The sequence below is a fragment of the Ideonella aquatica genome (assembly GCF_018069755.1).
GTDB classification, from domain to species: Bacteria; Pseudomonadota; Gammaproteobacteria; order Burkholderiales; family Burkholderiaceae_C; genus Ideonella; species Ideonella aquatica.
Map to the genome: position 1 here is coordinate 279,395 of NZ_JAGQDE010000003.1, position 54,272 is coordinate 333,666.

The 54,272-nt window shown below is 69.4% G+C and carries 59 protein-coding genes (2 of these 59 running past the window's edge); 37 read left to right on the top strand and 22 right to left on the bottom strand.

The window, feature by feature from the left end:
* The 9 genes from KAK06_RS05585 to flhD form a co-directional block, all read right to left on the bottom strand.
* On the bottom strand, window positions 1-325 hold the start of the coding sequence (locus KAK06_RS05585; RefSeq protein ID WP_210800932.1) for a class I SAM-dependent methyltransferase. Its footprint begins 398 nt before the window's first position; 325 of the gene's 723 nt are visible here — the first part of the coding sequence; it begins with the start codon at window positions 323-325; its stop codon lies off the left edge, out of view.
* A 61-nt stretch (window positions 326-386) separates the two neighbouring features.
* Window positions 387-956 carry a protein phosphatase CheZ gene (locus KAK06_RS05590; RefSeq protein WP_210800933.1) on the bottom strand — a complete coding sequence of 190 codons (570 nt, stop codon included), beginning with the start codon at window positions 954-956 and terminating at the stop codon, window positions 387-389.
* Between the two features lie 53 nt (window positions 957-1,009).
* A complete protein-coding gene (locus KAK06_RS05595) occupies window positions 1,010-1,381 on the bottom strand; it encodes a hypothetical protein (protein WP_210800934.1) in 372 nt (123 codons plus the stop codon).
* 7 nt (window positions 1,382-1,388) lie between these two features.
* Window positions 1,389-2,021 (bottom strand): protein phosphatase CheZ, encoded by a 633-nt coding sequence (locus KAK06_RS05600; protein ID WP_210800935.1) that lies wholly within the window; start codon window positions 2,019-2,021, stop codon window positions 1,389-1,391.
* Between the two features lie 28 nt (window positions 2,022-2,049).
* A complete protein-coding gene (gene cheY / locus KAK06_RS05605) occupies window positions 2,050-2,448 on the bottom strand; it encodes a chemotaxis response regulator CheY (RefSeq protein WP_210800936.1) in 399 nt (132 codons plus the stop codon).
* Window positions 2,449-2,479: 31 nt separating this feature from the next.
* Complete coding sequence (gene motB, locus KAK06_RS05610) at window positions 2,480-3,415, bottom strand: flagellar motor protein MotB (protein WP_210800937.1); 936 nt, start codon at window positions 3,413-3,415, stop codon at window positions 2,480-2,482.
* Between the two features lie 10 nt (window positions 3,416-3,425).
* The gene (gene motA, locus KAK06_RS05615; protein ID WP_210800938.1) at window positions 3,426-4,283 is read right to left on the bottom strand and encodes a flagellar motor stator protein MotA; all 858 of its coding nucleotides are present in this window, start codon (window positions 4,281-4,283) and stop codon (window positions 3,426-3,428) included.
* 318 nt (window positions 4,284-4,601) lie between these two features.
* A complete protein-coding gene (gene flhC, locus KAK06_RS05620; RefSeq protein WP_210800939.1) occupies window positions 4,602-5,174 on the bottom strand; it encodes a flagellar transcriptional regulator FlhC in 573 nt (190 codons plus the stop codon).
* 126 nt (window positions 5,175-5,300) lie between these two features.
* Window positions 5,301-5,624, bottom strand: coding sequence for a flagellar transcriptional regulator FlhD (flhD, locus tag KAK06_RS05625; RefSeq protein WP_210800940.1), 324 nt, complete (start codon window positions 5,622-5,624; stop codon window positions 5,301-5,303).
* Window positions 5,625-5,898: 274 nt separating this feature from the next.
* Between flhD and KAK06_RS05630 the strand changes: the two genes are divergently transcribed.
* The 4 genes from KAK06_RS05630 to KAK06_RS05645 are packed head-to-tail and all read left to right on the top strand — an operon-like array spanning window position 5,899 to window position 10,016.
* Window positions 5,899-7,326, top strand: coding sequence for a CDP-glycerol glycerophosphotransferase family protein (locus KAK06_RS05630; protein ID WP_210800941.1), 1,428 nt, complete (start codon window positions 5,899-5,901; stop codon window positions 7,324-7,326).
* Between the two features lie 11 nt (window positions 7,327-7,337).
* Entirely contained in the window at window positions 7,338-8,519 is a 1,182-nt protein-coding gene (locus KAK06_RS05635) for an FkbM family methyltransferase (RefSeq protein ID WP_210800942.1), read from the top strand.
* Window positions 8,520-8,571: 52 nt separating this feature from the next.
* Window positions 8,572-9,048 (top strand): adenylyltransferase/cytidyltransferase family protein, encoded by a 477-nt coding sequence (locus tag KAK06_RS05640; protein WP_210800943.1) that lies wholly within the window; start codon window positions 8,572-8,574, stop codon window positions 9,046-9,048.
* A complete protein-coding gene (locus KAK06_RS05645) occupies window positions 9,048-10,016 on the top strand; it encodes a glycoside hydrolase family protein (RefSeq protein WP_210800944.1) in 969 nt (322 codons plus the stop codon). Before KAK06_RS05640 ends, KAK06_RS05645 begins: the two co-directional genes overlap by 1 nt.
* A 19-nt stretch (window positions 10,017-10,035) precedes the next feature.
* Here the strand turns inward: KAK06_RS05645 and KAK06_RS05650 are convergent, their stop codons facing one another.
* The 6 genes from KAK06_RS05650 to KAK06_RS05675 all read right to left on the bottom strand — a co-directional run bounded on the left by KAK06_RS05650 (window position 10,036) and on the right by KAK06_RS05675 (window position 17,625).
* A complete protein-coding gene (locus KAK06_RS05650; RefSeq protein ID WP_210800945.1) occupies window positions 10,036-10,803 on the bottom strand; it encodes a class I SAM-dependent methyltransferase in 768 nt (255 codons plus the stop codon).
* On the bottom strand, window positions 10,800-11,930 hold the full coding sequence (locus KAK06_RS05655) for a hypothetical protein (RefSeq protein WP_210800946.1): 1,131 nt from the start codon (window positions 11,928-11,930) through the stop codon (window positions 10,800-10,802). Before KAK06_RS05655 ends, KAK06_RS05650 begins: the two co-directional genes overlap by 4 nt.
* Window positions 11,931-11,944: 14 nt before the next feature.
* Complete coding sequence (locus KAK06_RS05660; RefSeq protein ID WP_210800947.1) at window positions 11,945-13,078, bottom strand: DegT/DnrJ/EryC1/StrS family aminotransferase; 1,134 nt, start codon at window positions 13,076-13,078, stop codon at window positions 11,945-11,947.
* Window position 13,079: 1 nt separating this feature from the next.
* Complete coding sequence (locus KAK06_RS05665) at window positions 13,080-14,591, bottom strand: glycosyltransferase family 2 protein (protein ID WP_210800948.1); 1,512 nt, start codon at window positions 14,589-14,591, stop codon at window positions 13,080-13,082.
* Between the two features lie 67 nt (window positions 14,592-14,658).
* Complete coding sequence (locus tag KAK06_RS05670) at window positions 14,659-16,560, bottom strand: O-linked N-acetylglucosamine transferase, SPINDLY family protein (protein ID WP_210800949.1); 1,902 nt, start codon at window positions 16,558-16,560, stop codon at window positions 14,659-14,661.
* A gap of 66 nt (window positions 16,561-16,626) precedes the next feature.
* The gene (locus KAK06_RS05675) at window positions 16,627-17,625 is read right to left on the bottom strand and encodes a glycosyltransferase family 2 protein (protein ID WP_210800950.1); all 999 of its coding nucleotides are present in this window, start codon (window positions 17,623-17,625) and stop codon (window positions 16,627-16,629) included.
* Window positions 17,626-17,864: 239 nt separating this feature from the next.
* Between KAK06_RS05675 and KAK06_RS05680 the strand changes: the two genes are divergently transcribed.
* The 7 genes from KAK06_RS05680 (at window position 17,865) to KAK06_RS05710 (ending at window position 24,386) form a co-directional block, all read left to right on the top strand.
* Entirely contained in the window at window positions 17,865-18,710 is an 846-nt protein-coding gene (locus tag KAK06_RS05680; protein ID WP_210800951.1) for a flagellin N-terminal helical domain-containing protein, read from the top strand.
* Window positions 18,711-19,039: 329 nt separating this feature from the next.
* The gene (locus tag KAK06_RS05685) at window positions 19,040-19,885 is read left to right on the top strand and encodes a flagellin domain-containing protein (protein ID WP_210800952.1); all 846 of its coding nucleotides are present in this window, start codon (window positions 19,040-19,042) and stop codon (window positions 19,883-19,885) included.
* 350 nt (window positions 19,886-20,235) lie between these two features.
* Window positions 20,236-21,081: a flagellin domain-containing protein gene (locus KAK06_RS05690; RefSeq protein WP_210800953.1), complete on the top strand. Its 846-nt coding sequence runs from the start codon at window positions 20,236-20,238 to the stop codon at window positions 21,079-21,081.
* Window positions 21,082-21,207: 126 nt separating this feature from the next.
* Complete coding sequence (fliD, locus tag KAK06_RS05695; protein ID WP_210800954.1) at window positions 21,208-22,626, top strand: flagellar filament capping protein FliD; 1,419 nt, start codon at window positions 21,208-21,210, stop codon at window positions 22,624-22,626.
* 198 nt (window positions 22,627-22,824) lie between these two features.
* Window positions 22,825-23,244 (top strand): flagellar export chaperone FliS, encoded by a 420-nt coding sequence (fliS, locus tag KAK06_RS05700; RefSeq protein WP_247652661.1) that lies wholly within the window; start codon window positions 22,825-22,827, stop codon window positions 23,242-23,244.
* Between the two features lie 61 nt (window positions 23,245-23,305).
* A complete protein-coding gene (locus tag KAK06_RS05705; protein WP_210800956.1) occupies window positions 23,306-23,605 on the top strand; it encodes a flagellar protein FliT in 300 nt (99 codons plus the stop codon).
* A gap of 19 nt (window positions 23,606-23,624) precedes the next feature.
* Window positions 23,625-24,386: a flagellar brake protein gene (locus KAK06_RS05710; protein ID WP_210800957.1), complete on the top strand. Its 762-nt coding sequence runs from the start codon at window positions 23,625-23,627 to the stop codon at window positions 24,384-24,386.
* Window positions 24,387-24,538: 152 nt separating this feature from the next.
* On the opposite strand, the gene fliE is transcribed toward KAK06_RS05710, so the two are convergent.
* Window positions 24,539-24,898, bottom strand: a complete 360-nt coding sequence (fliE, locus tag KAK06_RS05715; RefSeq protein WP_210800958.1) for a flagellar hook-basal body complex protein FliE — start codon at window positions 24,896-24,898, stop codon at window positions 24,539-24,541.
* A gap of 180 nt (window positions 24,899-25,078) precedes the next feature.
* On the opposite strand from fliE, the gene fliF reads away from it, so the two are divergent.
* The 13 genes from fliF to fliR all read left to right on the top strand — a co-directional run bounded on the left by fliF (window position 25,079) and on the right by fliR (window position 36,014).
* Window positions 25,079-26,788, top strand: a complete 1,710-nt coding sequence (fliF, locus tag KAK06_RS05720) for a flagellar basal-body MS-ring/collar protein FliF (protein ID WP_210800959.1) — start codon at window positions 25,079-25,081, stop codon at window positions 26,786-26,788.
* An 18-nt stretch (window positions 26,789-26,806) separates the two neighbouring features.
* On the top strand, window positions 26,807-27,808 hold the full coding sequence (fliG, locus tag KAK06_RS05725) for a flagellar motor switch protein FliG (RefSeq protein ID WP_210800960.1): 1,002 nt from the start codon (window positions 26,807-26,809) through the stop codon (window positions 27,806-27,808).
* Window positions 27,795-28,601 carry a FliH/SctL family protein gene (locus KAK06_RS05730; RefSeq protein WP_210800961.1) on the top strand — a complete coding sequence of 269 codons (807 nt, stop codon included), beginning with the start codon at window positions 27,795-27,797 and terminating at the stop codon, window positions 28,599-28,601. Before fliG ends, KAK06_RS05730 begins: the two co-directional genes overlap by 14 nt.
* Entirely contained in the window at window positions 28,598-29,998 is a 1,401-nt protein-coding gene (gene fliI / locus KAK06_RS05735; RefSeq protein ID WP_210800962.1) for a flagellar protein export ATPase FliI, read from the top strand. The genes KAK06_RS05730 and fliI overlap by 4 nt, the downstream gene beginning before the upstream one ends.
* 26 nt (window positions 29,999-30,024) lie before the next feature.
* The gene (gene fliJ / locus KAK06_RS05740; RefSeq protein ID WP_210800963.1) at window positions 30,025-30,483 is read left to right on the top strand and encodes a flagellar export protein FliJ; all 459 of its coding nucleotides are present in this window, start codon (window positions 30,025-30,027) and stop codon (window positions 30,481-30,483) included.
* Window positions 30,484-30,500: 17 nt separating this feature from the next.
* Window positions 30,501-31,595 (top strand): flagellar hook-length control protein FliK, encoded by a 1,095-nt coding sequence (locus KAK06_RS05745; protein WP_210800964.1) that lies wholly within the window; start codon window positions 30,501-30,503, stop codon window positions 31,593-31,595.
* A gap of 151 nt (window positions 31,596-31,746) precedes the next feature.
* Complete coding sequence (locus KAK06_RS05750; protein WP_210800965.1) at window positions 31,747-32,373, top strand: flagellar basal body-associated FliL family protein; 627 nt, start codon at window positions 31,747-31,749, stop codon at window positions 32,371-32,373.
* Between the two features lie 21 nt (window positions 32,374-32,394).
* Window positions 32,395-33,399 carry a flagellar motor switch protein FliM gene (fliM, locus tag KAK06_RS05755; protein WP_210800966.1) on the top strand — a complete coding sequence of 335 codons (1,005 nt, stop codon included), beginning with the start codon at window positions 32,395-32,397 and terminating at the stop codon, window positions 33,397-33,399.
* On the top strand, window positions 33,389-33,829 hold the full coding sequence (gene fliN, locus KAK06_RS05760; RefSeq protein ID WP_210800967.1) for a flagellar motor switch protein FliN: 441 nt from the start codon (window positions 33,389-33,391) through the stop codon (window positions 33,827-33,829). The genes fliM and fliN overlap by 11 nt, the downstream gene beginning before the upstream one ends.
* 14 nt (window positions 33,830-33,843) lie before the next feature.
* Window positions 33,844-34,200 (top strand): FliO/MopB family protein, encoded by a 357-nt coding sequence (locus tag KAK06_RS05765; RefSeq protein WP_210800968.1) that lies wholly within the window; start codon window positions 33,844-33,846, stop codon window positions 34,198-34,200.
* Between the two features lie 2 nt (window positions 34,201-34,202).
* Window positions 34,203-34,949 carry a flagellar type III secretion system pore protein FliP gene (gene fliP / locus KAK06_RS05770; protein WP_375140878.1) on the top strand — a complete coding sequence of 249 codons (747 nt, stop codon included), beginning with the start codon at window positions 34,203-34,205 and terminating at the stop codon, window positions 34,947-34,949.
* 14 nt (window positions 34,950-34,963) lie between these two features.
* Window positions 34,964-35,233 carry a flagellar biosynthesis protein FliQ gene (gene fliQ, locus KAK06_RS05775; protein WP_210800969.1) on the top strand — a complete coding sequence of 90 codons (270 nt, stop codon included), beginning with the start codon at window positions 34,964-34,966 and terminating at the stop codon, window positions 35,231-35,233.
* 19 nt (window positions 35,234-35,252) lie between these two features.
* Window positions 35,253-36,014, top strand: coding sequence for a flagellar biosynthetic protein FliR (gene fliR / locus KAK06_RS05780; RefSeq protein ID WP_210800970.1), 762 nt, complete (start codon window positions 35,253-35,255; stop codon window positions 36,012-36,014).
* Here fliR and KAK06_RS05785 read toward each other — a convergent pair.
* Window positions 36,007-37,164, bottom strand: a complete 1,158-nt coding sequence (locus tag KAK06_RS05785) for a GGDEF domain-containing protein (RefSeq protein ID WP_210800971.1) — start codon at window positions 37,162-37,164, stop codon at window positions 36,007-36,009. The two genes, fliR and KAK06_RS05785, sit on opposite strands and share 8 nt — an antisense overlap.
* 149 nt (window positions 37,165-37,313) lie before the next feature.
* Here KAK06_RS05785 and KAK06_RS05790 point away from each other — a divergent pair, with 149 nt between their 5' ends.
* From KAK06_RS05790 to KAK06_RS05825, 8 genes are all read left to right on the top strand, one after another.
* Entirely contained in the window at window positions 37,314-38,441 is a 1,128-nt protein-coding gene (locus KAK06_RS05790) for an EscU/YscU/HrcU family type III secretion system export apparatus switch protein (RefSeq protein WP_210800972.1), read from the top strand.
* 134 nt (window positions 38,442-38,575) lie between these two features.
* Window positions 38,576-41,041, top strand: a complete 2,466-nt coding sequence (locus KAK06_RS05795) for a transporter substrate-binding domain-containing protein (RefSeq protein ID WP_210800973.1) — start codon at window positions 38,576-38,578, stop codon at window positions 41,039-41,041.
* Between the two features lie 133 nt (window positions 41,042-41,174).
* The gene (flhA, locus tag KAK06_RS05800) at window positions 41,175-43,265 is read left to right on the top strand and encodes a flagellar biosynthesis protein FlhA (RefSeq protein ID WP_210800974.1); all 2,091 of its coding nucleotides are present in this window, start codon (window positions 41,175-41,177) and stop codon (window positions 43,263-43,265) included.
* 82 nt (window positions 43,266-43,347) lie between these two features.
* On the top strand, window positions 43,348-44,844 hold the full coding sequence (flhF, locus tag KAK06_RS05805) for a flagellar biosynthesis GTPase FlhF (RefSeq protein ID WP_210800975.1): 1,497 nt from the start codon (window positions 43,348-43,350) through the stop codon (window positions 44,842-44,844).
* Between the two features lie 11 nt (window positions 44,845-44,855).
* Window positions 44,856-45,659, top strand: a complete 804-nt coding sequence (locus KAK06_RS05810) for a flagellar biosynthesis protein (RefSeq protein ID WP_210800976.1) — start codon at window positions 44,856-44,858, stop codon at window positions 45,657-45,659.
* Window positions 45,660-45,680: 21 nt separating this feature from the next.
* The gene (locus KAK06_RS05815; protein WP_210800977.1) at window positions 45,681-46,394 is read left to right on the top strand and encodes an RNA polymerase sigma factor FliA; all 714 of its coding nucleotides are present in this window, start codon (window positions 45,681-45,683) and stop codon (window positions 46,392-46,394) included.
* A 108-nt stretch (window positions 46,395-46,502) separates the two neighbouring features.
* Entirely contained in the window at window positions 46,503-47,009 is a 507-nt protein-coding gene (locus tag KAK06_RS05820) for a cupin domain-containing protein (protein WP_210800978.1), read from the top strand.
* A complete protein-coding gene (locus KAK06_RS05825; protein ID WP_210800979.1) occupies window positions 47,006-47,587 on the top strand; it encodes a GNAT family N-acetyltransferase in 582 nt (193 codons plus the stop codon). Before KAK06_RS05820 ends, KAK06_RS05825 begins: the two co-directional genes overlap by 4 nt.
* On the opposite strand, the gene KAK06_RS05830 is transcribed toward KAK06_RS05825, so the two are convergent.
* The 3 genes from KAK06_RS05830 to flgA form a co-directional block, all read right to left on the bottom strand.
* Window positions 47,572-47,976 (bottom strand): hypothetical protein, encoded by a 405-nt coding sequence (locus KAK06_RS05830; protein ID WP_210800980.1) that lies wholly within the window; start codon window positions 47,974-47,976, stop codon window positions 47,572-47,574. The two genes, KAK06_RS05825 and KAK06_RS05830, sit on opposite strands and share 16 nt — an antisense overlap.
* Before the next feature lie 98 nt (window positions 47,977-48,074).
* A complete protein-coding gene (gene flgM / locus KAK06_RS05835) occupies window positions 48,075-48,374 on the bottom strand; it encodes a flagellar biosynthesis anti-sigma factor FlgM (RefSeq protein WP_210800981.1) in 300 nt (99 codons plus the stop codon).
* A gap of 115 nt (window positions 48,375-48,489) precedes the next feature.
* Window positions 48,490-49,215, bottom strand: a complete 726-nt coding sequence (flgA, locus tag KAK06_RS05840) for a flagellar basal body P-ring formation chaperone FlgA (RefSeq protein ID WP_210800982.1) — start codon at window positions 49,213-49,215, stop codon at window positions 48,490-48,492.
* Window positions 49,216-49,397: 182 nt separating this feature from the next.
* Between flgA and flgB the strand changes: the two genes are divergently transcribed.
* The 5 genes from flgB (at window position 49,398) to flgF (ending at window position 53,210) form a co-directional block, all read left to right on the top strand.
* Entirely contained in the window at window positions 49,398-49,811 is a 414-nt protein-coding gene (gene flgB / locus KAK06_RS05845) for a flagellar basal body rod protein FlgB (protein WP_210800983.1), read from the top strand.
* Between the two features lie 124 nt (window positions 49,812-49,935).
* Window positions 49,936-50,382 carry a flagellar basal body rod protein FlgC gene (flgC, locus tag KAK06_RS05850; RefSeq protein WP_210800984.1) on the top strand — a complete coding sequence of 149 codons (447 nt, stop codon included), beginning with the start codon at window positions 49,936-49,938 and terminating at the stop codon, window positions 50,380-50,382.
* Between the two features lie 17 nt (window positions 50,383-50,399).
* Window positions 50,400-51,041, top strand: coding sequence for a flagellar hook assembly protein FlgD (locus KAK06_RS05855; protein WP_210800985.1), 642 nt, complete (start codon window positions 50,400-50,402; stop codon window positions 51,039-51,041).
* A 31-nt stretch (window positions 51,042-51,072) separates the two neighbouring features.
* The gene (flgE, locus tag KAK06_RS05860; RefSeq protein WP_210800986.1) at window positions 51,073-52,329 is read left to right on the top strand and encodes a flagellar hook protein FlgE; all 1,257 of its coding nucleotides are present in this window, start codon (window positions 51,073-51,075) and stop codon (window positions 52,327-52,329) included.
* Between the two features lie 146 nt (window positions 52,330-52,475).
* Window positions 52,476-53,210: a flagellar basal-body rod protein FlgF gene (gene flgF / locus KAK06_RS05865; protein WP_210800987.1), complete on the top strand. Its 735-nt coding sequence runs from the start codon at window positions 52,476-52,478 to the stop codon at window positions 53,208-53,210.
* A 76-nt stretch (window positions 53,211-53,286) separates the two neighbouring features.
* Here flgF and KAK06_RS05870 read toward each other — a convergent pair whose 3' ends face one another.
* Entirely contained in the window at window positions 53,287-53,670 is a 384-nt protein-coding gene (locus tag KAK06_RS05870; protein WP_210800988.1) for a hypothetical protein, read from the bottom strand.
* Window positions 53,671-54,095: 425 nt separating this feature from the next.
* A protein-coding gene (locus KAK06_RS05875) for a helix-turn-helix domain-containing protein (RefSeq protein WP_210800989.1) crosses the window boundary here: on the bottom strand, window positions 54,096-54,272 show its end. It continues 783 nt past the right edge of the window; the window shows 177 of its 960 coding nt (coding positions 784-960); its start codon lies beyond the right edge, outside the window; its stop codon occupies window positions 54,096-54,098.

Here is a 54,272-nt window from a genome sequence, read left to right on the forward strand (position 1 = left end):
GGCCGTGCAGGGCCGCGGTGGGCGTGGGAAACAGCGGCGCATCGCGCCAGGCGTTCACCGGGTAGAGCAGGGCCAGCAGCGCCAGTGGCAGCAGCCAGGCCAGCGGTGGGATGGCAACCTGGCCGGCGGCCAGCAGCGACAGCGGAAAGCCGGCAAACAGGATCAGCCGGCGCATGCCGGTGGCGCCGCGCCAGGCCAGCAGGGCCGACAGCGCCAGCGCCAGGCCGAAGCCGACGACCGGCAGTCCCGCCGCACCCAGGGCGAGGAACAGCGCCCAGGCCGCAGCCCAGGTCAGCAGCGCAGGAAGCGGCCAGACGAGTGACATCGGGCCGATTGTGACAACGCCCGCACAGCGCGGGCGCCGGGAAAAGCGGGAGCGAGCGCGGTCAGAATCCGAGCGAGGCCAGCAGGTCGTCCACGTCGTCCTGTTGCAGCGCGCGGTCAGGCACCTGCACGCCGGCGAGCTCCTCGGTGGCGCCGCTCATGGCGCTGACCGGATCGGGCAGGTCGCCGTCGGCCAGCACGTGCTTGAGCTCGTCCTCGACGCGGAACAGGATCTTCATGACCTTGCCAATCACCTGGCCGGACAGGTCCTGAAAATCCTGCGCCAGCATCACATCGGTCAGCACCCGGTTCTGGTCGTCGGCAAAGGCGGCGGCGCTGGCGGCGTAGTCGGCGCACAGCTTCATCATCACGCGCGAGCGGGCGGTGTCGATCTCGGGCGACTCGGCCAGCCGGCGCATCGCCTCGGCGATCTCCAGGCCACGCCGGCGGACCTCGTCGCAGGCGGGCTTGGCCTCGTCGATCAGGGCCAGCACGCGGGTGGCCGCCTGCTCGGTCATCTTGCCGACGTACTCCAGGCGCTCGCAGGCGTCGGGCACCTCGCGGACGGCCTGGCGCAGCTCGGGCTTGACCCAGGTTCCCGTGGCGGCATGAAGGGAGGGATCGGGCAGCATGGGAGTGCCTTCTCGTTGGTGTGGTGTCGGTGGCGGGCGGGGTGTCGACGGGCTCAGTCCGGGCGCAGGAAGGGCATCGGCGACTGTCGCCGCGCACCGTTCTTGCGGCTGCGGTGCACCGCTTCCAGGCCGTCACGGCCGCCGTTGAGCAGGCCGTTGACCAGGCCCAGCACGTCGTCGACGCTCAGCGCCGCCACTGCGGGGTGGTAGCGCTGGATCGCGGCGGCCAGGCTGGCGCGCGGCACACCTTGGTGCGTGGCGCAGACCAGCAGCACCGCCTCGAACAGCTCGGGCACCTCGTGGCAGATCCAGCGGATCCGCCGCAGGCACTCGACCGGGCTGCCCGCCTGGCGCGGCAGCAGCCAGTGCGGCGCCTCGTCGGCGTGCAAGGCGGTGTCGTCAGCGGCGTGCGCCTCGGTGATCACGGCGGCCTCAGAAGCCCAGGCTGGCCAGCAGGTCGTCGACCTCGCCCTGGTCGGCCACCACGTCGGTGCGGCCTTCCGGTGCGACCACCGGGCCTTGCAGCACGGCCGGATCGACCTTGTCGCGCTGCTCGGGCGGCACCACCTGCAGCAGCAGCTTGACGAGGCTGTCCTCCAGGTCGTTGGCCAGGGTCACCACCTTGGCCACCACCTGGCCGGTGAGGTCATGGAAATCCTGGGCCAGCATGATGTCGGTCAGGTGGGCATCGATGCGGCTGGTGCTGTCCTCGACGTCCTTGACGAAGTTCATCACCCGGCCGGAGGCCACCGCGCGCACCGGGTCCTTGACCAGCGCCTCGGCCAGCTCGCGCGTGGCCTGGCTGATGTGGTGGTGATCGGCCTTGGCCTGATCCACCGAGTTCAGCACCTTGTTGGCGGCATCGGCCGTCTTGTTGGCAATGTAGTTCAGGCGGCTGCGCGCATCGGGCAGGCCGTCGGCGGCCACCTGCAGCTTGGGCATCACACCCAGCTGCTGCATCGTGTCGTGCAGCAGCCGGGTGATCGAGCCCAGCTGCTGGAACACCTCGGGCGATACCGTCAGTGGCTCGGTGGGGGCCAGCGTGGTCAGATCTTCCATCTTCATGGGACGCTCCCGTGGGTGGAGGAGGGGGTCAGGCCGGCGTGGCCAGCTTCTGCAGGATCTTCTGGACCTTCTCTTCCAGCGTCGCCTTGGTGAAGGGCTTGACGATGTAGCCGGCCGCACCGCTCTGCGCGGCCAGGACGATGTCCTCCTTGCGCGCTTCGGCGGTGACCATCAGCACCGGCAGCTGCTTCAGGCCGTCGTCGGCCTTGATGGCCTTGAGCAGCTCGAAGCCGTTCATGTTGGGCATGTTGATGTCGCTGACAACGAAGTCGAAGCGGGCGTTCTTCAGCATGTTGAGCGCCACCTGGCCGTCTTCGGCCTCTTCGACGTTGTTGCAGCCCATCTCCTTGAGCAGGCCGCGCACGATGCGGCGCATCGTCGAGAAGTCGTCGACGACAAGGAACTTCAGATCACTGGGATGGCTCATGGCGGTCCTCGGTACGGGGGGAATGAGGCGTTTATCGGTTGCTGGCGGCCGGGCTTGAGCCCGATTCGTCTTCAGCAGGTGGCGGCTCAGGCTGGACCTCGGGCTTGAACACCCGGTCCTCGGCCTCGCGGTTCATCACGATGATGCTGATGCGTCGGTTGGTGGGCGCACCGGGGTTGTCCTTGTCGAACAGCTGGCTGCTGGCCAGGCCCTGGACGCGCAGCACGCGCCGCTCCTCCAGGCCGCCGGCGATCAGCTCGCGCCGGCTGGCATTGGCGCGGTCGGCGGAGAGCTCCCAGTTGCTGTAACCGCGTTCGCCAGCGGAAAACGGCTGGGCGTCGGTGTGGCCTTCCAGCGTCAGCAGATTGGGCACCTCGCCCAGCAGCTCGCCGATGGCGCGCAGCAGCTCGCGCATATAGGGTTTGACCACGGCCGAGCCCGAGTCGAACATCGGTCGGCTCTGATCGTCGACGATCTGGATGCGCAGGCCGTCGCGGGTCATGTCCAGGCGCACCTGTGAGGAAATCGACTTGAACTTCTCGCTGCCACGCATCTGGTTCTCGATGGTGTTCATCAGCTCTTCCAGGCGCTGCGCCTCGGCGCGCACCTGCTCGGCCTTGAGTGCCTGCAGGTTGAAGGTGCGCTTGGGCGCTTCCACCGCGCCGCGCTTGACCTGACCGGCGGTACGGGTGATGTCCTCGCCGCCGCCCTTGATCACGCTGGACGAATCGCCCGAGCCGCTGCCGCCGCCCAGGGCCACCTTCAGCGGCGACTGGAAGTAGTCCTGCAGACCCTTCTTGTCGCCCTCGGTGGTCGAGCCCAGCAGCCACATCAGCAGGAAGAAGGCCATCATCGCCGTCACGAAGTCGGCATAGGCGATCTTCCAGGCGCCACCGTGGGCACCGTGGCCGCCCTTCTTGATCTTCTTGACGATGATCGGTTGAAGCTTCTTCGCGTCGCCAGCCATGGCGATCTCCTCACTTCTTCTTCACGTGGCCTTCGAGCTCGGAGAAGCTCGGACGCTCGGTGGAGTAGAGGACCTTGCGGCCGAACTCGATCGCCACCTGCGGCGCATAGCCCTGCATCGAGGCCAGCAGCGTGGTCTTGATGCACTGCAGTTCCTTGCCGTCCTCGTCGATCTTCTGCTCGAGCAGGCCGGCCAGCGGTTCGGCAAAGCCGTAGGCCAGCAGAATGCCCAGGAAGGTGCCCACCAGCGCCGAGCCGATCATGCCGCCCAGCACCGCCGGCGGCTGGCCGACCGAGCCCATGGTGTTGACCACGCCCAGCACCGCAGCCACGATGCCGAAGGCCGGCAGCGCGCCGGCCAGGCGGGCGATCGCGGCGGCGGCGGCGTGAGCCTCGTGGTGGTGGGTCTCGAGTTCGGTGTCCATCAGGCTCTCGATCTCGTGGGCATTGAGGTTGCCCGAGACCATCATGCGCAGGTAGTCGGTGATGAACTCCACCGCGTGGTGGTCGTTACCCACCACCGGGTACTTCTGGAACAGCGCCGAGCTGTGCGGGTCTTCCACATCCTTCTCGATCGACATCAGGCCCTCCTTGCGGGCCTTTTGCAGGATGTCGTAGAGCAGGGCCAGCAGCTCCATGGCACGGGCCTTGGAATACTTGCTGCCCTTGAAGCAGGCGCCCAGGCCCTTGGCCGTGGCCTTGAGCACCTTGGGCTGGTTGTTGGCCACGAAGGCGCCCAGCGCACCGCCGAAGATGGTGATCATCTCGAAGGGCAGGGCCTTCAGAATGACGCCGATGTTGCCGCCGTGCACGATGTACACGCCGAAGATGCAACCGATGGCGACCAGCCAACCGACGATGACAAACATGGTGAATCCGTTCCCGCAGGCGACGTGCTGGCCACACCGGACATCGGGTGGCCTCTGGGGCTCATATCGGTGTGATCTTCGCGGGCCTTGAGCCGGCCAAGGGGCGGATAAAGCCCCCGGCGCAGGGGCTGTTCATGCTGGACAAGAAAAAAGGCGGGTGCCTGTGGGGCAACCCGCCTGAAAAGCACAGGGGTTGTGCTAGGAGGAGACAAGCATGAACGGAAAACGGTTCAGTGATGAGAGCGTTGTCGGCGCGACAAGTTCCGGCCTTGAGCGGCGGATCGTGTGCTTTGCCACGCTCCCGGTACCTTCAGGGCGTCATTCGCAGACCGCAGCCTGGCGCGCCACGGCGCTGGGCAGCTGCAGCGAGCCGGCCTGGCGGCCCTTGCCGGCGCGGGCGGGCGGGTTGCACAGGCCGCACACATAGTGCTTGGCGATCTCGTGCGGGTGGGTCACATAGTGGCCGCCGCACTTGGTGCACTTGGTCATGGTCAGCATGCCGTTGTCGACGAACTTGACCAGGCGCCAGGCGCGGGTGACGGTCAGCTGGGGCTCCAGTCCCTGGGACTGGGTCTGCTCCAGGTAGAGCTGGTAGGCCTTGATGATGGTGTCGATCTCTTCCAGCTCCGAGGTCTTGTTCAGGTACTCGTGGATGTTCAGGAACAGGCTGGCATGGATATTGGGCTGCCAGGTCATGAACCAGTCGGTGGAGAAGGGCAGCTGGCCCTTGGAGGGGCTGCGGCCCGACACTTCCTTGTACAGGCGCAGCAGGCGCTCGTAGGACAGGTCGGTCTCGGACTCCAGCACCTGCAGTCGGGCGCCCAGGTGGATCAGCGTCACCGCGCGTTCGATCTGGCGGGCTTCGGTGAGGATGCTCTTGGTGCGGGCCATGGTGTTTCTCCGTCCTGTGCGTTGTGCTGGGTGTTCGTCTGGTGGCGCCACGGAACCGGCTCTGCCGGGCCGTCGGCGCCGCCCCCTTGAGGGGGAAGCGCCGCAGGCGCTTCGGGGGTGGGCTCGTTATGCCGCCTCTTGATGGCGACCGGCCATCAGGATCGAGGCGTGCAGGCGCTGGACGCTGTCGTTGGCGGCCGACTTGCCATGGCTGGTCAGCAGGCTCCAGACCAGGTCGTCGTCCATGCGGAAGCGGCACAGCAGGGTGTTGCCGGTGGCGATCTTCATCATCTGGGCCGGCGTCAGCGTGACCAGCAGGTTGGCGGTGTCTTCCGAGATGCCCAGGCGGAACAGGGCCTGCTCGCGGTCAGACCGGATCAGGCTCTGGGCCAGCATCAGGTACGACAGGTTGGCTTCGCGGATTTCGGCGAGGATTTGCTGGGTGTCCATGGTGGTGCTCCTGTGTGCGTTGGAAGGTTTCGGTGTCGGCGTGGAATGAACTGTAAGGACCGAAACAGGCCGGAAACATCGGTTCACTTCCAGCCCTTGAGTCCGGGTTTTTCTGTCAGCCGTGTCAGGCAAATTCCTACAAGCCGTGTCATCCAATCGGCCGTATCAGCCGGTTTTGCCAGTGAACAGCCCCGGGGGGGCCGCGTTTTTCGCGCCTTCTGGCCAGGGGCGGCCTCCTACAGTGGCCGCATCCCTTCATCCGCCTGAGGCCCCGATGCACACCCTGTCCCCCGATACCGCCGCGTCCGAGGCCACGCTGCCCGAGTGGCTGCCCCGGCTGGAGGCGGTGGAAGGCTTCACCGGGCAGCTGGGCCAGGCGATCGAGCAGCTGGTGGAGGCGGTGGTCGAGCTGCGCACTGCCAGCGCCCCGGCGCCAGAGGCCGCCACCGCCCCCGAGGCGCTGCTCAAGCGCGTGCAGCAGCTCGAGGCCCAGTGGTCGCTGCAGCAGACGCTGCAAGACCTGGAGCGCGTGTCGCGCTTCCATCACAAGACCCGCTCGGTGGTGTTTGTCGGCACCACCTACTTCGGTTGCAACGTCAAGTACGGTTGGTTGGCCTTCCGCGAGCAGGCGCGTCGCCTGGGCATCACGCTGTGGTGGCTGCCCCAGACCGAACAGCAACTGCGCGACGTGCAGGCGCTGGGCGAGCGCTGCTTTCCGCTGAACCCGGCCGAGTGGAGCGCCGAGCACGTCAGCGCGGCGCTGCAGGCCGCGGTGGTGGTGGCCTGCGACCACCTGCTCAACCCCAACCCCTATGTGCCGGCGCTGCTGGCCGGCGCCCGCACGGTGCAGCTGTGGCACGGCGTGTCGATCAAGGAGATCGGCCTGGGCAACCGCCCGGGCCTGAAGCAGATGAACGCCCGGGTGGCCCGCGTGCTGGCCACCACCGGGCCGTTCAGCCGCTTCATCGGCACCTCGGCCGCGCAGGAAGGCGACTTCCGCCGCTGGTTCGGGCTGCAACGCTATGAGCCGATCGGCTACCCCCGCAACGACGTGCTGCTGCGCGAGCCCACGCCTGAAGACCTGCTGAACACCGACAGCGCCACGCTGCAGGCGATGCGCGAGGCCCGCGCCGCTGGCCGCCGCGTGCTGCTGTACGCGCCCACCTTCCGCGATGCGCGCCGCGGCGTCTGGATCATCGAGGCCGGCCTGGACCGTGTGGCGCGCGAGCTGCAGCAACGCGGTGACCTGCTGGTGGTGGCGCTGCACCCGGTGGAGGCGCCGATGCTGCCGCAGCTGGCGCCAGCGCTGCCCGGCGTGCGCTTTGTTGCCCCGCGCACCGACCTGTACCCGCTGCTGCGCGAGGCCAGCGCGCTCATCACCGATTACTCGTCGGTGATGTTCGACTTCCTGCTGCTGGACCGGCCGGTGCTGCTGTTCCGCCCCGACCACCGCGACTACCAGGCCAGCTCGCGCACGCTGGACGAGCGCAAGCTCAACCCACTGCCCGGCCCGGTGCTCGCCGATGCCCATGCGCTGCTGGCCCAGCTCAAGCCCAAGGCACTGGCCGAGGACCGCCGAGCGGCCGACCGCCGGCGCCTGCGCCAGCAGCTGCATGACCACCTCGACGGCCGCAGCGGTGAGCGCCTGGCGGCGCTGCTGCTGGACGAACTCTCGCTGGCCCTGGCGGCCACCCCCCACTGACGGAGCCCGCGATGACCCCCACCCCGATGAGCCTGCGCGAGGACCTGGCGCTGCTGCTGCCGCGCCTGAAGGGCGCTGACCTGGCCCGCTTTTGCGCCTTCCATGCGCGCTACGAGCCCCATCTCGACGAGATCGATCAGTCGCTCTACGCCCGCCTGGACGCCGCCGACCGGCCGCGCTTCGTGCAGTGGATGCTCAAGCGCTGGGGCAAGATCGACCTGGTCAATCCGGTCGAGCGGCGCCTGTACGACGACACCATCGCCGCGCTGCAGGCCCAGGAGCGTCCGATCATCGAGCTGGACGGCCGGCCTTACTGGCTGCGTGACATGCGCGACCAGGGCTACGACTTCAAGATGCTGGGCTACGACTGGTGGCTGGGGGCGCACGACATCCGCTATGCGCAGTACGAGCATGGGGGCGTGCAGCTGCAGCCCGATGACGTGATCATCGACGCGGGCGCCTTCATCGGCGACACCGCGGTCTACTTTCACCACAAGCTGCAGGGCCGCTGCCAGGTCCACAGCTTCGAGCTGCTGCCCGAGAACCTGGCGCTGCTGTTGCACAACCTGGAGCGCAACGGCGTGCAGGACGGCGAGGTGGTGGTCAACCAGTTCGCGCTGTCCGACCAGACCGGCCAGGAGATCACCGTGGCCGATGGCGCCACACAGGGCTCGACCTCGATGTTCGGCCAGGGCAGTGACGGGGTGAAGGTGCAGACCGTCACGCTGGACGACTACGTGGTGCTGATGGGCATGGAGCGCCTGGACCTGCTGAAGATGGACATCGAGGGCGCCGAGGTGCAGGCGCTGCAGGGCGCGCAGCACACCATCCGTCATTTCCGGCCGCGCCTGGCGATCTGCATCTACCACCGCTGGGACGATGTGTTCAAGGTGCCGCGCGCCATCCTGGCCACCGGCGTGGACTACCGCTTCGGCTTCAAGTGGGTGCAGCTCAAGGATGGCTGGGAGGCGATCCTGCTGGCCGAGCCGCTGCCGGTAGGCACCGCCCCTGTCCCGGCGGCCCGCCGCGCCGGTGCCGACCCGCTGAGCGCGGCGCTGGGCGTGCTGAGCAAGCAGTGCGCCTCTGCCTTGGCCCGCGCCGACGCGGCCGAGCGGGCGCTGCGCCAGTTGGCACCGCAAACAGCGGCGCATTCGGCCGCTGATCCAGCCATCGCGCCAGCCGCCGCGGCCTAGAGTGCCAGGGGCGTGCCGCGGATGTCCCGCGCGCGCTTGCCGGAGACCCGCGATGAAACCCCATGCCCGCGCCACGCGTCCGATCCCTTCGGCCTCGTTGATCCGCCTGCCGGCCCATCCGGGACCGACGGTGGCCATCACCTATGGCACCTACGACCTGTTCCACATCGGCCATGTGCGGCTGTTCGAGCGCATCAAGCAGCGCTACGACCGGCTGGTCGTGGCGGTGTCCACCGATGAGTTCAATGCGCTCAAGGGCAAGCACTCGGTGGTGCCCTTCGACGACCGGGTGGCGATGGTCAAGGCCTGCCGCCATGTCGACGAGGTGATCGCCGAGGAGGCCTGGGACCAGAAGGCGCGCGACATCTGCGCCTATGGCGCCGACGCCCTGGTCATGGGCAGCGACTGGGACGGTCGCTTCGACGAGTTCAAGGACATGTGCGAAGTGGTTTACCTCCCGCGCACCGAGGGCGTGTCCAGCACGGAGCTGAAGGCCGACGTGGTGGCCCGCGTCGCCGCGCGCGCCTGATGTCTGCGCTGTACCGGCCGGATCAGCCGCAGGCCTGGCGCAAGCTGGGCCGGGTCTATGCACCGTCTGGCGCGCATGGCTTTGACGCCAGTCACTGCCACAAGCCCACCCCACTGCTGATCGACCCGCAGACGATTCGCGTCTATTTCGGCACCCGGGATGAACGCGGCCGCACCCGCACCAGCTTTGTCGATGTCAGCGCTGACGACCCGACCCGTGTGCTGTACGTGCACGACCGGCCGGTGCTGGACCTGGGCACGCTGGGTGCCTTTGATGACTCGGGCGCCAATGTCTCCTGTGTGCTGCGCGTGGGCACGCGCGTCTACATGTACTTCATCGGCTGGAACCCCAGCACGACGGTGCACACCCGCAACGCGATCGGCCTGGCGATCAGCGAGGATGGGGGCACCACCTTCCAGCGCGCCTTTGACGGCGCGGTGCTCGACCGCACGCGCAGCGAGCCCTTCTACACCGGCGCGGTCGACGTGCTGCACACGCCCCAGGGTTTTCGGCTCTGGTACACCAGCGGCAGCGCCTGGAAAGTCATCAAGGGCAAGCCCGAGATCTTCTACCACGTGAAGTACGGCCACTCGGTGGACGGCATCGACTGGCTGCGTGAGGACATCACCTGCATTCCGCCGGCGCATGAGTGGGAGGCCACGGCGCGCCCCTCGGTGCTGTTCGACGAGGGCCGCTGGCGCATGTGGTACAGCCGGCGCGACCTGCGCGCCTTCCGCACCGACCCGCGCCAGGGCTACCGGGCCGGTTACGCCGAGTCCGACGATGGCCAGCACTGGACCCGCCTGGACGAGCGCGTGGGCCTGGCCTGCGACGCCGACGAGCAGGCCTGGGATGGCCAGGCCGTGGCCTATCCGTATGTGTTGAACCTGGGCGAGCGCCAGTTGCTGTTCTACAACGGCAACGGCTTCGGCCGCACGGGATTCGGCGTCGCCGAGCGGCGCCGCTGATGCGGCGTCTGGCGGCAGCTCAGTGCTGCAGCCAGCGGCGCGAGCGCAGGATGAACAGCGGCCGGTTCAGGAACTCACCCAGGCTGTCATCGCGTGCGATGTTGTGCGCGTCCAGATCGCGGTAGACCACGCGGCCCTCGTGCCGCTCGGCAATGCCGATCGCCTGCACCGCCCAGTCGGCGTCCAGCTGGCGCACCAGCTCGATCACCTCGGCCTTGCTGCCGTGGGCGAAGATCGGGCGCTTGGGGTCGCCCTGCCAGTTGAAGCCGATTTGCAGCACCAGGTGGTGCGCCAGCGGCGCCAGGCGCAGCAGGGCATCGCGCATCGTCTGCTGCACGGTCTCGGCCCGGGTGGCGGGGTCGCCGTAGTCATCGCCCACATGGTGCAGCACATTGAGCAGGCAGACCACGTCGTGCGGTGCCAGGTCGGGGCGCTCAAAATCGATGTAGCGGTTCTCGCTGTGCAAGCAGTCGGCCAGGCCCAGGCGCTCCGCGGCATGGGCCACGAAGCGGTGGTGGGCGGTGTTGCCCTCGATGTGGCTGACCGCGGTGGCGCCACGTTCGAGCAGCTCGAACGAGAAGTAGCCGGTGTTGCCGCCGATGTCGGCCACGCGGCAGCCGCTCAGGTCGAGCCGGCTGGCGATGTAGTCCAGGCGCTCGCGCTCATAGCGCGACTTCACCTGCACCGCGTCCTGCGGCAGCAGGTCCAGCACCGCCGGTGGCAGCACCTGGTACTGGCTGTGCTTGCTGGCGGCCTGGAACAGCGATTGGAGCTGGCGATCGATCATGGTGTGGGGCTCAGTTCGTCATGGTGCAAGGCACGGGTGTCCTCGCGGTCGAAGAGATCGCAGGCGGCGATGGCCGCGTGCTCGTCCAGCAGGCGCGCGGCCTCGTACTGGTGGAAGGCATAGGGCTGGGACGCCGGCACCAGGCCGCCGCTCCAGAAGTAGTAGGCGCCGCCGCCCGGGGCCGGCGTAGCCGGCCGCGGTGACGGCTCGGTGCCGAAGGCATCGCGCCACAGGCCGCCAAACAGGTCCAGGCCGTTGTCCAGCGCGAACTGCATCGGGCCCCACATGCGCGGGTTGGCCTCGATCATCACGCAGCGACCACTGTCCAGGTCCTGCCGCAGCTCCACCATGATCAGGCCGTGGAAGCCCTCGGCACGCAGCATGGCCAGGTAGCGAGCGGCCTCGGCGCTGTGGTGGAAGTCGCTGCGCCGCGCCAGGATGATCGAGCCGCCGTCCGTTTGCTGCAGCAGGTTCTCCTGCGAGCTGACCAGGGTTCGGCCATCGCGGCCCAGGTGGGCCAGCAGGTAGAGGCTGCGCCCCTCGGCGAAGACCTGGAAGTAGAAGTCGGCGGCGCGCTCCTCGCGCTCGAAGCGGGTGCGCTCGTTGGGCCCCAGGATCAGGTGCGGCTTGAGCTGGCGGCCGTCGGCGCCGGCATAGCGCAGCGGCTTGGCGACGAAGGGGTAGCTGGCGGGCGGCGCCGGCAGTTCCTCGGGCACCGCCAGGCCATGGGCCTGGCACATCGCGCCGAAGCTGTGCTTGTCGGAGATGCGGGCATACAGCGCCTCATCCACCAGCGGCACGACAGCACCGGCGGCTTCCAGTGCCGCGCGCTCGCGCAGCAGCAGGCGGTTCAGGAACTCGCAGGACGGCGCGATCATCACCCGCTGGTGGCCATGCTGCTGGCGCAGCGTGGCGATCCAGCCCAGCAGGGCTTGCAGCGTCAGCGCCTCGGTACCGCGTGTGACCAGGACACGCTCGGCGTGGGTGGTGCGAAAGATCGGGTCCTTCGTGCCGCGCGCGGCCAGGTACAGCGGCCAGCCGCGCGCCGCGGCCTCGCGGCACAGCGCCACCACCGCCCGCGGGTTGTAGCCCGACAGGCACAGGATGGCGTTCGGCGCGCTGGCCATGACGGTGTCTCGGTTCAGGCCGCGGCCTGCAGGCGCAGCTCGGCGGCCTGGCAGAGCAGATCGGCAATGCGGTGCACATCGGCATCGGCCAGCGCCGGGTAGATTGGCAGGCACAGCACCTGGCGCGACAGCGCATGGGCCACCGGCAGGCCGTCGGCCCGGGCGCTGGGCAGGTGGCGGTACATCTGGAACTCGCTGATCAGCGGGTAGAAATAGCGCCGGCCATGGATGCCCTGGTCCTTCAGCAACTGGTACAGGCGGTCGCGCGAGACGGTGAACTCGGGCGTCACCAGCACCGGGAAGTAGGAGTGGTTGCGGGTGGTGTCGGCAGGCGGCGGACTCAGCAGGCGCAGGCCCGGCAGGTCCTTCAGGCGCTCGCGGTACAGGGCCTCGATCTCGGCGCGGCGCTGCAGAGCTGCGTCGACATGCTTGAGCTGCAGCAGGCCGAAGGCGGCGTTGACCTCGCTCATCTTGCCGTTGATGCCGGCGGCCACCACGGTGGTCTCGTTGACGAAGCCGAAATTCTTCAGGTGGTCGATGCGCTGCTTGGTCTTGGCGTCGGGCGAGACGATGGCACCGCCCTCGAAGGTGTTGAAGACCTTGGTGGCATGAAAGCTCAGGATCGACAGGTCGCCGGCCTTGAGCACGCTCTGGCCCCTCTGGCGCACGCCAAAGGCATGGGCGGCGTCGTAGATCACGCGCAGGTTGTAGTCGTCGGCGATGCGCTGGATGGCGTCCATGTCGCAGGGCGTGCCGTAGCAGTGCACCGGCAGGATGGCGCTGGTGTGCGGGGTGATCGCGGCCTCCAGCTTGGCCGGGTCCAGGTTCAGCGTCTGCGGGTCGATGTCGGAAAACACCGGGCTGATGCCGTTCCACAGCAGCGCGTGCGAGGTGGCGACGAAGGAGTAGGGCGTGGTGATCACCTCGCCCGAGATGCGCAGCGCCTGCAGTGCGGTGACCAGGGCCAGCGTGCCATTGGCGAACAGCGAGATGTGCTCCACCCCCAGGTGGTCGCACAGCTGCTGCTCGAGCGCCTGGTGCATCGGCCCCTGATTGGTCAGGACGCGGCTGTCCCAGATCTGCTGCAGGTAGGGGATGAACTCCTCCAGCGGCGGCAGGGCGGGCTGGGTGACGTAGATGGGCTTCATGTCAGGCGGCCAGGGCAGGTTCGGTATGGAAGGTGTCGGCACGTGCGAGCAGCTGCGCCTTGGTAGTGGCGTCCAGCGGCGAGGCGGCGATGCGCCGGTCCAGCTCGGCCACCACCTCGGCGTGGCCCAGGCGCTGGTGCAGGCGACGGATCGCCACCCAGGTCTGCACGCGCCGCTGCTCCTTCACGCGTTCGGGCAGCGGGCTCCAGGAGCTGAACTCGTTCTCGCGGCGCACGGCGCCGACGAAGGTGTCAAGGTAGGCGCCGCGGCCGAAGGTGCCCAGCCAGGACACCAGGAACTGGTCGCCGAAGGCGGCCAGCGCGCGCTCTGGCGGCATGGCGCTGAAGTGGCGGCGAAAGACCAGCGTCGGCAGCCACAGCAGCAGCTGCACGCTCATCAGCTGGTGCGCGGTGATCCAGGCGTTGTGCTGCCCCTTGCCCCACTGGCGAACCGCCAGCTGCAGCTCGGCGAAGTGGTAGTAGTTGTGGGCGGTGCAGGAAACGTCCGGGTGCTGGCGCATGAAGCCGATCTGGTAGCGCAGCTTGTCGGGCCGGATCCAGTAGTCGTCGCCTTCGCAGGTGGCGACGAACTCGCCCTGGGCCCGGGCTAGCAGCAGCTCGAAGGGGCGCACGCCACGCGACATCTGGTTCTCGGTCTGCAGCACCGGCTTGATCAGGCGCGGATAGCGCTGCTGCCAGGCGCGGATCACTGCCTGCGTGCCGTCGGTGGAGGCGTCGTCGTGGATCAGGACCTCGAACGGAAACGGGCAGTCCTGACCCAGGAAGCCGCGGATCGCCGACTCGATGTAGCGTTCGTGGTTGTAGGTGGTGCAGACGATGCTGACCACCGGGGCGGTCTGGCCGCCCCAGCGCTCGAACAGCGCGTCCTCGCCCGGTGGCTCGAGCGCCGCGATGCGCCGGGCCTGCGGGCCCAGGCCCTCGGCCACCCAGCGGTCGGCCTCGGCAAAGCGGTGCAGGTGGTGCAGGCAGGTCGCGCCCAGGCCGTAGACGGCGGGCGGCGTGTGCGGGCCCAGCGCGCCGCGCAGGCGTTCGACGCCATGCAGGGCCAGCGGCCAGTCATGCAGCGAGGTGGCGGCATGGATGGCCTGCGGCAGCTCTTCGACGGTACCGCGGTCCAGCAGGAAGCGCACGCGCAGCGACTCGGCGAGGGTGTCGGCCTCGCGCGAGAGCGGCTCAGCCAGCGCGGCGGCCCAGGCCGGCGGCGCATCGCCGGCGGCCTCATCCAGCAGCGTGCACAGGACCTGGGCGACCAGGGCGGTGCGCTGCGAGGCGTCCAGATCGGGATGGCGGCGGGCGATGCAGGCCTCGGCCAGGTCGGCACCGCCGGCCAGCAGTGCGGCTGCCAGTGTCAGTGGCTCGTCCAGCAGGGCGGGCGGGCATTCGCCCAGCACCACGTCGGGCTCCAGCGGTCCACCGGCGGCGGCGGCCAGCGGGAGCCGGCGCAGCAGCGAGGCGAGTTCCTGGGGGAAGGGCGTGGACGGCGCGTGGCTCATACTGCCACTCTAGGCAGGCTGGAGGCCACCGCTCCCCGGAAAAGCGCGGCGCCGCGGGCCCAGATCCTCAGGCTGCCGGCAGTGGCGCCGGTGGCAGGCCGGCCTGGGCGCGCTCGGCCATGCGCAGCAGCAGCGCCTCCCAGTCGCGCACGAAGCGGTCGGTGTCGAAGAGGGGCAGTGCCATCCGGCGCGTTTCCAGGTGCTGCTTCAGTGCGGCCAGGTCGGCGGGTGCTTCGGCCAGCGCGATCGCCCGGGCCACATAGGTGTCCTCGTCGGCGCAGGCCAGGTCGGGCAGCTCGCAGGCGCTGACCAGGCTGGCCGCCACGCGCGAGGCGAAGGTGGGGCCGGGCACGGTCAGCACCGGCACGCCGGCCCACAGCGCCTCGCTGGCGGTGGTGTGGGCATTGCAGGGCCAGGTGTCGAGAAACAGGTCGGCGGCGCGCAGCCGGGCGATGTGCTCGGCCAGGCCCAGCTTGGGCGCCCAGAAGACGCGCTCAGGCGGCACGCCGCGCTGGCCCAGCTCGCGCGTCAGCACGCTGCGCGCATGGGGGTCCCAGGCCAGCATCCACAGCACCGCGCGCGGCGCGCCGTGCAGGATGCGGGCCCACAGGTCCAGCATGTGCGGTGACATCTTGTAGGTCTGGTTGAAGCAGCACAGCACCGCGGCGTCTTCGGGCAGGCCCAGCGCCGCGCGGCTGGGCGCCGGGGGCAGGGCGCGGTGGCGGTCGTTGGGCTGGTAGCTGTGCGGCAGCTGGGCGATCTGCTCGCTGTACTGCGGCGCATGGTCCAGCGGTGTGACGACGGGGTCACCCACCATGTAGTCGATGAAGGTGGCGCCTGTGCTGGCCGGATAGCCCAGCCAGGCCAGCTGCACCGGCGCTGGGCGGTAGGCCAGCAGCTCGAAGCGGCTGCCCCGGGTGTGGCCCTTGAGGTCGACCAGCAGGTCAATGCCGTCGTCGCGGATGCGCTGGGCGATCGCCTGATGGCCCAGCAGCGAGACATCAACGAAGTGCTCGCAGGCGCTGCGCACGCGCTGCTCCAGCGGCGTGCCATCGGTCTGGCTGTGCGAGTACAGCGTGACCTCGAAGCGCTGTCGGTCGCGCCGTTCCAGCACCTCGGCCAGCAGCGCGGCGGTGGCGTGCTGGTGGAAGTCGCTGGACAGGTAGCCCACGCGCAGCGGGCCGGGCCGGCGCGGGCCGGGTGGCGGCAGCGGGCGGACATGCTCGGTCAGGCCGCGGGCGCGCAGCGCGCCCATGCGGCGCTGCTGGGCCGGGGTGGCGTCCACGGCCAGCAGGGCAAAGGGCGACAGCAACTGGCCCAGCGCCAGATCGGCGCCGTCCATGGCTTGCAGCAGGGCGGCGGTGTCGGCCTCCAGCGTGGCCCAGTCGCAGGTCTGACGCTGCTCATGCACCAGCAGCGACAGCGCCAGCGCGCGCACCGTGGGGTCGTCCAGCGCGATCGCGGTGCGGAAACACTGCACCCCCTCGTGCCGCAGGCCCAGGTGCATGAAGCTGAGGCCCAGGCGGTAATGCGCCAGCGGGGCGTCGATCTTCAGCGCCAGGGCCTGGAAGAAGGCCTGGATGGCATCCGCATGGCGGCCGGCCAGCAGCAGGGCATTGCCGTGCGCGTTGTGCCAGTCGAAGTCACGCGGCTGTTCCGGTGGCTGGGCATCGAAGACCTCGGCGGCCTCGGCCGGGCGGTGCGACTGGACCAGGGCGTCGGCCAGCAGGCGACGGGCCAGCGGCAGGGTGGGGTCGGCGGCCACGGCCTCGCGGGCGGCGGCGATGGCGGGGTCCAACTGGCGCAGGCCCAGGCGCGCGCGCGCCAGGTTCATCCACAGCAGGGCGTCGGCCGGGGCCAGACGGGTGCCGCGCTCGAACTCGGCGGCGGCCTGCTTCCAGGCCTGGGCGCGCATGGCGGTCAGGCCGGCACGGCGGTGCGCCTCGGCGCGGTGGGCAGCATGCTTCATGTCACCGCACTGTAGGCAGCGCGGTCGCGTCGAGTGCGCGGATGAGCCGCTGAAAAGCCGCCCGATTCAGCCCAGCAGCTCGTGCAGCAGGCGCAGGTTGCGCTCGGCCAGGTGGCTGCCGCGGCCCGCCACCGCACCTTCCAGGTCGGGCCGCTCACCGATCGCCAGGCAGCGCTGCCAGGCGGCCTCGATCATTGGCACCAGCTCGCCGGCCCGCGCCGGCTCCTGGGCGGCCCAGTCCAGCAGCAGGTCGCCCAGCGCAAAGAAGAAGTCGGGCGAGTCGGTCCAGCGGGCCAGCTCGGATTCGGCCAGTTGCACCGCCTGGCTGTGGCGGCCCAGGCACTTCAGGGCGTGCAGGCGGCGCACGGCGAGGTCATGGCGCCAGGGCTCGTCGCCCGGGCGGTGCGCCGCCTCGTCGAAGGCGGCCACCGCCTCGGCCCAGCGGCCGTAGACATCATGGTCCTTGCCCAATTGGTACCAGAGATAGGCATCGTCCGGCTGGGCGGCCAGCGCCTGTGCCAGCAGGCGGGCATTGCGGCCGGCCTTGCGGGCCAGGGCGTCGCCCTGGTAGCCGTCATGGCCCAGCACCAGGTCCAGGCGGCGCACCGGCAGGGCGTGCACCGGTTGCTCGTGGATGCGGCCAAGGTAGCGCACCGGGCCGGGCAGCACGCGGCTGATCCAGCTCGGCACGTTGCCGGCCTCGCCGTCCTGCTGGCTGTCCACGCAGATCTGGCCGACGAAGTCTGGCGTCTGACGGCGCAGCGCCGCCAGCACCGGGGCACCGCGGACCAGCCACTCATCGGCGTCCACCACCAGGTGCCAGTCGGCCTGGGCCAGATCCAGCGCCGCGTTGCGGGCGGCCGAGAAGTCGTCCACCCAGGTGAAGGTCTCGACGCGGGCACCGGCGGCGCGGGCGAGCGCGGGCGTGGCGTCATCGGAGCCGGTGTCCAGCACCAGGCAGTCGTCCACATGGGGACGCAGGCTGTCGAGGGCGCGGCGGATGTGGCGGGCTTCGTTGCGCGCAATCATCACCAGCGCGATGCGCGCGCGCGTATCGGTCGTCATCGGCCGGACCTTAGGCCTCCAGTCGGGCGCTCAAAGCGCCGAAAAGACAGGTTCGGGGAGGGTGTTTCAGCCGCCCCCGGAACTTGAGCCAGGCAGTCGATTGAAAAAAGATGTGAATCGACCTCAAGTCCGGCGATCAACCCTCCGAAATGCATCTCACGGCCCCAACCAATGTCCTGCGGGGGCGACAACCAAGGGTCCCAGGACCCGCTTATCGAACCCGTTGAAGGAGTCACACCATGTCCGCCACGATCAACACCAACATCGCTTCTCTGAATGCGCAACGCAACCTGAACGGCTCGCAGAACTCGCTGGCCTCGTCGATGCAGCGCCTGTCCTCGGGCCTGCGGATCAACTCGGCCAAGGACGATGCCGCCGGCCTGGCGATCGCCGAGCGCATGAACGCCCAGGTGCGCGGCATGAACGTCGCCATCCGCAATGCCAACGACGGCATCTCGATGTCGCAGACGGCTGAAGGCGCCCTGTCCAAGGTGGGCGACGCCCTGCAGCGCATGCGTGAGCTGGCGGTGCAGTCGCGCAACGCCACCAACTCCAGCTCGGACAAGAACTCGCTGGACAAGGAATTCAAGCAGCTGCAGTCGGAAATCACCCGCGTGCTGGGCGGCACCAGCTTCAACGGCACCAAGATGCTGGGCGCCAACGCCACGGCGATGACCTTCCAGGTCGGCGCCAATACCAGCGCCGACGACTCGGTGACCATCACCACCACCGATCTGACCGGTGACTCCTCGATCACGGCCGTCACCGGCGGCTCGGCGACGATCGACTCCACGGCCACCGCCGGCGCGATCAAGACCGTCATCGACGACCTGGACACCGCGATCGACACGATCAACGACCAGCGCGCCACCTTTGGTGCCTCGCAAAGCCGCTTCGAGGCGATCATCTCCAGCCTGCAACAGGGGGTCGAGGCCCAGAGCGCCGCCCGCAGCCGCATCATGGACGCCGACTACGCCCAGGAAACCGCCAACATGAGCCGGGCGCAGATCCTGCAGCAGGCCGGCACCGCGATGGTCGCCCAGGCCAACCAATTGCCCAGTACCGTCCTGTCGCTTCTTCGATGACGCTGGCCTGGCATCCCTGAGCAGGGTGCCGGGCGGCGGGGCAAACGTCCCGGGTTAGCCCCGGCGGCTGACGGCTCCCCATTGGAAGGCTCCCGCAAGGGGCCTTCCAACAACTTTTTGTAAAGACACCCTCAAGTTCCGGAACAGCGGCACCGATACCCAGCACAACGGGATCTGATTCATCGGGTTCCGCGGTCCGGTGAGATGGCCAAGGGTCAGGCAACGCCACAAGGCAGCGCCCGATCGGAGGAGCACCTGGCGCTGGGCGTAGCAACGAACGCGCCGGTGCTTTACCGGAGACTTCTGGAACCACTTGTAGGAGTGTCATCATGGCTCAATCCATCAACACCAACGTCGCCTCGCTGAATGCCCAACGCAACCTGAACGGCTCGCAAAGCTCGCTGGCCACCTCGATGCAGCGCCTGTCCTCGGGTCTGCGCATCAACTCGGCCAAGGACGATGCCGCCGGTCTGGCAATCGCCGAACGCATGAACGCCCAGGTGCGTGGCATGAACGTCGCCATCCGCAATGCCAACGACGGCATCTCGATGGCGCAGACCGCTGAAGGCGCCCTGTCCAAGGTGGGCGACGCCCTGCAGCGCATGCGTGAGCTGGCCGTGCAGTCGCGCAACGCCACCAACTCCAGCTCGGACAAGAACTCGCTGGACAAGGAATTCAAGCAGCTGCAGGCGGAAATCACCCGCGTGCTGGGCGGCACCAGCTTCAACGGCTCGAAGATGCTGGGCGCCAACGCCACGGCCATGACCTTCCAGATCGGTGCCAACACCAGCGCCGATGACGTCATCACCGTGACAACCACCGACATGACGGGCGACTCGACGATCACGGCCGTCACCGGCGGCTCGGCGACGATCGACTCCACCGCCACGGCCGGTGCGATCAAGACCGTCATCGACGACCTGGACGCTGCGATCGACACGATCAACGACCAGCGCGCCGACTTCGGTGCCACGCAGAGCCGCTTCGAGGCGATCATCGCGAACCTGCAGCAAGGCGTGGAATCGCAGAGCGCCGCCCGCAGCCGCATCATGGATGCCGACTACGCGACGGAAACCGCCAACATGAGCCGAGCGCAGATCCTGCAGCAGGCCGGCACGGCGATGGTCGCTCAGGCCAACTCGATGCCGCAGCAGGTCCTGCGTCTGCTGCAGTGAACCTGGCCGGGCCAGCGGCCCGGTGAATCCCCCGTCCCAGCGCCCCGACCGGCCATCCGCCGGTCGGGGCGTCTTTCCTTGTGGGGACCAAAGTACCGGCCCAAGCTGCCGCATTTCCCGGCTTTGGCCAGGGGGCCACCTGTTCAGAATCACTCCAACGCCTCCTCCAGCCGGAAGTGGCGTGGTCCGACAAGCACTGCAAGGACCGGCCCGAGGCGCCCAGGCGCGCCAAGGGAAGGTTACAACGGTGACGTTGTGCCGGGCTCGTTGGTCAGGGCCGTTCCCGAATGGCCATGACCGCAAGGCCGGCAAGCAGCGCCGGGCGTGGTCGACTTTGAAGAGGTACTCACATGCCACAGACCATCAATACCAACATCGCTTCGCTCAATGCGCAGCGCAACCTGAACATGTCCCAGTCGTCGCTGCAGATCTCGATGCAGCGGCTGTCCTCCGGTCTGCGCGTGAACTCCGCCAAGGACGATGCCGCCGGCCTGGCCATTGCCGAACGCATGAATGCGCAGGTGCGTGGCATGAACGTGGCAATCCGCAATGCCAACGACGGCATCTCGCTGGCCCAGACGGCCGAGGGGGCGCTGTCCAAGGTGGGCGACGCGCTGCAGCGCATGCGTGAGCTGGCGGTGCAGAGCCGCAACGCCACCAACTCCAGCTCGGACAAGGACTCGCTGAACAAGGAGTTCCTGGAGCTGCAGTCGGAAATCTCCCGCGTGCTGGGCGGCACCACCTTCAACGGCAAGCACATCCTGGGCTCCGACGCGACGACGCTGACCTTCCAGATCGGCGCCAACACGACGACCGACGATGTCATCACGGTCACCACCACCGACATGAAGTCGGCCTCGGAGATCACCGTGGTCACCGGCGCCAGCGCGGCGATCGATGCCGCGGCCACCGCCGGCGCCATCAAGACCGTGATCGACAACATTGATGCGGCGCTCGACACCATCAACGACACCCGCGCCACCTTCGGTGCGACGCAGAGCCGCTTCGACGCCATCGTCTCCAACCTGCAGCAGTCGGTGGAGAACCAGGCGGCGGCCCGCAGCCGGATCATGGATGCCGACTACGCGGCGGAAACGGCCAGCATGAGCCGGGCGCAGATCCTGCAGCAGGCCGGCACCGCGATGGTGGCGCAGGCCAATGCGCTGCCGCAGCAGGTGCTCAAGCTGCTGGGCTGAAGCCCGCCGCGCCGTGACATGCGCCGCGCAACCGGGCCCAGGCTCGGTGCGCGGCGTTTCTTCTGGGGCTGAAGTTGCGCTCCATATCGGCCGATAAGCCTTTACGAACACCCTCAGGATCGACCCATGAGCACCATTTCCTCGCTCGGCGTGGGCAGCGGCCTGGATGCCGAGACCATCATCGCCAAGCTGATGTCAATCGAGCACCGCCAGGTCGATCTGCTGCAGACCAAGCAGACCGACATGAAGTCGCAGCTGTCGACGGTGGGCACGCTCAAGGGCCTGCTGGCCACGATGCAGGACAAGGCGCAGGCGCTGACCTCCACCAGCCTGTGGGGCCAGACCACGGTCAGCAGCAGCGATGCCACCGTGGCCACCGGCACCACCACCACGGGCACGGCCACCGGCACCTACCAGGTCACGGTCCAGGCGCTGGCCGCCTCGCAGACGGTGACCTCCACCGCCCTGGCCAGCTCGTCCACCGCGCTGAACGAAGGCAGCCTGACGATCCAGCTGGGCAGCTGGAGCGGCAGCAGCTTCACCGCCAAGACCGGCAGCAACCCGGTGTCGATCACCATCGGTGCGGGCGACACCAGCCTCAGCGCCATCCGCGACAAGATCAATGCGGCCGGTGCCGGCGTGACCGCCACCATCGTCAACGACGTCAATGGCGCGCGGCTGTCATTGCGCTCCACCGACAGCGGGGCCGTCAACGGCTTCAAGATCACCGCCACCGAGACCACCGACGACAACGACGAGGCCACCGGCCTGTCGATGCTGGGCTACGACCCGTCGGCCGGCACGCCGCCGATGAGCCTGAACCAGGCCGGCAGCAATGCGCGGGCGCTGATCAATGGCATCCAGGTGGAATCAGCCAGCAACACGCTCAGCAATGTCTCGGACGGCTTGAGCCTGACCCTGTCCAAGGTCAGTGCCACGCCGGTCCAGCTGACCGTGGCCACCGACACCACCGCCATCAAGACCGCGGTCAACGACTTCATCACCGCCTTCAACGCAGTGGCCAGCAACCTGCAGACCAACCTGAAGTACGACAGCGCCAGCAAGAAGGCCGGCGCGCTCCAGGGCGACCGCATGGCGGTCAATCTGCAATGGGCCCTGCGCGGCGTGATCAACCAGCCCAGCAGCGCGTCGTCGGTGTTTGGCACCTTGTCGAGCATCGGCATCACGATGCAGCAGGACGGCAAGCTCAAGATGAGCAGCTCGGACTTTGATGATGCGCTGGCCAACCAGACCGAGCTGAAGAAGATGCTGACCGCCAACACCGACGCAGTGGGCAGCTCGGGCTTCATGACCCGCTTCGACGACCTGGCGGCAGCGATGCTGGACGTGGAAGGCTCGGTCACGCTGCGCGAGGAGGGCCTGCAGGGCGCGATCAACCGCAACCAGGATCAGCAAGACGCGTTGGAAGACCGCCTGGCGCTCACCGAGAAGCGGCTGCGCGCCCAGTACGAGGCCCTGGACACCAAGATGGCCACGCTCAGCACCTTGGCCAGCTACATCTCGCAGCAGTACTCATCGTCCTGACGCCTGCCGTCCCCGGTTGAAGGGCGCCGCGAGGCGCCCTTTGTCTTTTCCGCAGGCCTGTCAAGCCCTGCAAGGCGTGGAAATAGGGCCTGGCGGCCGACAGCGGCGGCTTAAGGGGCTTCACTGCAGGGCCGATAACTGGACAACACCGCCATTGACCGCCTCTCACGCGGACCCATCACGATGTACCCCGCCGCCATGACCTCTCCCTTCGGCCGCTCCGGCGCCCTGGCCCAGGCTTACCGCCGCATCGGCGCCGAGACCAGTGTGGTCGATGCCGATCCACACCGTTTGATCGAGCTGCTCTTCGACGCCTACGCCGAGTGTCTGGTGCAGGCCCGTGGCGCCATGTTGGCCGGCCAGACGGAAATCAAGGGTCGCTCGATCAGCCGAGCCGCACGCATCGTTGACGAGGGCTTGAAAGCCGGGCTGGACCTGGACAAGGGCGGTCGCCTGGCGGCCGATCTGCGGGACCTGTACGAGTATGTCTCGCTGCGCCTGGTGCTGGCGAACGTGCGCAACGACGTGTCGATCCTGGAAGAGTGCAGCCGCCTCATCGAGCCGCTGCGGCAGGCCTGGAAGGACATCCGACCGCAGGCCACCCGCGCCGTGAATTGAAGCCATGGTCGGCCCGACCGACCCAGCGGATGGCCCAGCGGTCGTCCGAGGACCCAAGATCATGAACAGCTCCCTGCTCACCTATTACGAGGCCATCGAGAAGGCCAGTGCCGACATGCTGGAGGCCGCCCGTCTGGGCGACTGGGACCAGGTGGTACAGCTTGAAGGGGCCTGCGCCGTGCTGATCGCCCGCCTCAAGCAGGCGGCCCAGACCGAGTCGCTGCAGGCCGAAGAAGCCCGCACCAAATCGCGCATCATGCAGCGCATCCTGCTCAACGACGCCGAGATCCGCCACCTGGCCGAGCCGTGGATGGAAGACCTCGACATGATGATGCGCGGCAAGTCGCGCACCCTGCACTGACAGCGCTGGAGGCCAGGCCATGTACGAGGACACCCGACCGGCAGACTTGGGCGATGGCAGCCCGGGCGACGCGATGGCGGAGTTCAGGGTCACCTCACCGCCCGAGGTGCGCAGCCTGCTGAAGTCGCTGATGGACCGCGGCATCATCGTCAACCTCAATGCCTCGGACGGCAGCGTCTATGGCAGCACACTGTGGTCGGTCGATGCCGAGCAGCGCCGCATCGCCTTCACCGCCGACCTGGGCTCGCCGATGGTGCAGCGCATGGTCGAGGCCGACGAAGTCACTGCGGTGGCCTACCTGGACAAGGTCAAGCTGCAGTTCGAAGTGGGCGGCCGCCTGCTGGTGCATGGCCGCCAGGCCTGCGTGCTGCAGGCCGACTGGCCACGCGCCCTCTACCGCTTTCAGCGCCGCAACGCCTACCGCGTGCGCACCATCGAGCGCATGGCACCGCATGTGGAGTTCCGTCACCCGGCGCTGCCCGAGATGACGCTGAGCCTGCGCGTGCTGGACCTGAGCGTCAACGGCTGCGCGCTCTTCCTGCCCGACAACGTGCCCCCGCTGCAACCCGGCGTGACCATCCACGCCGCCCAGCTGCAACTTGAGCCGGGCCAGTCGCTGGCATTGCGGCTGCATGTGCACCACGTGACCGCCATCCAGCCCGATGCCCGCGGCGTGCGCCTGGGCTGCGAGTTCGTCGCGCTGCCGGGTGACGGTGACCGCGTGCTGCAGCGCTACATCGACGCCATCCAGAAGCGCCGCCGCATGATGTCCTTGGATTGAGCACGCAATGGGCGGTACCCCGCCCGTGGGGGCATGAGATCAAGCACCAGGGTCATGGCGCCACCTGCGCCGGCCAGCGCCGGGCCGCCCCAAGCGTCCGGCCGGCGCAGCCCCCTCGGGGGGCGACGGGCGGTACCCCGCCCGTGGGGGCCTCACACCTGCATGTTCATGACGTCGGTGTAGGCCTGCACCATGCGGTTGCGCACGGACAGCACGGCCTGGAAGCCGAGTTGGGACTTCTGCATCGCCACCATGGTCTGCTCCAGGCTGACCGTGGGGTTGTCCAGCTGCAGTTCACGCTGCAGGCGGCCGGTCTCGTTCTGGGCGTCGCTGACCTGGCGCAAGGCCTGCGCCATGGCGTTCTGGAAGCCGCCCTTGTCCACCGCAGCCGTGCCGTCCACGGCCGCCGGCGCACTGACAGCGCGTGTGCGACCCAGCGGCTGGCCGTCCGGACCCATGCCGGCCTTGGCCAGGGCCTGGTTGAAGTTGAAGGGGGTGAGTTTCAGGTCCATGGGAGCAGCCTCCTCGGCGAGGTGACATGGACGGCATCGTAGGTCGGGCCCGGGTGCGGCGTAGGGGGGAACTGCCGGGCGATTGGCGGCCTTCTCGCACCATGGCGGGGCCCTCGGCTGCCCAACAATGGCTGGCAACTGGTCACTAGCCCGCATGGCGGGCCCGTATTGCCCAACGCCATGGACGCCGTCGTCGAATCTCCCACCCCGCTGGTTCCTGCACAGCCGCCCGGCCTGATGGCCCGGCTGGCTGCCTTGCCTCAGGCCACCAGGCTCAAGCTGGGCATCGGCCTCGCCGGTCTGCTGGCCACCGTGGTGGCCATGGCCCTGTGGGCCAGCCAGGGCGACTGGAAGGTGCTGTACGCCAACCTGCCCGACAAGGAAGCCGGCGCGATCATCGCCCAGCTCTCGCAGATGAACGTGCCCTACCGCCACACCGACGGTGGCGCGGCCATCATGGTGCCGGCTGACCGCGTGTATGACCTGAAGATGAAGCTGGCCGCCGCCGGCCTGCCCAAGGCCTCGGTGACCGGCAATGAACTGCTGGACAACGCCCGCTTCGGCCAGACCGACCGCCAGGAGCGCATGAACATGCAGCGCGCGCTGGAGGGCGAACTGGTGCGCACCATCACCCGCCTGGACGGCGTGCAGGAGGCCCGCGTCCACCTGGCCCTGCCCAACCAGAACGGCTTCTTTCGCGAGCAGCAAAAGGCCAGCGCCAGCGTCATGCTGACCCTGCACCCGGGCCGCAGCCTGGACCGGGCGCAGGCCGCGTCCATCGTTCACCTGGTGTCGTCCAGCGTGCCCGAGCTGAACCCCAAGGCAGTCAGCGTGCTCGATCAGACCGGCACCCTGCTGTCCGGTCCCGACGAGACGGCGCGCAACCTCAACGAGCAGGAGCTGCAGTACCAGCGCCAGATCGAAACCACCTATCTCAAGCGCGTGCAGGAGATCCTGGAGCCGGTGCTGGGCCACGACAACATGCGCGCCACCGTGACGGCCGAGATCGACTTCACCCAGACCGAGGCCACCCAGGAGCAGTACCGCCCCAACCAGGGTGACCAGCCGGCCGCGGTGCGCAGCCAGCAGACCCTGGAGTCCACCCAGCCCGGCACCCCGGTGCCCACCGGCGTGCCGGGTGCCGCGACCAACCAGCCGCCGACCCCGGCCACCGCGCCGGTCAACGGCGCCTCGGCACCGCTGCAGGCCAACCAGAGCGGCCAGAACGGCGGCGGCTCGCGCCGCGAGGCGGTGACCAACTACGAGGTCGACAAGACCACCCGCGTCACCCGCGCCCCGGTGGGCAGCGTCAAGCGCCTGAATGCCGCGGTGGTGGTCAACTACCGCCTGCCCACGCCCGATCCCAAGGCCAAGAGCAAGACCGAACCCAAGCCCGAGGCCCTGCCCCAGGAGGAAATCGACAAGATCACCGCCCTGGTGCAGGAAGCCGTGGGCTACAGCAAGGAACGCGGCGACTCGATCAAGGTGATCAGCGCGCCCTTCCGTGCCGACGACACGCCCAAGCCCGACGAGCTGCCGCTGTGGAAGCAGCCCTGGGTACTGGATCTGCTGCGTGCGGGCGCCGTGCCGGCCGCGTTGGCCATCGTCGCGCTGGGTCTGATCTTCGGCGCCATCCGGCCGGCCATCCAGGCGGCCAAGCCGCAGCCGGTGGAGGATGCCCAGGCGGCCGCCGACACCGCCGTGGCCCAGCTCGACGCCGTGGTCGACGACGGCCTGGCGCTGCCCGGCACCGAGGCCGGCATGCTGCCCGCGCTGGAGTCGCCGCAGGAGAACGCCAAGCTCGAGGCGGCCCGCCGCCTGGCCCGCGACAACCCGCAGGCCGTGGCCAACATCATGCGCGAATGGGTCACCGGCGAGGCCGTGGCCTGAATCTGAGAGTCTGCAACCATGGCCAGCGAAGACGAGAGCATCGAGAACGCCGCGATCCTGCTGATGTCCCTCGGCGAGGAAGAGGCGGCCCAGGTCTTCAAGCACCTGGGCCCGAAGGAAGTGCAGAAGCTGGGCGAGACCATCGCCCGCATGAAGGTCATCCCGCGTGAGCGCGTCGAGCAGGTGCTCGACAAGTTCACCGACGAGGCCGAGAAGCAGCACATGCTGGTGCCCGACACCGACGAGTACGTCAAGAGCGTGCTGCGCAAGGCGCTGGGCGACGACAAGGCCAACCTGCTGATCGACCGCATCATCCAGGGCAGCGACATCACCGGCATCGAGAGCCTGAAGTGGATGGACGCCGCCTCGGTGGCCGAGTTGCTGCGCAATGAACACCCGCAGATCATCGCCGCCATCCTGGTGCACCTGGACCAGGACCAGTCGTCCTCGGTGCTCAAGACCCTGCCGGAGCGCCAGCGCAACGAGGTGTTGATCCGCATTGCCACGCTCGACGGCATCCAGCCCACCGCACTGAAGGACCTCAACGAGGTGCTCTCCAAGGTGCTGGCCGGCGGCGATCGCCTGCGCAAGGCCTCGCTGGGCGGCGTCAAGGCGGCGGCCGAGATCATCAACCTGATGGGCTCGTCGGTCGAGACCTCGGCGCTGGACTACATCCGCGAGGCCGATGGCGACCTGGCGCAGAAGATCATGGACAACATGTTCACCTTCGAGGACCTGAACAAGCTCGACGACAAGGGCTTCCAGTCGGTGCTCAAGGAGGTGCAGGGCGAGTCGCTGGTCATCGCGCTCAAGGGCGCCACCCCGGAGCTGCGCGAGAAGGTGTTCCGCAACATGTCCAGCCGCGCCGCCGAGACGCTGCGCGAAGACCTGGAGAGCCGCGGCCCGGTGCGGGTCAGCGAGGTCGAGGCCGAGCAGAAGGAAATGCTGAAGATCGTTCGCCGACTCGTCGACGAGGGCCAGATTGTGCTGGCCTCGGGAGGCGCGGATGACTTCCTCTGACCGGCGCGGCCCGCGCCAGGTGCCACCGCCCCAGGGCAGCAACCCACGGCCGGCCGGCCACTACACCCGCTTCATCCCGCGCGAGGAGCTCTCGGGCTTCTCGAACTGGACCCCCGATGCCTTCGTCGGCCTGGCCGACGAGGCCGAACCCCTGCCCACCGGTCTGCGCCGCACGCCGCCCGCGCCGGTCGAGCCACCGCCGGCAGCGCCGCCGCCGAACACCCTGGTCGGCCCCAGCGAGGAGGACTGGCTGCAGCGCGTCCAGGACGCCCGCCAGCAGGGCTACCAGGACGGCTACCGCGATGGCCTGGAGGCGCTTGATGCCGCGCGTCGCCAGCATCTGCAGCAGGTCACCGCGCAATTTGCCGGTCTGGCCGCCGCCTTCGAGGAACAGATGGCCGCGCTGGAGCAGCGCATGGCCGATGCCGTCACCGCCACCGCGCTGACGCTGGCCCGCCAGGTGGTGCGCAGCGAGCTGTCGCAGCGGCCCGAGCTGGTGCGCCAGGTGGCCCAGGAGGCGATCGGTGCCGTGGTGCTCTCGGCGCGCCATCTGCGCCTGCGCCTGCATCCTGATGACCTGGCCCTGGTGGCCGCCGACGACGGCGAGCTGCTGCGCTCGCGCGAGGTTCAGCTGCAGCCCGACCCAGGCCTGCAGCGCGGCGGCTGCGTGGTGGAGTCCGACCTGGGCCGTGTCGATGCCCGCATCGCTCAGCGCTGGGCGCAGGCGGTGGCCGTGTTCGGCGCCGAACTGCCGCTGCAGGACGACCCCGCCGGTGCCGCGGAGACCGCATGACGACCTTGGATCGCCCCCAGCGCTGGGAACGCTTTCTGGACGATCTGGGCCGCTACGCGGCGCTGCGTCAGCCGCTGGAGATGGAGGGCTCGCTGGTGCGCGTCACCGGCCTGGTGCTCGAAGCCACCGGCGTGCGCGCCCCTGTGGGTGCCGTCTGCGCGGTGGGCATGCCGGGTGACACGCCGGTCACCGCCGAGGTGGTGGGTTTCGACGGCGACCGTGCCTACCTGATGCCCACCGGCGAGCTGCATGGCCTGGCCAGCGGCGCCCGCGTGGTGCCGCTGCCCGTGCCGCAGCTGCCGCCGCGCCTGGGTGCCGAGAACCATCCCTGGCGCCGCAGCGAGGACCGCGGCCTGCACCTGCCGATCGGCGAGGGTCTGCTGGGCCGTGTCATCGACGCCCACGGCCAGCCCATGGACCGCGGCGGCCCGCTGCAAGTGGTGCAGAACGAACCCATGCTGCGCCGCCCGATCAATGCCATGGACCGCGATCCGGTGCGCCGCCCCTTGGACACCGGCGTGCGGGCGATCAACGCCTTGCTCACCGTGGGCCGCGGCCAGCGCCTGGGCCTGTTCGCCGGCACCGGCGTGGGCAAATCCGTGCTGCTGGGCATGATGGCGCGCTACACCGAGGCCGATGTCATCGTTGTCGGCCTGATCGGCGAGCGCGGCCGCGAAGTCAAGGAGTTCATCGAGGACATCCTGGGCGAGGAGGGCCTGCGCCGCGCCGTGGTGGTGGCCGCACCGGCCGATGCACCGCCGCTGGTGCGCATGCAGGGCGCCAGCTACGCCACCGCGATCGCCGAGCATTTCCGCGACAAGGGCCAGCATGTGCTGCTGCTGATGGACTCGCTGACCCGCTACGCCATGGCCCAGCGCGAGATCGCCCTGGCCATTGGCGAGCCGCCCGCCACCAAGGGCTACCCGCCCAGCTGCTTCGCCAAGCTGCCGCAGCTGGTCGAGCGCAGCGGCAACGGCCTGGCCGGCGGCGGCTCGATCACCGCCTTCTACACCGTGCTGACCGAGGGCGACGACCCGCAGGACCCGATCGCCGATGCCGCCCGCGGCATCCTGGACGGCCACATCGTGCTCTCGCGCGAACTGGCCGAGAGTGGCCACTTCCCGGCGATTGATGTCGAGCGCTCGATCTCGCGCGTGATGAACGCGGTCGCCGCCCGGCCGCACCTGGATGCCGCCCGCCGCGCTCGCCAGTGGCTGGCCAAGTTCAACAAGGCGCGCGATCTGATCCAGCTCGGCGCCTACACCCCGGGCGCCGATGCCGAACTGGACGCCGCCGTGCGCGTTCACCCGCAGCTGATCGCGCTGCTGCAGCAGGACATGCACGAGCCGGCCCCGCTGGGTGCCAGCAGTGCCCAGCTGCAACAGCTCAGCCCCTGATCCCCTTGAGACCACACGCCTGAACCATGGACCGGATGCAGTTGCTGGCCACCCTGCTCGAACGCGAGGAGCGCCGTCGTGACGAAGCGCTGGCGCACTGGCGCGCCTGCCAGCAGCGCGCCGAGGCCGCGCGCGGCCAGCACCAGGCGCTGCTGGGCTACCGCGATGACTACCGACAGCGCTGGGCCGGTCAGTTCCGCCAGGGCTGCGGCATCGACCTGCTGCGCTGCTACCAGGGCTTTGTCGGCCGCCTGGACCAGGCGATCGACCTGCAAGGCCAGCAGGCCGAGCACAGCCAGACCCTGGTGGACGCCGCGCTGCGCGCGCTGCGCCAGCGCGAGACCCGCGTGGCGATGGTGCGCAAGCTGATCGAGCGCCGCCAGGCTGCCGCCCAACTGGCGCAGTCGCGGCGCGACCAGAAGACCAGTGACGAAGCCGCCCAGCGCATGGGGCGGCGCGGCCCGCGCAGCCTGCAGGCCGCCTGACCCCACCCGACACCGCCATGAGCCAAGCCAGCATCGCCCACACGCCCGCCCACCGCAGCCCGTCGACCGCCGGTGCCCGCCCGCCTTCCGGCGCGGCCTCAGGGCCGGGGGGCAACGCGCCAGCCGGCCTGTTTGCGCTGCTGTTGCGCGGCCAACAGGGCGACACCGAAGCGACGCCTGCAGCCCCTCCCGGACCCGAGGCCGGCGCCCAGGACGCGCCGCAGGACGAGGACGGCGACCGCTCTGAGACCACCGCCGCCCCAGCGGGAGACCCCTCACCCGCCCCGGCGTCCGTCCCCACACCGGTGCCCGCCTGGACCCCGACCGTGCGCACCGCCACCGCGGCCGAGCCGTCGGCCGAGACGGAGGGCGGCGATGCCCTGCAGCGCCTGGGCGCCACCGGCCGCAGCCGTGCGAGCGCTGCCCGCGACGCCCTGGAGCGCTCCACCGCTCCTGACGAGTCCCAGCAGACCCCTGCCACCGAGCGGCCCGTCGCCGAGCTGCGTGAGGCCGGTCAGCGGCCCGCCACAGACCCGATGACCGAAGCCCCGCTTACCCCGGCCGGGCCTGAGCCGGTCCCGGAAACTGCACCGATCCATGCTGTCGCGGGCACCCTGCCCAGCCTGGGTGGCGCCAGCGACACCGCCGCGGCCACGCCCGCCCCGGCCGAGCCGGCACCCACGGCCCGCGCCCACCTGCCGCAGCCGCCCACCAGCCCGGCCTTCGCACCCGCGCTGGGCCTGCAGATCAGCACCTGGCTGCGCGAAGGCGTGCAGCATGCGGCGCTGGAGCTGAACCCGGCCGAGCTGGGACCGATCGACGTGCGCATCGCCCTGCGCGACGGCCAGGCCCAGGTGGCCCTGGCCGCTGACGTGCCCTTCACCCGCCAGGCCCTGGCCGACGCGCTGCCGCAGCTGGCCGAAGCGCTTGGCGACGTGGGCGTGCAACTGGCCGGCGGCGACGTCTCCGACCAGGCCGGCCGCCGCGCCCGCGATGAGTCCGCCGCCGGCCCGCATGGCGGCGCCGCAGCGCTGCCGGGAGGCGCTGAGCCGGCGCCGGCACCCGTGCCCGCCGCGGCCCGGCGCCGGGGTCTGCTCGACCTGTACGCCTGATCCGGCGCCGACCTGGCGCTGAGCAGCGCCCGGGCAGGGCTGTTTCCCCCCGCTTTTCCGGCCTTCGCCAGCCGGGCGGCTCCGAATAATCGGTGACTGTCGGAGTGGACCAGGTGGTCCCTCCTGCCTGCACCGTCAACGAGGAGCCGCCATGTCCGCCGCCGCTGCCGCCCCAGATGCCGCCGAGGCCGCGCCCAAGAAGGGCAAGAAGAAGCTGATCATCATCATCGCTGCCGTGGCCGTGCTGCTGCTGGGCGGCGGTGGGGCCGCGTTCTACGTGATGAAGAAGAACGCCGCCGCCGAGGAAGCTGCCGCCGAGGGTGAGGACGGCGAATCGTCCGCCCACGTCGAGAAGAAGCCGAAGAAGGACAAGAAGGAGAAGAAGGACGACAAGCATGCCTTGCCGGTCTTCGTGCCTCTGGATCCGTTCACGGTCAACCTGGCCGACCGCGATAGCGACCGCTTCGCCCAGATCGGCATCACGCTGCAGGTTGAGGACGCCCACGCGGGCGACGAGATCAAGGCTTATCTGCCGGCCATCCGCAACAACATCCTGCTGCTGCTGTCGCGCAAGTCCGCCCAGGACCTGGCCGGCGCCGAAGGCAAGGAACTGCTGGCCGAGGAAATCCTGCAGGTGGCGGTGCAGCCCATGGGGATCGAGCTGGCACCACCCGGCGAGGAGGAGTCTGCCGCCAAGGGCAAGAAAAAGAAGCGCTACGACTCGATCGACGATTCACCGATCAAGCACGTGCAGTTCTCCTCCTTCATCATTCAATGAGCCAAGAGTGAACGGTTCTCCATGAACCAGCAAATCCTCTCCCAGGACGAAGTTGATGCACTGCTGCAGGGCATCACCGGCGAGAGCCAGAAGCTCGAGCAGGAAGAAGTCCAGACCGGCGGCATCCGCGACTATGACCTGGCCAGCCAGGAGCGCATCGTCCGCGGCCGCATGCCGACGATGGAGATCATCTGCGAGCGCTTCGCCCGCAACATCCGCGTCGGCCTGTTCAACCTGATCCGGCGCAGCCCGGAGGTCTCGATCGGCGGCATCAAGGTGCAGAAGTACAGCGCCTTCCTGCGCGAGATCGTGGTGCCCACCAACTTCAACATCATGCAGGTGCGGCCGCTGCGCGGCTCGGGCCTGGTGGTGTGCGACCCGAGCATCGTGTTCTCGGTGATCGACGCGCTGTTCGGCGGCGCCGGCAAGTTCCACACCCGCATCGAGGGGCGCGACTTCTCGGCCACCGAGCAGCGCGTGATCGAGCGCCTGGTCGAGGTGGTCACGGCCGAGTACAAGCGCGCCTGGAAGGGCATCTACCCGCTGGAGCTGGAGTACCAGCGCAGCGAGATGCAGCCGCAGTTCGCCAACATCGCCACGCCCAGCGAGATCGTCGTGGCCACCAGCTTCACGCTGGAGATCGGCGAGACCTCGGGCCAGATCCATTTCTGCATCCCCTACTCGACGCTGGAGCCGATCCGCGACGTGCTGTATTCGTCGATGCAGGGCGACTCCGTCGAGCCGGATCACCGTTGGGTGAACCTGCTCAAGCAGCAGATCCAGAGCGCCGAGGTTGACCTGGTGGTCGAGCTGGGCACCGCACCGGCCACAGTGGAACAACTGCTGGCGCTCAAGCCCGGCGACTTCATCGAACTCGACCTTGAGCCGCTGGTGCAGGCCAAGGTGGATGGCGTGCCGGTGTTCGACTGCCACTACGGTACCTCGGACGGCCACTACGCCGTGAAGATTGAACGCACGTTGACCGGCCCGCAGCAGGGCTGGTTGGGAGAACACCATGTCAGCTGAAGAAGCCAACACCCAGGACGACATGGCCGACGCGTGGGCGGCGGCACTCGCCGAGTCCGGCGCGGGTGGCAATGCCGTGGCCAGCGAGGTGGCGGCCCCGGCCGACCAGGTCGCGCCAGCGGCCTTCGCCAATTTCTCGCCCGCGGGCGCCGCGGCCGGCGCGCCCAACGACATCAACATGATCCTGGACATCCCGGTCCAGCTCACGGTGGAGCTGGGCCGCACCCGGATCCCGATCAAGAACATCCTGCAGCTGGCGCAGGGCTCGGTGGTCGAGCTTGACGCGCTGGCCGGTGAGCCGATGGACGTGCTGGTCAACGGCTTCCTGATCGCCCAGGGCGAGGTGGTGGTCGTGAACGACAAGTTCGGCATCCGCCTGACCGACATCGTCACCCCGAGCGAGCGCATGCGCCGCCTGAGCAAGCTGTGAACGGTGCTGCCACGATGAACGCCTCGTCCGCCCTGTGGCCGGTGCTGGCCTTCGTGCTGGTGCTGGTGGCGATTCCGCTGGCGCTGTGGCTGATGCGCCGCGCGGGCGTCGGCTCGGCCGGCCCCGGCAACCTCTTGCGTGCGGTGGCCGGCCTGCCGCTGTCACCCACCCAGAAGGTGGTGGTGGTCGAGTTGGGCACCGGCGGCCAGGCGCACTGGCTGGTGCTGGGTGTGGGCCAGGACCATGTGACGCCACTGCTGACGCTGGATGCCCCGCCCGGCAGCGCCGCGCTGCTGAACAGCCCGCAAGGCCCGGCGGTGCAACAGCTGCTGAACCGCTTCCGCCAGGGCGGCCAGGGGACCGCGCCGTGAGCCTGGGCCGCACGATCCGTCGCCTGCTGACCGCGGCGCTGCTGGTCCTGCCCGTGCTGGGCTGGGCGCAAAGCGGCCCGAACCTGCCGCTGCTGGTGGGGCAGGGCGGTGGCGGCACCAGCTACTCGGTGCCGATGCAGACGCTGCTGTTCTTCACCGCGCTGAGCTTTCTGCCGGCGGTGCTGCTGCTGATGACCGGCTTCACCCGCATCGTCATCGTGCTGTCGCTGCTGCGCCAGGCGCTGGGCACGCAGGCCGCGCCGCCCAACCAGGTGGTCATCGGCCTGAGCCTGTTCCTGACTTTCTTCGTGATGTCGCCGACGATTGACAAGGTCTATGCCGACGCCTGGCAACCCTACCAGGCCAGCCAGATCGGCTTTGAAGAGGCGATCAAGCGCGCCGAGGTGCCGATGCGCGGCTTCATGCTCAAGCAGACGCGCCAGTCTGACGTGCAGCTCTTCGCCCGCCTGGCCAAGCTCGACCCGGCGGTCAAGGGCGAGGACGTGCCCTTCAAGGTGCTGGTGCCGGCCTTTGTCACCAGCGAGCTCAAGAGCGCCTTCCAGATCGGCTTCCTGATCTTCATCCCCTTCCTGGTGATCGACATGGTGGTGGCCAGCGTGCTGATGTCGCTGGGCATGATGATGCTGTCGCCGGTGCTGGTGGCGCTGCCCTTCAAGCTGATGCTTTTTGTGCTGGCCGATGGCTGGAACCTGTTGCTGGGTTCGCTGGCCGCCAGTTTTGTCACCTGACTTCTCGCCCGACCATGGACGCCTCTCATGTCTTCACGATCGGCCAGCAGGGCTTGATGATCCTGCTGATGGTCTCGGCGCCGATGCTGGCAGCGGTGTTGCTGGTCGGCGTGCTGGTCAGCATCTTTCAGGCCGCCACGCAGATCAACGAGGCCACGCTGAGCTTCGTGCCCAAGCTGGTGGCAGCGGTGGCGGTGATGGCGGTGGCCGGCCCGTGGATGATGACCACGCTGGTGGACTACCTGCGCTCGATGCTGATGTCGATCGCCACCGCGGCCTCCTGAGCGCTTGGCCGCGCCGGCGATGATCTCGTTCAGCGAAGCCCAGATCCTGGCCTGGATCACGCCGATCCTCTGGCCCTTCGTCCGCGTGCTGGCGCTGCTGCAGGTGCTGCCGGTGATCGGCCAGCGCCTGGTGCCGCTGCGGGTGCGCGTGGGCCTGGCCTTCCTGGTGGCGCTGGCCGCTCAGCCCATGCTGCCGCCGATCGATCCGGTGCCGCTGGACTCGGCGCTGGCCGTTGGCCTGCTGGCGCAACAGCTGATGATCGGCCTGACGCTGGGCTTTGCGGTGCGCCTGGTGGTGGCGGCGGTGGAGCTGGCCGGCGAGATTGCCGGACTGCAGATGGGCCTGAACTTCGCCGGCTTCTTCGACCCGGTCTCGGCCACCCAGGCCACGGCCAGCAGCCGCTTCTTCGGCACGCTGGTGGCCTTTCTGTTCATCGTCATCAATGGTCACCTGACGGTGATCGAGGCGGTGGTGCGCAGCCTGGAGGTCTTCCCGGTCGGTCCACAGCCTTTTGCCTTTCTGGCGGCGACGCGGCCGCATGCATGGGGCGCCGAGGTGTTCCGCATGGGCCTGTGGATCGCCATGCCGCTGATCGCGATGCTGATGCTGGTCAACCTGGTGCTGGGCGTGGTGTCGCGCGTGGCGCCGCAGGTGCACATTTTCTCGCTGGGTTTTCCGGTCACCGTGTCGGTGGGTCTGATCGGCCTGATGGCCATGCTGCCCACGCTGCAGGCGCCCTTTGTGGCCACCCTGGAGCGGATGCTGGCGCCGTTCAGATAGCCGGCTCGACGCGGTCGCGACCCGCCGACTTGGCCCGGTACAGGCCGGCATCGGCTTCGGCGATCGCGCCGGCCAGCGGCTGCGACGGCGACCACGGCGCCCAGCCGATCGAGGCCGTCGGCCGCAGCGTCGGCGCCGTCGCCAACTGCACGGCGGCCACCGCTGCGCGCAGCCGCTGGGCCGCCTGCATGGCGGCCGTCCGGTCCGCGCCAGGCAGCAGCGCGAGGAACTCTTCGCCGCCCCAGCGCGCCATCAGGTCCTCCTGGCGCAGGGCGGCCAGCATCTTGCGGGCGCATTGGCGCAGCACCTCGTCACCCACCGCATGGCCATGCTGGTCGTTGACCTGCTTGAAGTGGTCCAGGTCCAGCAGCAGCACTGCGGCGGACTGGCCTTGGCGTGCCAGACGGGAACCCTCGGCCTCGATGCGTTCGATCATGGCCCGCCGGTTCAGCAGGCCGGTCAGCGGATCGCGGGTGGCCAGATCCATCGCGCGCTGCAAGGCCGTCTCCAGCCGGGCGTTGGCCAGTTGCAGGTCGTTGCTGAGCTGGCGGCTGAGCAGTTCGGCCGCCACGCCCTCGCAGCTTTGCCGGTGCAGTTGCCGGCCATAGATGATGACCACGGCCAGCAGCACGGCAATGCCTGCCAGCAGCGGCCAGGCGCTTGACCAGGACTCCTGTGCCAGCCGGCCCCCGACCGTCAACCACATGGGGGCCACGAAGATCACCATCGCCTGCCCCCAATACGCGGCCGTGATCAGCATCAGGACCGTGGCCACCAGCGGAAGCACCACCATCACCAGGTCCGGGCCGCTGAAGGGAATGTCAGCGACCATCCAGACCGGCAGGCCCCAACTGAAGCCGGCCAGCGACACGCCGACCAGCAGGCGCAGCGGCAGGGTGCCGGCCTGCTGCAGCGTCTGCAGGCGCAGCAGTCGCCGCGCCAGCCAGTGGTTGTGAACCAGCGACGCGAAGCGCAGCGCCACAAAGGCGAGCAGCAGGGCGGTCGGGGCGCGCGTCCATTGCAGCGCGACGATCAGCCCCACGCCCAGCACGCTGCTGTAGATGGCGGCCAGTTCGCGCTGGGCGGAACGGCGCAGCAGTTCCAGACGAAGCGCGTCCGGATCCTGGGGGCGGCCGGGAAGGTACTGCATGGCTTGTCGGTGGGGCTTGGGCGGGCCCTGCCACCATTCGCCGCTCTCCACTGTACACGGCCGGGTCCCAGCGTGCTTGACGAAGTGGCAGACGAAAGCCGCGCTCCAGCCGACAACGGCCTGGCGGCGGGCAGGCAGCATCAGCGTCCATGTCCGACTCCGCCCAGGACCGCAACCTCCCCGCGTCAGAGCGCAAGAAGCGCCGTGCCCGTGAAGACGGCCAGGTGCCGCGCTCGCGCGACCTGGGCCATGTGGCGGCGCTGGGGGGCGGCGGCGCCGTCTTGCTGGCCGCTGCCGGCCCGCTGGCCACCTGGCTGCGCGACCTGCTGGCCGGTGCGCTGCGCTTTGGCGCTACCGACGTGCAAAACCCGGCGGCGATGGGCGAGCACCTGCAGCGCCTGGGCAGCCAGGCCTTGCTGGTGGTGCTGCCGCTGGGCGTGCTGGTGGCGCTGGCAGCGGTGCTGGCGGCCAAGCTGTCGGGCGGCTGGAATGTCAGCTTCAAGGCGCTGCAGCCGGACTTCTCGCGCTTCAATCCGCTGGCCGGGCTGGGGCGCATGGTGTCAAGGCAGCACCTGCTCAATGTGTTGATGACAATCACGCTGGCCGTGGTGGTGGGCGTGGTCGGTACGCTCTACATCCGCAGCCGTTTCTTCGACCTGGCCGGGCTGCTTGCGGTGCCGCTGCCGCAGGCGATCAGCGAGATCGGCGGCGTGCTGGCCACCTGCATGGGCCTGATGCTGCTGGCCCTGGCGGGCTGGGCGGCCATCGACGTGCCGCTGCAGCGCCACCTGTGGCTGAGCCGCCTGAAGATGACCCGCGAGGAAGCCAAGCAGGAAATGAAGGACGCCGAGGGCAACCTCGAGGTCAAGGCGCGGATCAAGGCGCGCATGCGTGAGATCAGCCGCAAGCGCATGCTGGCCGCGGTTCCCGAGGCGGATCTGGTGGTCATGAACCCCACCCACTATGCAGTGGCCTTGAAGTACGACGAGTCCCGCATGGGCGCGCCGCGGGTGGTGGCCAAGGGCGCTGACCTGCTGGCGCTGAAGATCCGCGACCTGGCGCGCGATGCCCGGGTGGCGGTGCTGCAGGCGCCGCCGCTGGCACGGGCGCTGTACGCGCATTGCGAGGTCGACCAGGAGGTGCCGGCCACGCTGTTCGCCGCCGTGGCGCAGGTGCTGGCCTGGGTCTACCAGTTGCGCCGCAGCCCCGAGCTGGCCAGCGCACCGCCACAGGTGCAGGTACCACAGGGCCTGGACCCGCACGAGACCCGCGCCTGACGCGCGCCCAGCCCCAGCGCGGTGCGCCGGCGTACCGATGGCGCCACGGCCTGTCTGGACAAGCGGGCCGCTTGCGCTGATCATGCCGCGGGCGCCATCCGGCGCTGGAATGGTGTGGTCGGGGAGGTTCGGTGGTGCAGTGCAAGGGCCTGCGTGAGCGGTGGCGGTGGCTGGTGCTGTGCCTGCTGTTCCTGGCCGGCCCGCTGCTGGCCGCTGCGGCATCCCCCAGCACACCGACGTCCGCACCGCCATCCGCCGCGGCCCCAGGTCTGGTGCTCAGCCCGGCCGAACAGCAGTGGCTGGCCAGCCATCCCACGCTGCACGTGGGCCTGACCCGCGATTTCCCGCCCTTTTATGTCCGCGAGCCCAGCAGCGACCGCGCCCATGGCTTCGTGCTGGAGCTGCTGTCGCGCTGGACCCAGCGCCTGGGCGTGTCGACCACGCTGCACCACTACGACAGCTTTGATGAGCTGCGTGCCGCGCTGCAGCGAGGCGAGATCGACCTGACGCCCTTCGCCGCCCTGGACCGCGCGCGCGCCGCCGGTTTGCCGGTGGGCGCGCCGGTGATGTCGGTGCCGCTGGTCGTGGCGGCCCGACGCGACGTGCCTGACATCTCGCCCACGGCCGACTTCGCCGGCCGCCGGGTGGCCATCGAGCTGGGCTCCAGCGTCGACCAGACCTTGGCCATCCGGTTTCCGCAGCTGCGCCTGGAGCGGCACGCCACCGCGCGCGAGGCGCTGCAGGCCGTGGCCACCGGCGGCGCCGACATCTTCATCGGCTACCAGCAGGCGGCGGTCTATCACATCGAGCACGAGCTGCTGGCCAACGTGCAGCTGCGTGCCAACCTGGGGCCGGTGCCGATGGGCCCGGTGCTGGCGCCGGGCCGTGGCGTGTTGGCGGGGCTGTTGGACAAGGCGGCCGCCGAGGGCGGCCAGGCCGAGCGCGATCGCCTGGCCCGGCGCTGGCTGCCGGCGGGGTCGACCCGGCTGCCGCTGCCGGCCGCCAGCGCCCAGCTCAGCGAGCCCGAGCAGCGCTGGGTGGCCGACCATGGCCAGTTGCGCGTGGGCTATGACCCCAGCTTCGCGCCGGTCAGTCTGCGCGGCCCCTTGGGTGATTTCACCGGTTTCGGCCCCGACCTGCTGCGCCTGCTGGCCGACAAGGCCGGGCTGTCGGTGGCCCAGGAGGTGGGCTTGCCCTTTGCCGAGCTGTACGAGCGCGGCCGCCAGGGTGAGATCGAGGTGCTGGTGGGCATGGCCCGCACCGCGGCCCGGCGCGACGATTACGACTTCGTCGGGCCCTTCCTGAGCACCCCCACCGTGCTGTTCACCCGCTCGGGCGAGCAGAGCCAAGTGGTGGACACCGCCGACATCGGCGTGCGCCGGCTGGCCCTGCTGAAGGGCCACTTCCTGCTGCCCGAGCTGCGCCTGCGCCACCCGCGCCTGTCGGTGGTCGAGCTTGATCGGCAGGACCAGGTGCTGTCGGCCGTGGCCGAGGGCGCGGCCGAGGTGGGGCTGGGCAACCTCTATGTGGTCAACGAATTGCTGGAGCGCCGCTTTGCGGGCCGGGTGGCGCTGTCGGGCGTGGTCAGCGGTGGTGACAGCGAGCTCTACCTGGGCGTGCCGCGCGGCCGTCCCGAGCTGACCCGGGTGCTGGCGCGGGCGATGGAGTCGGTCAACGACAGTGAATGGGCCACGCTGCGTTCCCGCTGGCTGGCGCGCGAGGTGCCCACCGGCCCGGACTGGCGCGAGCTGCTGCAGGTGGCCGGTCCGCTGGTGGCGGTGCCGGTGCTGGTGGCGCTGCTGCTGTGGATCGGCCAGCGCCGCCTGCGTCGCGCCCACGAGGCCGAGCAGCTGGCGCGCCGCCAGGCCGAGGACAGCATCGCCGCCCGCGGTCGCTTCCTGGCTTACCTGGCGCACGAGCTGCGCGGGGCGCTGGGCGCGGTCAGCTCTGGCGCCCAGCTGCTGCGCACCCAGGACGACCCGGTGCGCCGCGACCGCCTGCTGCAGGCCATTGGCAACTCGGCCAGCAGCCTGCTGCAGCTGCTGGAAACCACGCTGGGCTATGAGCAGTCGCTGCAGGGCCAGCTGAACCTGCAGCCCACCGCGGTGGCCCTGGGCCCCTGGTGGCGCGAAACGCTGGACCCGGCGCGCCTGGCCACGCAGGCCAAGGGCCTGGGCTTCGTCGAGGAGAGCCGCGGCCTGGACGAGGTGTCCGCCCACCTGGACGGCGTGCGCCTGCGCCAGGTGGTGCAGAACCTGCTGAACAACGCGCTGAAGTTCACCGCCGAGGGCGAGGTGCGCGCCGGGGCCTGGGTGGTCGACGGCAGCGATCCGCCACGCCTGCGCATCGAGGTGCACGACAGCGGCCCCGGCCTGAGCGCCACCGACCGCGAGCAGCTGTTCCAGGCCTACGCCCAGGGCGAGCAAGGCCGCCGCGCCCACCAGGGCGCCGGCCTGGGCCTGGCCATCAGCGCCCAGATCGTGCGCGCCATGGGCGGCGAGATCGCCTGCCTGGCGTCCGAGCGCGGCGCGCATTTCGCGGTCGAGGTGCCGCTGGGCCACGGCGCCGGCTGGCAGGGACAGGGCACGCCGCCGGTCTGACGCGGCACTTTGCCGCATTCGCCGCCAGTGGGCGGGATGACAGCCGGTTTCCGGCCGTTTTTCGGGCTCAAGTCCCGGGCCGGCCTTGGGCACCATGGGGTCCAGCGGGTGAAGTCCTGCCCGCACCGAACCCATGAACGCCTTCCTGCCCCGACTCCAAGCCCTGCTGGGCGACAACGCCAACGTCATCAAGGCGCTGATGGCGCCGATCTTCATCGTCATGGTGCTGGCGATGATGGTGCTGCCGCTGCCGCCCTTTGCGCTGGACCTGTTCTTCACCTTCAACATCGCGATGTCGCTGATGGTGATGCTGGTGGCGGCGCAGATGATCAAGCCGCTGGATTTCGCGGCCTTTCCCACGGTGCTGCTGGTCACCACACTGCTGCGCCTGTCGCTGAACGTGGCCTCCAGCCGCGTGGTGCTGATGGAAGGCCACACCGGCACCGGCGCCGCCGGCAAGGTGATCGAGGCCTTCGGCCACTTCCTGATCGGCGGCAACTTCGCGGTCGGCCTGATCGTCTTTGCGATCCTGGTGGTGATCAACTTCATCGTCGTCACCAAGGGTGCCGAGCGGATCGCCGAGGTGGGCGCGCGCTTCACCCTGGATGCGATGCCCGGCAAGCAGATGGCGATCGACGCCGACCTGAACGCCGGCCTGATCGACGAAGAGACCGCCAAGAAGCGCCGCGCCGAGGTGGGCGAGGAGGCCGACTTCTTCGGCTCCATGGACGGTGCCAGCAAGTTCGTGCGCGGCGATGCGATTGCCGGCATGTTGATCCTGGCGATCAACATCATCGGCGGCTTCATCATCGGCGTGGCCCAGCATGGCCTGGGTGTGGGCGAGGCGGCCTCCAGCTACATCCTGCTGGCGGTGGGTGACGCGCTGGTGGCGCAGATCCCGGCGCTGCTGATCTCGGTGGCGGCGGCGATGGTGGTCTCGCGCGTGGGCTCCGAGAAGGATGTGGGTCACCAGATCCGCGACCAGATGTTCAGCTCGCCCCGTGCGCTGGGCATCACCGCCGGCATCATCGGCCTGCTGGGCCTGATCCCGGGCATGCCGCACCTGGTCTTCCTGCTGATGTCGGGCACCATCGGCTACTACGCCTGGTGGCTGGCCAAGCGCGCCCGGCTGGCCGCCGAGCAGCCCGTGGCCAGCAAGGACGACCCCGCGCCGCAGGCCAATGCCGAAGCCAGCTGGGACGACCTGCAGCCGGTGGACACGCTGGGCCTGGAGGTGGGCTACCGCCTGATCACGCTGGTCGACAAGGCCCGCGGCGGCGACCTGCTGGCGCGCATCAAGGGCGTGCGCAAGAAGTTTGCCCAGGAGGTGGGCTTCCTGCCGCCGTCGGTGCACATCCGTGACAACCTGGAGCTCAAGCCCGGCGTCTACCGCGTCTCGCTGCGCGGCGCGGTGATTGGCGAGGGCGAGGCCTTCCCCGGCATGCTGCTGGCCATCAACCCCGGCGGCAGCGTGCCGCAGCTGCCCGGCACCAAGACCACCGACCCGGCCTTCGGGCTGCCCGCGGTGTGGGTGGAAGAGCGGCTGCGCGAGCAGGCCCAAATGAGTGGCTATACGGTGGTTGATTGCTCGACCGTGGTGGCCACCCACCTCTCACACTTGATGCAGGTGAATGCCGCCAGGCTGCTGGGTCGCCAGGAGACCCAGGCCCTGGTGGATCACGTGACCAAGCTGGCCCCCAAACTGATCGAAGACGTGGTACCCAAGATGGTTGGCATCGCCGCCCTGCAAAAGGTTCTGCAGCTGCTGCTGGACGAAGGCGTGCATGTGCGCGACTACCGCTCGATCATCGAGTGCCTGGCCGAGCATGCCGCCAGCGTGGCCGATCCGTCGGAGCTGGCCCGCCGCATCCGCATCCAGCTGGCCCCGGCCATCGTGCAGCAGATCTACGGCCCGGCCAAGGAGCTGGACGTGATCGCGCTGGACCCCGAACTCGAGCGCCTGGTCGGCCAGGCACTGAACTCCCCGCATGGCCCCGTCCTCGATCCCGGCGTGGCCGACACCCTGACCCGCCAGGCCGCCGACAGCGCGCGCCAGCAGGAAGACCTGGGCCACCCGGCCTGCCTGCTGGTGCCCGATGTGCTGCGTGCGCCCCTGGCCCGCCTGCTCAAGCGCGCCGCGCCCCGCCTGAAGGTGCTGGCGCACAGCGAGATCCCCGAGACCCACTCGATCCGCATCGGCTCGATCATCGGAGCAGGCGCATGACCCTTTGTGATTTCACCCGTCCGCGCACCCCGCGGACCCCCGCCGGAGCAATGGGCTCCCAGCGCACCCGGCAGGAGGCCGTATGAACGTCAAGCGATTCACCGCCCGCACCTCGCGTGAGGCCTTCGTCCTGGTTCGCCAGGCCTTTGGCGAAGACGCCGTGGTGCTGTCCACCAAGCCCTGCAGTGAGGGCGTCGAGGTCCTGGCCATGGCCCCCGATGCGGTCGACCAGATCGAGCGCGTCAGCGGCGCCGCCGCCCGCAAGCCCGCGCCGGCGCGCGATGGCCTGGCTGCCCGTGCCGAGCGGCAGACCGCCCAGCGCGGCCTGCCGGGCCAGCGCCTGGTTGAGCGCCAGCCGGGCGCGGCGATCACCCAGAACGAGGTGGACCAGGACGTCGAGCAGCTGCAGATGAGCACGCTGTCGTTCCAGGACTACGTGCGCGAGCGCATGCTGCGCCGCCGCCAGGCCGCGATCGACGGCACCCCGACCGACGAGGCGACCGAGCCGATGCCGGCGCCCGCGCCTGCCCAGCGCGCGGCCAGCGCCTCGATCGCCGCCCGCGCCAGCAGCCCGACCCGCAGCGAGACCGCCGCGCCGATCGTGGTGCCGCAGCTGTCCGAAGCGCTGCCCGAGCGCCGCGACCAGGTGGACATGGTCCACGAGCTGCGCGCGATGAAGGGACTGATCGAGGAGCGCTTCGGCGCCCTGGCCTTCATGGAGAAGCTGCAGCGCCATCCGCAGCAGGCCACGCTGGCCCAGACGCTGCTGGACTGCGGTTGGTCGCCCGGTCTGATCCGCAAGATGGTCGAGGCGCTGCCGGCCCAAACCGCCGACGCCCCCGACTGGGCCGCCCGCGTGCTGGAGCGCAACCTTGCCACCAGCGAGGCCGAGCCGGCGCTGGAGGAGCAGGGCGGCATCTATGCCCTGATCGGCTCCACCGGCGTGGGCAAGACCACCTCCACCGCCAAGCTGGCCGCCGCCTTCGCCACCCGCTACGGCGCGTCCAACCTCGGCCTGATCACGCTGGACGCCTACCGCGTCGGCGCCCAGGAACAGCTGCGCACCTATGGCCGCATCCTGGGTGTGCCGGTACACACCGCCCATGACCGCGCCTCGCTGGAAGACCTGCTGGAGCTGCTGGCCGGCAAGCGCATGGTGCTGATCGACACCGCCGGCATCGCCCAGCGCGACAGCCGCACCAAGGAGTTGCTGGAGATGCTGTCGCATCCCAGCATCCAGCGCCTGCTGGTGGTCGATGCCTCGTCGCAGGGCGAGACCATCGACGAAGTCATCACCGCCTGGCGTGCCGCGCGCTGCAAGGGCGTGGTGCTGTCCAAGATCGACGAGGCCGTCAAGCTGGCCCCCGCGCTGGACGCCGTGATCCGCCACCGCCTGAAGGTGCTGGCCGTGGCCAATGGCCAGCGGGTGCCCGAGGACTGGCACCGCCTGTCGTCCAACGCCCTGGTGCAGCGTGCGATGAAGGCCACCGGCGCCGCCAGCTGGCGCCTGGAGCTGCCCGAGGTGCAACTGGTCTTCGCCACCGCACCGCGCGTGGCACCGGCCCCGAGCACCCTGTGAGGACACCGGCCATGGCACGCAGCATGAACGCCGGACGATTGCACCGCCACGACCAGGCCGCGGGCCTGCGGGCGCTGTTCGGCCCCAGCGAGGCCCGCCTGGTGCCGTTGGTGGCCAATCCGCACCTGCGCAGCCACCCCGTCTTGCTGGAGCGGCTGTGCTCGGCACTGTCCGAGCACGGCGCCCGGCTGCTGGTGATCGACGCCGCCGACACCTCGCCCGAACCGCATGAGCTGTGCGAGGTGGACCTGTCCGCCTGCATGGAGCGCCTGGGTGCGCGTGTGCACTACCTGGCCGCGCGCGGCCTGCCGCGCCGCCATGTCGACACCCGTGGCTCGGCCCAGGGCTGGCTGGCGGCGGTGGAAGCCGCCGCGCCGCCGGTGGACCTGGTGCTGATGCACGCCACCGCGCGCGACATGACCCGCCTGATCGGCGCCCGCGAGGCCCGCCCGGTGCTGATGTGCGGCGTTGACCACGCCAGCCTGACCGATGCCTACGCCTCGATCAAGCTGCTCGCCCAGCGCCTGGCGCTGCGCAGCTTCGACCTGCTGGTCAGCGAGGACGGCCGCCCGCAGCGCGCCGCCGCCGCCGCAGCCCGCCTGGCCGACACCGCGGATGTCTTTCTCGGCGCGGTGCAGCGTTCCTACGCCGCCGTCGACTGCCGCCAGCCCGCCCAGGCCACCTTGCCGCAGGCCCTGCGCCAGCTGGCCCACGACCAACGCACGCGTGCCCCGCACGCGACCGACCCGGCCCCGGGGCCGCTGGTGCAGGCGGCCCTGTCGGGCGCCGAGCAGCCCCCCCGGATCCCTTTCTGACAAGCGCCCACGGAGAGCGTCATGTACACCGCCAACGGCCGACTCGATACCAACACCCTGCTCAAGCAGCACAGCGGCCTGGTGCGCCGCCTGGCCCACCAGATGATCGCCAAGCTGCCCGCCAACGTCGCGATCGACGACCTGATCCAGGTCGGCATGATCGGCCTGCACGATGCGCTGGGCCGCTTTGACGCCGGCCAGGGCGTGCAGTTCGAGACCTTTGCCACCCAGCGCATCCGCGGCGCGATGCTCGATGAGCTGCGCGGCAGCGACTGGATGAGCCGCGGCAACCGCAAGCAGCAGCGCGACATCGAGGCGGCCGTGCACCGCCTGGAGCAGAAGCTGGGCCGGGCGCCACACGAAAGCGAGATCGCCGCCGAGATGGGCATCACGCTGGGCCAGTACCAGGACATCCTGACCAAGGTGCGCGGCACGCAGTTGGTCTACCTCGAGGACATGAGCGGCGACGAGGGCGGTGACGAGTTCCTCGACCGCCATGTGGCCAACGAGGACGCCAACCCGCTGGCCATGCTGCAGGACCACCGCATGCGCGAGGCCCTGGTCGAAGCGATCAAGCACCTGCCCGAGCGCGAGCAGTACGTGATGAGCATGTACTACGAGCACGACATGAACCTCAAGGAGATCGCCGCGGTGCTGGGCGTGACCGAGTCGCGCGTGTGCCAGCTGCACAGCCAGTCGATCGCACGCCTGAGGGTGAAGCTGCGCGAGTGGTGAACGCTGGCCGGCCAGGCCCGCAACAGCAGGCGATGAACAGGGGCGTCCGAGGACGCCCCTCTTGCGTTTGGTGGCACCATCGGCGCGTTGCCACCGCGGAGACACTGCATGCACCCCCTGGCCAACCTGGACGAGGTCGAGTTCGACGACATCGAGGATAACGGCTTCTACACCTCGCGCCGTGCCTGCTTCAGCGCCGCCATCGGCGCGCGTCAGCTGGGCTACAACCTGACGCTGCTGCCACCGGGCAAGGCCCAGTGCCCCTTCCACAACCACCACGGTGAGGAGGAGATGTTCCTGATCCTGGAGGGCACCGGCGAGCTGCGCTTTGGGCAGCAGCGCCTGCCGCTGCGGCCGATGGACGTGGTGGCCTGCCCGACCGGCTCAGCGGAGGTGGCCCACCAGATCATCAACACCGGCAGCGTGCCGATGCGCTACCTGGCGGTGTCCAACCGGGTGCCGCTGGAGCTGTGCGAGTACCCGGACTCCGGCAAGATCCTGGTGGCCTCCGACGGCGCCGACGGCCAGGCCCGGCTGCGCAAGGTGATGCGCGCCGAGGCCACGGTCGACTACTACGACCGCGAGCGCACCGACGCCCCCGGCCAGGCGCCATGAGCGACCCCGACTTTCCGACCCTGCACACCCCGCGTCTGGTGCTGCGCGAGATCCTGCTGGCCGATGCGCCCGCGCTGCTGGCGGTGCATGGCAACGCCCAGGACATGCGCTGGTTCGGCAGCGACCCCCTGGCCGATCTGGCGGCCGCCGAGGGCCTGGTGGCCGTGTTCGCGGGCTGGCGCCGGCAGCCCGCCCCGGGCACCCGCTGGGGGCTGTCGCGGCGGGGCGAGGAGCACCGTCTGCTGGGCAGCTGCGGCCTGTTCGGCTGGAACCGCCAGTGGCGCAAGTGCACGCTGGGCTATGAGCTGCACCCGTCGGCGCGTGGTCAGGGCCTGATGGACGAGGCGCTGCGGACGGTGCTGGACTGGGGATTTGCCCACATGCGGCTCAACCGCATCGAGGCCTTGGTGCATCCCGACAACGCCGCTTCCCGGCGGTCACTGCAGCGGCTGGGCTTCCAGGCGGAGGGGCTGATGCGCGAGGCAGGGCACTGGCATGGCCGCCACCATGACCTGATCGGCATGGCGCTGCTGGCACGCGACTGGCGCGCCGCTGGGGCGGCTCAGGCCTCGGCGTAGCCGCTGGAGCCGCGGCGGGCGGTCTGGCCGCTGGCGCCGTAGACGCCGATCGGCTGCGGCGGCGCAGGCAGCAGCACGTCAATCGCTCGGTCCAGCGCCGAGCTGGCGCGGTGCACCGCCTCGCGCTGGGCGGCCACGCGGCCACCGGCCATGGCCAGGCGGCGGCGCAGCGGCATCGGCACGCCCTGCGGGCTGGCCTGGTGGCCGAAGCGCTCCACCGCGCGTTGCAGTGCACGGTGCAGCGCGTTGGCGGCGTGTTCGGTGGCGGCGGGGTCGTGCGCCTGCAGCGCCTGGCCCAGGGCCGCGAGTTCCAGCTCGACCGCGCCCAGCGCGGTCTCGAGTTCGCCCAGGTTGCGAACGGCGTCGTGTTCCGAAGGGGTGCTCAGCATGGCGTGATCCAGCCTCCGCCGGCGCTGGGCCGACGGATCAATAAACCTGGGAAAAACCGAAGGGGGCGCCGCGGCGCCGCCCGGATCGCAGCGACCGCTCAGTGGTCGCTGTAGCGCTTGAGCAGGTCCTGCGCGTTGGAGATCAGCTTGTCGGCGATCTTCTCGGGGTTGACCTTGAACTTGCCCTCGCGGATGGCCTGCGCAATGCGCTCGACCTTGGCTGCGTCGAAGCTCGGGTCCGCACCAGCGTCAGCGATGGCGCTGCCGGTCGTCGAGAGGCTGACCTGGGCGCTGTCGGTGGCCTCGGCGGCGCCCGACTTGTCGCTCTTGGCGCCCCGGGTGCGCGTGTCCGCCAGCGGGGAGGTGGCGCTCTTGGGGTCAAAGGATCCGATCTTCATGGTGTGCTCCAGTGGGTTCCTGGCCTGGCCGAAAACCCGAATGTCTTGCATCGGTTGTCGGAGCCCGCTGCCGGAACTTTAGGACTTTTGGCAGCGGTGGGGAATCGAGAAAAGCTCACAGCATCACCTCCAGTTCCCGATCGGCGACCGGCCGACCCTGGATCAGGCGGCCGCTCTCGGTGCGCACGCGGGCCGTCTGGCCCTCCACGCCGGGGGTGACGGCCTGGCCTTCGCTGGCGATGCGCCAGCCGGGTCCGACGGCGACGATGCGCACGTTGTCGCCGGCGGCGAACCATTGGCGGGCCTTCAGGTCGCTGGCGCGCACCGGGCTGCCGGCGGCCAGCGGCCGGGCCAGCACCCGGCCCACCAGGGCCTCGGGGCGCAGCAGCGGCATGCTGCTGCCGCTGGCCAGGTCGACCTCGGCCTCGGTCAGCTGGGGCGCCGCCAGCGTCTGGCCGGCCGAACCGGCCGACGACAACACCAGGGCGCGGATGAACACATGCACCGTCACGGGCAGCGTGACATTCCAGCGCTTCTCGCCCTCGACACAGCGCATGCCCACGCGGGTGCGGCCCCAGGCCGGCAGGCCGGGGGGCAGGTAGGACTCGATGCGGCGGCAGGGCGCCAGCTTCAGCCGGGGGTCCAGCGAGCCGACCTCGACCTCCACCCGCGCCGTGGGCGAGGTGGCCTGGCGGGCGGAGTCGCGCGCCAACTGGTCGATGCGCTGCAGCAGTTCGCCGGCCTCCGACGTTGCCTGGGCCCAGGCCGGCGCGGCCACGCACAGCGCAGCGGCCAACCCACCGGCAAGGCGGGATCGGACGGCGGGCAGGTGCAGGGGCATGGCGGGGGCAGGGTCGGTGGATGGAACGTGATCTTGAGACTTGTTGTCGGCCATCACCGGCCTGAAATGAAGGGTGCCGGGGCGGCTGTTTGCGCCTTTGCTGGTCTTCAGCGCTGCCCACAATCGGCCGACGGGCTGTCCTGCCGCCATCGCGACGGGGCCAGCCCGCGAAGGACACGCCGATGCTCAACCGCCTGACCGACACGCTGGACTTCCAGAGCCAGGCGCTCACGCTGCGCGCCGAGCGCCAGCGTCTGATCTCCAGCAACATCGCCAATGCCGACACGCCGGGCTATGTGGCCCGCGACATGGATTTCGCCAGCGCACTGCGCCAGGCCACCGGTCAATTGGCGGTGCCGGGGCAGATGAACGTCACCCGCGCCGGCCACATCCAGCCCGCCGCGGGCGCGCTGGCGCCGTCGGGCCTGCGCTATGCCACCGCGGCGCAGACCAACCTGGACCGCAACAGCGTCGACATGGACCGCGAACGCGCCAGCTTCGCCGAAAACTCGGTCAAGTACGAGGCCACGCTGCGCTTCCTCAATGGCCAGATCCGCTCGCTCGGCGACGCCATGAAGAGCCCTTCCCAGGGTTGATGAGGGGCTGACATGACAAGGCCTGTTGAACAACGCACCAGCGGCCCGAGCGCCGGGCCGCTCCCAAGCCGGGCCGCATCCCCTCGGGGGATCGGCTGGCGTACCCGACAGACGAGGGGCTGACATGAGCATGTTCAAGGTGTTTGACATATCGGGCTCGGCGGTCAGTGCGCAGAGCCAGCGCCTGAACGTCGTGGCGTCCAACCTGGCCAACGTCGACACCGTGGCAGGCCCGGATGGCTCGGCCTACAAGGCGCGCCAGGTGGTCTTCCAGACCGTGATGATGGACGCCCAGGGCCGCGCCGCCAGCGGCGAGATGGGCGACCCCACCGGTGCCAGCGCCGGTGTCACGGTCTCCACCGTGTCCGAGGACAACACCCCCGGGCGCAAGGTGCGCGACCCCAGCCACCCGGCGGCCGATGCCGACGGTTACGTCACCTACAGCAACGTCAACGCGGTCGAGGAGATGGTCAACATGATCTCGGCCTCGCGGTCGTACCAGAACAACATCGAGGTCATGAACACCGCCAAGAGCCTGCTGCTGAAAACGCTGCAGATGGGCCAGGGCTGAACCGCAGGGACTGAAGCATGAGCACCACCGTCACCTCCACGACCCAGGCCTCGAACTCGCTGAGCAGCCAGGTCACCAGCGCCACCGAGCAATCGGACCGCTTTCTCAAGCTGCTGGTCGCGCAGATGCAGAACCAGGATCCGCTGAATCCGCTGGACAACGCGCAGCTGACCACCCAGATGGCGCAGATCAGCACCGTCTCGGGCCTGGAAAAGCTCAACACCACCACCGCCACGCTGGGCGGCCTGTTCACGCAGATGCAGGCCATGCAGGGGGCGTCGCTGGTGGGGCACGACGTGGCGGTCGAGGGCAACGTGCTGCGCATCCAGGGCGAACAGGCCGACGGTGGCTTCGAGCTGGCCGCGGCCGCCGACACCGTCAAGGTCGAGATCGTCGGCGCCGGTGGCCTGACCATCGACACCATTGAGCTCAAGGGCCAGGCCGCGGGCCGCCACACCTTCGACTGGACCGTGCCGGAGAGCGCCAAGGGCCAGGACCTGACCTTCAAGGTCACGGCCACTTCGGGTGACAACAAGGTCAGCTCGATGACGCTGCAGCACGAGCGCATCAGCGCCGTGTCCACCTTCAACAACACGCTGGCCCTGGAACTGGCCAACGGCGACCGGGTGGCGTACGACGCCGTCTGGGCCTTCCTCTGAACGCCACCCCCTTCCTCACCAGGAGCACCTCATGAGCTTCCAACAAGGCCTGTCCGGTCTGAATGTGTCGTCGAAGAACCTCGACGTCATCGGCAACAACATCGCCAACGCCAACACCTATGGCTCCAAGGGCTCGCGCGCCGAGTTCGCCGATGTCTATGCAGCGGCATTGGGCGGCACCGGCATCTCGCAGGTGGGCATCGGCGTGCGCCTGGCCACCGTGGCCCAGCAGTTCACGCAGGGCAACATCACCACCACCGACAACTCGATGGACCTGGCGATCAACGGCGGCGGCTTCTTCCAGCTGACCGATGGCCGCAACCCGGTCACCTACTCGCGCAACGGCCAGTTCAAGGTGGATTCCGAAGGCTTCATCGTCAACAACGGCGGCCTGAAGCTGCTGGGCTATGCGGCCGATGCCGGCGGCACCATCCAGCCCGGCCAGGCCGTGCCGCTGCAACTGCCCACCGGCGGCATCGAGCCGCACGCGTCCACCGAGATCGAGATGGAGTTCAACCTCGACTCGCGCCTGGCCACCACCGACACCGGTACCACGCCGCGCGTCGACTTCTCGAATGCCAAGACCTACAACAACGCCACCTCGGTGACGGTCTATGACGCCAAGGGCCAGCCGGTGGCGCTGACCTACTACTTCCAGAAGGCCGCGGACGACCAATGGAACGTCTACATCACCGCCAATGGCACCTCGATCGGCGGCACCGCGGATGATCCGCAGCCGGTCGAGACCATGAGCTTCACCGCCGACGGTGCCACGCCGACGCCCGAGTCGATCACACTGGACGTGCCGGCTTCGACCAACTCGCAGGGGGCCATCACGCTGCCGATTCCAGGCATCGCGATCGACATCTCCGGCGCCACCCAGTACGGCTCGTCCTTCTCGGTGACCAACCTGGCACAGGACGGCTACTCGGCAGGCTCGCTCTCCAGCATCGCCTTCGATGCCAGCGGCGTGATCACCGCGCGCTACTCCAATGGCCAGTCGAAGTCGGCCGGTCAGCTGGAGCTGGCCACCTTCCGCAACAACCAGGGCCTGCAGCCGGTGGGCGGCAACGGCTGGCAGCGCACCTACTCGTCCGGTGACCCGGTGGTGGGCACGCCCGCGCAGGGCAACATGGGCGCGATCCAGGCGGGTGCGCTGGAGGAGTCCAACGTGGACCTGACCGGCGAGCTGGTCAACATGATCACCGCCCAGCGCAACTACCAGGCCAATGCGCAGACCATCAAGACCATGGACCAGGTGATGCAGACCCTGGTCAACCTGCGCTGATGTCGGCCCCCAAGACGTCTGCGACGTCGCCCCCCCGAGGGGGAGCGTCCGGCTGGGGGCGGCCCGGCGCCGGACGGCCTTCGGCCCGCCGCTTCAGGCCGCACTGGTTCAGGCCGCACTGGTTCAGGCCGCACTAGGAGTACCCGATGGACCGCATGATCTACCTGTCGATGGCCGGCGCCAAGGCGGCGATGAACCGCCAGGAGGTGCTGTCGCACAACCTGGCCAACGTCAACACCACCGGTTTTCGCGAGGAGATGGCCGCGATGCGCGCCGTGCCGGTGCGCGGCGACGGCGCCTCCACCCGCGTCTACTCGCTGGAGACCACGGTGGGCTACAAGCCCGACGCCGGCCCGGTCACCCAGACCAACCGCAACCTGGATGTGGCCATGAAGGGCAACGCCTGGATGGCGGTGCAGTCGCTTGAGGGCACCGAGGCCTATACCCGCGCCGGTGCGCTGGAGGTCAATGCCGAGGGCCTGCTGGTCACCGCGGGCGGCCTGCAGGTCAATGGCGACGGCGGACCGATCACCATCCCGGCCAACGCCAGCGTGACGATCGCGCCGGACGGCACGGTCAGCGCGCTGGCGCCGGGCCAGCCGCCGCAGGCCGTGGGCCGCATCAAGATGGTCACGCCCGAGCAGGCGCTGACGCGCGGCAATGACGGCCTGTTCCGCACCCGCGACAACCAGGACCTGGACGCTGACCCCAACGCCCGCCTGCAGGATGGGGCGCTTGAGGGCTCGAACGTCAGCCCGGTGGAGACGATGGTGGCGATGATCACCGCCGCCCGGCAGTTCGAGCAGCAGATGAAGATGATCACCACCTCCGAGCGCCAGGAACAGACGGCCTCAAAGCTGCTGTCGCCCAACGGCGCCTGAAAGCGGGCGTTGTCGCCTGTGTGGGTGAGGGTGCGGCCCGCTGGCGCGCTGCATCGCCTGGATGCATGGACGATCGCTACAGGGTGCTTGACGAGTCCAGCGGATCGGGCGGAACGAACACATGGCCGCAGGACTGACAGTACCACTGCCGCGCGTATTGCAGCGCCTGGTGCTGCTGTGCAGCGACATAGGCCTTGTAGTTGGAAGGACGCAGGAGCCGCCAGCGTGCGCGCAGTGCACGGGCGTGCCAGATCAGGGCCATCGTCAGCCCGGCCCAGCAGAGGAGTCCGAGCGGCAAGGGCAGCCACGTTGTCAAGTAGACAAGAACGGCAGAGCCGACGCTGATGCCGGCGGCTTCAAGAGCGAGAACGGCATAGGACTCGCCGGAGGGCGGTGGCGCATTCGCGCTTGAACGCGCCGTCACCCGCAGGCTGGTATGGCCATTGGAATGGGTCGTCACGCTCAAGCCATCCTGCCAGGCGACAGACCGGAGCTGGGTGTTTCGGCTGGCGCAGTTCGGACAAGGTGTTTTTTTCTGTGGCATAGCCTCCCCTGGGCTCGTCGCCATTCGGCGCCGAGCTCTGCGTTCATGCGTTGGTGAGGATACGCCTGCCGCGTTAGGGCCTGTTCACACTACCGGAAGGGATTGCGTTGATGCCCAGATAGGCCGCAGGCAAGGCGCACACCGCAGCCGGGTTGGATACCCGGCGAGGATGTGCAACGCCGCATGCGGCCTATCTGGGCATCAACCCTTCGGGAAGGCCCGTCAAATCGGGCCACTCGTCGTTGCACCGCTTGCCCGCACATCAGTGCGGGCGGCGCGCTGCGCCTAGATTGGCCCGATTTGGCGGGCCTTCGCAACCCTTCCGGTAGTGTGAACAGGCCCTAGTCCGACATCGGCGCCGCGGCCGCGCGCAGTTGCTCGGCGCGGGCACGGTAGTCGCGCGGCGACAGGCCGGTCTGGCGCTTGAAGAAGCGGCAGAAGTAGGCGGGGTCCTCGAAGCCCAGCTCGAAAGCCAGGCGCGACACCGGCGCCGCCACATGCACCAGGCGGCGCGTGGC

Excerpts from the sequence above, each read along its gene's own strand:
- KAK06_RS05590 (WP_210800933.1), bottom strand. The coding sequence starts at position 956 with ATGCTGCCCGATCCCTCCCTTCATGCCGCCACGGGAACCTGGGTCAAG.
- KAK06_RS05600 (WP_210800935.1), bottom strand. The coding sequence starts at position 2,021 with ATGAAGATGGAAGATCTGACCACGCTGGCCCCCACCGAGCCACTGACG.
- cheY (WP_210800936.1), bottom strand. The coding sequence starts at position 2,448 with ATGAGCCATCCCAGTGATCTGAAGTTCCTTGTCGTCGACGACTTCTCG.
- motB (WP_210800937.1), bottom strand. The coding sequence starts at position 3,415 with ATGGCTGGCGACGCGAAGAAGCTTCAACCGATCATCGTCAAGAAGATC.
- motA (WP_210800938.1), bottom strand. The coding sequence starts at position 4,283 with ATGTTTGTCATCGTCGGTTGGCTGGTCGCCATCGGTTGCATCTTCGGC.
- flhC (WP_210800939.1), bottom strand. The coding sequence starts at position 5,174 with ATGGCCCGCACCAAGAGCATCCTCACCGAAGCCCGCCAGATCGAACGC.
- flhD (WP_210800940.1), bottom strand. The coding sequence starts at position 5,624 with ATGGACACCCAGCAAATCCTCGCCGAAATCCGCGAAGCCAACCTGTCG.
- KAK06_RS05630 (WP_210800941.1), top strand. The coding sequence starts at position 5,899 with ATGCACACCCTGTCCCCCGATACCGCCGCGTCCGAGGCCACGCTGCCC.
- KAK06_RS05635 (WP_210800942.1), top strand. The coding sequence starts at position 7,338 with ATGACCCCCACCCCGATGAGCCTGCGCGAGGACCTGGCGCTGCTGCTG.
- KAK06_RS05640 (WP_210800943.1), top strand. The coding sequence starts at position 8,572 with ATGAAACCCCATGCCCGCGCCACGCGTCCGATCCCTTCGGCCTCGTTG.
- KAK06_RS05645 (WP_210800944.1), top strand. The coding sequence starts at position 9,048 with ATGTCTGCGCTGTACCGGCCGGATCAGCCGCAGGCCTGGCGCAAGCTG.
- KAK06_RS05650 (WP_210800945.1), bottom strand. The coding sequence starts at position 10,803 with ATGATCGATCGCCAGCTCCAATCGCTGTTCCAGGCCGCCAGCAAGCAC.
- KAK06_RS05655 (WP_210800946.1), bottom strand. The coding sequence starts at position 11,930 with ATGGCCAGCGCGCCGAACGCCATCCTGTGCCTGTCGGGCTACAACCCG.
- KAK06_RS05660 (WP_210800947.1), bottom strand. The coding sequence starts at position 13,078 with ATGAAGCCCATCTACGTCACCCAGCCCGCCCTGCCGCCGCTGGAGGAG.
- KAK06_RS05665 (WP_210800948.1), bottom strand. The coding sequence starts at position 14,591 with ATGAGCCACGCGCCGTCCACGCCCTTCCCCCAGGAACTCGCCTCGCTG.
- KAK06_RS05670 (WP_210800949.1), bottom strand. The coding sequence starts at position 16,560 with ATGAAGCATGCTGCCCACCGCGCCGAGGCGCACCGCCGTGCCGGCCTG.
- KAK06_RS05675 (WP_210800950.1), bottom strand. The coding sequence starts at position 17,625 with ATGACGACCGATACGCGCGCGCGCATCGCGCTGGTGATGATTGCGCGC.
- KAK06_RS05680 (WP_210800951.1), top strand. The coding sequence starts at position 17,865 with ATGTCCGCCACGATCAACACCAACATCGCTTCTCTGAATGCGCAACGC.
- KAK06_RS05685 (WP_210800952.1), top strand. The coding sequence starts at position 19,040 with ATGGCTCAATCCATCAACACCAACGTCGCCTCGCTGAATGCCCAACGC.
- KAK06_RS05690 (WP_210800953.1), top strand. The coding sequence starts at position 20,236 with ATGCCACAGACCATCAATACCAACATCGCTTCGCTCAATGCGCAGCGC.
- fliD (WP_210800954.1), top strand. The coding sequence starts at position 21,208 with ATGAGCACCATTTCCTCGCTCGGCGTGGGCAGCGGCCTGGATGCCGAG.
- fliS (WP_247652661.1), top strand. The coding sequence starts at position 22,825 with ATGACCTCTCCCTTCGGCCGCTCCGGCGCCCTGGCCCAGGCTTACCGC.
- KAK06_RS05705 (WP_210800956.1), top strand. The coding sequence starts at position 23,306 with ATGAACAGCTCCCTGCTCACCTATTACGAGGCCATCGAGAAGGCCAGT.
- KAK06_RS05710 (WP_210800957.1), top strand. The coding sequence starts at position 23,625 with ATGTACGAGGACACCCGACCGGCAGACTTGGGCGATGGCAGCCCGGGC.
- fliE (WP_210800958.1), bottom strand. The coding sequence starts at position 24,898 with ATGGACCTGAAACTCACCCCCTTCAACTTCAACCAGGCCCTGGCCAAG.
- fliF (WP_210800959.1), top strand. The coding sequence starts at position 25,079 with ATGGACGCCGTCGTCGAATCTCCCACCCCGCTGGTTCCTGCACAGCCG.
- fliG (WP_210800960.1), top strand. The coding sequence starts at position 26,807 with ATGGCCAGCGAAGACGAGAGCATCGAGAACGCCGCGATCCTGCTGATG.
- KAK06_RS05730 (WP_210800961.1), top strand. The coding sequence starts at position 27,795 with ATGACTTCCTCTGACCGGCGCGGCCCGCGCCAGGTGCCACCGCCCCAG.
- fliI (WP_210800962.1), top strand. The coding sequence starts at position 28,598 with ATGACGACCTTGGATCGCCCCCAGCGCTGGGAACGCTTTCTGGACGAT.
- fliJ (WP_210800963.1), top strand. The coding sequence starts at position 30,025 with ATGGACCGGATGCAGTTGCTGGCCACCCTGCTCGAACGCGAGGAGCGC.
- KAK06_RS05745 (WP_210800964.1), top strand. The coding sequence starts at position 30,501 with ATGAGCCAAGCCAGCATCGCCCACACGCCCGCCCACCGCAGCCCGTCG.
- KAK06_RS05750 (WP_210800965.1), top strand. The coding sequence starts at position 31,747 with ATGTCCGCCGCCGCTGCCGCCCCAGATGCCGCCGAGGCCGCGCCCAAG.
- fliM (WP_210800966.1), top strand. The coding sequence starts at position 32,395 with ATGAACCAGCAAATCCTCTCCCAGGACGAAGTTGATGCACTGCTGCAG.
- fliN (WP_210800967.1), top strand. The coding sequence starts at position 33,389 with ATGTCAGCTGAAGAAGCCAACACCCAGGACGACATGGCCGACGCGTGG.
- KAK06_RS05765 (WP_210800968.1), top strand. The coding sequence starts at position 33,844 with ATGAACGCCTCGTCCGCCCTGTGGCCGGTGCTGGCCTTCGTGCTGGTG.
- fliQ (WP_210800969.1), top strand. The coding sequence starts at position 34,964 with ATGGACGCCTCTCATGTCTTCACGATCGGCCAGCAGGGCTTGATGATC.
- fliR (WP_210800970.1), top strand. The coding sequence starts at position 35,253 with ATGATCTCGTTCAGCGAAGCCCAGATCCTGGCCTGGATCACGCCGATC.
- KAK06_RS05785 (WP_210800971.1), bottom strand. The coding sequence starts at position 37,164 with ATGCAGTACCTTCCCGGCCGCCCCCAGGATCCGGACGCGCTTCGTCTG.
- KAK06_RS05790 (WP_210800972.1), top strand. The coding sequence starts at position 37,314 with ATGTCCGACTCCGCCCAGGACCGCAACCTCCCCGCGTCAGAGCGCAAG.
- flhA (WP_210800974.1), top strand. The coding sequence starts at position 41,175 with ATGAACGCCTTCCTGCCCCGACTCCAAGCCCTGCTGGGCGACAACGCC.
- flhF (WP_210800975.1), top strand. The coding sequence starts at position 43,348 with ATGAACGTCAAGCGATTCACCGCCCGCACCTCGCGTGAGGCCTTCGTC.
- KAK06_RS05810 (WP_210800976.1), top strand. The coding sequence starts at position 44,856 with ATGGCACGCAGCATGAACGCCGGACGATTGCACCGCCACGACCAGGCC.
- KAK06_RS05815 (WP_210800977.1), top strand. The coding sequence starts at position 45,681 with ATGTACACCGCCAACGGCCGACTCGATACCAACACCCTGCTCAAGCAG.
- KAK06_RS05820 (WP_210800978.1), top strand. The coding sequence starts at position 46,503 with ATGCACCCCCTGGCCAACCTGGACGAGGTCGAGTTCGACGACATCGAG.
- KAK06_RS05825 (WP_210800979.1), top strand. The coding sequence starts at position 47,006 with ATGAGCGACCCCGACTTTCCGACCCTGCACACCCCGCGTCTGGTGCTG.
- KAK06_RS05830 (WP_210800980.1), bottom strand. The coding sequence starts at position 47,976 with ATGCTGAGCACCCCTTCGGAACACGACGCCGTTCGCAACCTGGGCGAA.
- flgM (WP_210800981.1), bottom strand. The coding sequence starts at position 48,374 with ATGAAGATCGGATCCTTTGACCCCAAGAGCGCCACCTCCCCGCTGGCG.
- flgA (WP_210800982.1), bottom strand. The coding sequence starts at position 49,215 with ATGCCCCTGCACCTGCCCGCCGTCCGATCCCGCCTTGCCGGTGGGTTG.
- flgB (WP_210800983.1), top strand. The coding sequence starts at position 49,398 with ATGCTCAACCGCCTGACCGACACGCTGGACTTCCAGAGCCAGGCGCTC.
- flgC (WP_210800984.1), top strand. The coding sequence starts at position 49,936 with ATGAGCATGTTCAAGGTGTTTGACATATCGGGCTCGGCGGTCAGTGCG.
- KAK06_RS05855 (WP_210800985.1), top strand. The coding sequence starts at position 50,400 with ATGAGCACCACCGTCACCTCCACGACCCAGGCCTCGAACTCGCTGAGC.
- flgE (WP_210800986.1), top strand. The coding sequence starts at position 51,073 with ATGAGCTTCCAACAAGGCCTGTCCGGTCTGAATGTGTCGTCGAAGAAC.
- flgF (WP_210800987.1), top strand. The coding sequence starts at position 52,476 with ATGGACCGCATGATCTACCTGTCGATGGCCGGCGCCAAGGCGGCGATG.